Annotated in this window: 51 protein-coding genes (1 of these 51 running past the window's edge); 14 read left to right on the top strand and 37 right to left on the bottom strand. The window is 67.6% G+C overall.

The features are described 5' to 3' along the window. The 4 genes from QC821_RS15365 to QC821_RS15350 all read left to right on the top strand — a co-directional run. Positions 1-211 carry the final stretch of a putative bifunctional diguanylate cyclase/phosphodiesterase gene (locus tag QC821_RS15365; RefSeq protein ID WP_309723351.1) on the top strand. Its footprint begins 2087 nt before the window's first position, so the window shows 211 of its 2298 coding nt (coding positions 2088-2298); its start codon lies beyond the left edge, outside the window; its stop codon occupies positions 209-211. A gap of 13 nt (positions 212-224) precedes the next feature. Next, entirely contained in the window at positions 225-1076 is an 852-nt protein-coding gene (locus QC821_RS15360) for a DUF3034 family protein (RefSeq protein ID WP_309723349.1), read from the top strand. 11 nt (positions 1077-1087) lie between these two features. Next, positions 1088-1531 (top strand): group I truncated hemoglobin, encoded by a 444-nt coding sequence (locus QC821_RS15355; RefSeq protein ID WP_309723346.1) that lies wholly within the window; start codon positions 1088-1090, stop codon positions 1529-1531. Positions 1532-1610: 79 nt separating this feature from the next. Then, the gene (locus QC821_RS15350; protein ID WP_309723343.1) at positions 1611-3668 is read left to right on the top strand and encodes a putative bifunctional diguanylate cyclase/phosphodiesterase; all 2058 of its coding nucleotides are present in this window, start codon (positions 1611-1613) and stop codon (positions 3666-3668) included. Here the strand turns inward: QC821_RS15350 and QC821_RS15345 are convergent. The 5 genes from QC821_RS15345 to rfaH all read right to left on the bottom strand — a co-directional run bounded on the left by QC821_RS15345 (position 3659) and on the right by rfaH (position 6803). Then, entirely contained in the window at positions 3659-4861 is a 1203-nt protein-coding gene (locus tag QC821_RS15345; RefSeq protein WP_309723340.1) for a PqqD family protein, read from the bottom strand. The genes QC821_RS15350 and QC821_RS15345 overlap by 10 nt on opposite strands. A 3-nt stretch (positions 4862-4864) precedes the next feature. Then, entirely contained in the window at positions 4865-5182 is a 318-nt protein-coding gene (locus QC821_RS15340; RefSeq protein ID WP_309723336.1) for a hypothetical protein, read from the bottom strand. A 228-nt stretch (positions 5183-5410) separates the two neighbouring features. Then, positions 5411-5569 (bottom strand): cytochrome c oxidase subunit CcoM, encoded by a 159-nt coding sequence (gene ccoM / locus QC821_RS15335; protein ID WP_309723332.1) that lies wholly within the window; start codon positions 5567-5569, stop codon positions 5411-5413. A gap of 135 nt (positions 5570-5704) precedes the next feature. Beyond that, complete coding sequence (locus tag QC821_RS15330; RefSeq protein WP_309723330.1) at positions 5705-6214, bottom strand: FKBP-type peptidyl-prolyl cis-trans isomerase; 510 nt, start codon at positions 6212-6214, stop codon at positions 5705-5707. 40 nt (positions 6215-6254) lie between these two features. Then, a complete protein-coding gene (gene rfaH, locus QC821_RS15325; protein WP_309723327.1) occupies positions 6255-6803 on the bottom strand; it encodes a transcription/translation regulatory transformer protein RfaH in 549 nt (182 codons plus the stop codon). 155 nt (positions 6804-6958) lie between these two features. On the opposite strand from rfaH, the gene QC821_RS15320 reads away from it, so the two are divergent. Beyond that, complete coding sequence (locus QC821_RS15320) at positions 6959-8326, top strand: AmpG family muropeptide MFS transporter (RefSeq protein WP_309723324.1); 1368 nt, start codon at positions 6959-6961, stop codon at positions 8324-8326. Between the two features lie 7 nt (positions 8327-8333). Here QC821_RS15320 and QC821_RS15315 read toward each other — a convergent pair whose 3' ends face one another. Beyond that, positions 8334-10154: an SEC-C metal-binding domain-containing protein gene (locus tag QC821_RS15315; RefSeq protein ID WP_309723322.1), complete on the bottom strand. Its 1821-nt coding sequence runs from the start codon at positions 10152-10154 to the stop codon at positions 8334-8336. Between the two features lie 47 nt (positions 10155-10201). Continuing rightward, a complete protein-coding gene (locus QC821_RS15310; protein WP_309723319.1) occupies positions 10202-11467 on the bottom strand; it encodes an ABC1 kinase family protein in 1266 nt (421 codons plus the stop codon). 97 nt (positions 11468-11564) lie between these two features. On the opposite strand from QC821_RS15310, the gene QC821_RS15305 reads away from it, so the two are divergent. Together QC821_RS15305 and QC821_RS15300 are read left to right on the top strand one after the other, a co-directional pair. After that, positions 11565-13514, top strand: coding sequence for a DNA topoisomerase III (locus tag QC821_RS15305; RefSeq protein WP_309723315.1), 1950 nt, complete (start codon positions 11565-11567; stop codon positions 13512-13514). Then, complete coding sequence (locus QC821_RS15300; protein ID WP_309723311.1) at positions 13511-14389, top strand: ketopantoate reductase family protein; 879 nt, start codon at positions 13511-13513, stop codon at positions 14387-14389. Before QC821_RS15305 ends, QC821_RS15300 begins: the two co-directional genes overlap by 4 nt. Here QC821_RS15300 and QC821_RS15295 read toward each other — a convergent pair. Beyond that, the gene (locus QC821_RS15295; RefSeq protein WP_309723308.1) at positions 14371-15786 is read right to left on the bottom strand and encodes an ATP-binding protein; all 1416 of its coding nucleotides are present in this window, start codon (positions 15784-15786) and stop codon (positions 14371-14373) included. The two genes, QC821_RS15300 and QC821_RS15295, sit on opposite strands and share 19 nt — an antisense overlap. Further along, positions 15786-16445 (bottom strand): response regulator, encoded by a 660-nt coding sequence (locus QC821_RS15290; RefSeq protein WP_309723305.1) that lies wholly within the window; start codon positions 16443-16445, stop codon positions 15786-15788. Before QC821_RS15290 ends, QC821_RS15295 begins: the two co-directional genes overlap by 1 nt. A gap of 134 nt (positions 16446-16579) precedes the next feature. Between QC821_RS15290 and QC821_RS15285 the strand changes: the two genes are divergently transcribed. Continuing rightward, the gene (locus QC821_RS15285; RefSeq protein WP_309723302.1) at positions 16580-17182 is read left to right on the top strand and encodes a CBS domain-containing protein; all 603 of its coding nucleotides are present in this window, start codon (positions 16580-16582) and stop codon (positions 17180-17182) included. Positions 17183-17227: 45 nt separating this feature from the next. On the opposite strand, the gene ppc is transcribed toward QC821_RS15285, so the two are convergent. Genes ppc through cysM form a run of 5 tightly spaced genes read right to left on the bottom strand, consistent with a single transcriptional unit; the run spans position 17228 to position 25335 of the window. Next, positions 17228-19876, bottom strand: coding sequence for a phosphoenolpyruvate carboxylase (gene ppc, locus QC821_RS15280; protein ID WP_309723299.1), 2649 nt, complete (start codon positions 19874-19876; stop codon positions 17228-17230). Further along, a complete protein-coding gene (gene mazG, locus QC821_RS15275) occupies positions 19869-20744 on the bottom strand; it encodes a nucleoside triphosphate pyrophosphohydrolase (RefSeq protein ID WP_309723296.1) in 876 nt (291 codons plus the stop codon). Before mazG ends, ppc begins: the two co-directional genes overlap by 8 nt. Continuing rightward, positions 20741-23020: a GTP diphosphokinase gene (gene relA / locus QC821_RS15270; RefSeq protein WP_309723295.1), complete on the bottom strand. Its 2280-nt coding sequence runs from the start codon at positions 23018-23020 to the stop codon at positions 20741-20743. Before relA ends, mazG begins: the two co-directional genes overlap by 4 nt. Before the next feature lie 27 nt (positions 23021-23047). Next, entirely contained in the window at positions 23048-24439 is a 1392-nt protein-coding gene (locus tag QC821_RS15265; RefSeq protein WP_309723292.1) for a methyltransferase domain-containing protein, read from the bottom strand. Next, a complete protein-coding gene (gene cysM, locus QC821_RS15260) occupies positions 24439-25335 on the bottom strand; it encodes a cysteine synthase CysM (RefSeq protein ID WP_309723289.1) in 897 nt (298 codons plus the stop codon). Before cysM ends, QC821_RS15265 begins: the two co-directional genes overlap by 1 nt. A 118-nt stretch (positions 25336-25453) precedes the next feature. Between cysM and QC821_RS15255 the strand changes: the two genes are divergently transcribed. Next, on the top strand, positions 25454-28141 hold the full coding sequence (locus tag QC821_RS15255; RefSeq protein ID WP_309723286.1) for an ATP-binding protein: 2688 nt from the start codon (positions 25454-25456) through the stop codon (positions 28139-28141). Here the strand turns inward: QC821_RS15255 and acpS are convergent. The 11 genes from acpS to rpoE form a co-directional block, all read right to left on the bottom strand. After that, a complete protein-coding gene (gene acpS / locus QC821_RS15250) occupies positions 28081-28458 on the bottom strand; it encodes a holo-ACP synthase (protein ID WP_309723284.1) in 378 nt (125 codons plus the stop codon). The two genes, QC821_RS15255 and acpS, sit on opposite strands and share 61 nt — an antisense overlap. Before the next feature lie 6 nt (positions 28459-28464). Then, the gene (pdxJ, locus tag QC821_RS15245) at positions 28465-29256 is read right to left on the bottom strand and encodes a pyridoxine 5'-phosphate synthase (RefSeq protein ID WP_309723282.1); all 792 of its coding nucleotides are present in this window, start codon (positions 29254-29256) and stop codon (positions 28465-28467) included. Between the two features lie 60 nt (positions 29257-29316). Further along, the gene (gene recO / locus QC821_RS15240; RefSeq protein ID WP_309723281.1) at positions 29317-30030 is read right to left on the bottom strand and encodes a DNA repair protein RecO; all 714 of its coding nucleotides are present in this window, start codon (positions 30028-30030) and stop codon (positions 29317-29319) included. Between the two features lie 36 nt (positions 30031-30066). Then, entirely contained in the window at positions 30067-30966 is a 900-nt protein-coding gene (gene era, locus QC821_RS15235) for a GTPase Era (protein ID WP_309723278.1), read from the bottom strand. Beyond that, the gene (gene rnc / locus QC821_RS15230; RefSeq protein ID WP_309723276.1) at positions 30963-31652 is read right to left on the bottom strand and encodes a ribonuclease III; all 690 of its coding nucleotides are present in this window, start codon (positions 31650-31652) and stop codon (positions 30963-30965) included. Before rnc ends, era begins: the two co-directional genes overlap by 4 nt. A gap of 101 nt (positions 31653-31753) precedes the next feature. Then, complete coding sequence (lepB, locus tag QC821_RS15225; RefSeq protein ID WP_309723274.1) at positions 31754-32557, bottom strand: signal peptidase I; 804 nt, start codon at positions 32555-32557, stop codon at positions 31754-31756. Positions 32558-32571: 14 nt separating this feature from the next. Beyond that, on the bottom strand, positions 32572-34389 hold the full coding sequence (lepA, locus tag QC821_RS15220; RefSeq protein WP_309723272.1) for a translation elongation factor 4: 1818 nt from the start codon (positions 34387-34389) through the stop codon (positions 32572-32574). Between the two features lie 183 nt (positions 34390-34572). Beyond that, positions 34573-36003, bottom strand: a complete 1431-nt coding sequence (locus QC821_RS15215) for a DegQ family serine endoprotease (RefSeq protein ID WP_309723269.1) — start codon at positions 36001-36003, stop codon at positions 34573-34575. A gap of 106 nt (positions 36004-36109) precedes the next feature. Continuing rightward, a complete protein-coding gene (locus QC821_RS15210) occupies positions 36110-37204 on the bottom strand; it encodes a MucB/RseB C-terminal domain-containing protein (protein WP_309723267.1) in 1095 nt (364 codons plus the stop codon). 11 nt (positions 37205-37215) lie between these two features. Next, positions 37216-37932: a sigma-E factor negative regulatory protein gene (locus QC821_RS15205; RefSeq protein ID WP_309723264.1), complete on the bottom strand. Its 717-nt coding sequence runs from the start codon at positions 37930-37932 to the stop codon at positions 37216-37218. A gap of 210 nt (positions 37933-38142) precedes the next feature. Then, the gene (rpoE, locus tag QC821_RS15200) at positions 38143-38748 is read right to left on the bottom strand and encodes an RNA polymerase sigma factor RpoE (protein ID WP_095622156.1); all 606 of its coding nucleotides are present in this window, start codon (positions 38746-38748) and stop codon (positions 38143-38145) included. 309 nt (positions 38749-39057) lie between these two features. Here rpoE and QC821_RS15195 point away from each other — a divergent pair, with 309 nt between their 5' ends. Beyond that, a complete protein-coding gene (locus QC821_RS15195) occupies positions 39058-40137 on the top strand; it encodes a 3-deoxy-7-phosphoheptulonate synthase (protein ID WP_309723259.1) in 1080 nt (359 codons plus the stop codon). Positions 40138-40230: 93 nt separating this feature from the next. Here QC821_RS15195 and dinG read toward each other — a convergent pair whose 3' ends face one another. Continuing rightward, entirely contained in the window at positions 40231-42372 is a 2142-nt protein-coding gene (gene dinG / locus QC821_RS15190; protein ID WP_309723256.1) for an ATP-dependent DNA helicase DinG, read from the bottom strand. 212 nt (positions 42373-42584) lie between these two features. Then, complete coding sequence (rhlB, locus tag QC821_RS15185) at positions 42585-43859, bottom strand: ATP-dependent RNA helicase RhlB (protein WP_095622153.1); 1275 nt, start codon at positions 43857-43859, stop codon at positions 42585-42587. A 169-nt stretch (positions 43860-44028) separates the two neighbouring features. Between rhlB and QC821_RS15180 the strand changes: the two genes are divergently transcribed. Both QC821_RS15180 and xthA read left to right on the top strand, forming a co-directional pair. Next, positions 44029-44265 carry a hypothetical protein gene (locus QC821_RS15180; protein WP_163502860.1) on the top strand — a complete coding sequence of 79 codons (237 nt, stop codon included), beginning with the start codon at positions 44029-44031 and terminating at the stop codon, positions 44263-44265. Beyond that, positions 44265-45080 carry an exodeoxyribonuclease III gene (gene xthA / locus QC821_RS15175; protein WP_309723251.1) on the top strand — a complete coding sequence of 272 codons (816 nt, stop codon included), beginning with the start codon at positions 44265-44267 and terminating at the stop codon, positions 45078-45080. The genes QC821_RS15180 and xthA overlap by 1 nt, the downstream gene beginning before the upstream one ends. Here the strand turns inward: xthA and QC821_RS15170 are convergent. From QC821_RS15170 to QC821_RS15125, 10 genes are all read right to left on the bottom strand, one after another. Further along, entirely contained in the window at positions 45069-46184 is a 1116-nt protein-coding gene (locus tag QC821_RS15170; RefSeq protein ID WP_309723249.1) for a hypothetical protein, read from the bottom strand. The genes xthA and QC821_RS15170 overlap by 12 nt on opposite strands. Positions 46185-46187: 3 nt before the next feature. Continuing rightward, a complete protein-coding gene (locus QC821_RS15165; protein ID WP_309723247.1) occupies positions 46188-46949 on the bottom strand; it encodes an energy transducer TonB in 762 nt (253 codons plus the stop codon). Continuing rightward, positions 46946-47353 (bottom strand): ExbD/TolR family protein, encoded by a 408-nt coding sequence (locus tag QC821_RS15160; protein ID WP_309723244.1) that lies wholly within the window; start codon positions 47351-47353, stop codon positions 46946-46948. The genes QC821_RS15165 and QC821_RS15160 overlap by 4 nt, the downstream gene beginning before the upstream one ends. Continuing rightward, the gene (locus tag QC821_RS15155; RefSeq protein ID WP_309723243.1) at positions 47346-47882 is read right to left on the bottom strand and encodes a MotA/TolQ/ExbB proton channel family protein; all 537 of its coding nucleotides are present in this window, start codon (positions 47880-47882) and stop codon (positions 47346-47348) included. Before QC821_RS15155 ends, QC821_RS15160 begins: the two co-directional genes overlap by 8 nt. Then, complete coding sequence (locus QC821_RS15150; protein WP_309723240.1) at positions 47863-49239, bottom strand: MotA/TolQ/ExbB proton channel family protein; 1377 nt, start codon at positions 49237-49239, stop codon at positions 47863-47865. Before QC821_RS15150 ends, QC821_RS15155 begins: the two co-directional genes overlap by 20 nt. Further along, a complete protein-coding gene (locus QC821_RS15145; RefSeq protein WP_309723237.1) occupies positions 49236-50048 on the bottom strand; it encodes a DUF3450 domain-containing protein in 813 nt (270 codons plus the stop codon). The genes QC821_RS15150 and QC821_RS15145 overlap by 4 nt, the downstream gene beginning before the upstream one ends. Positions 50049-50124: 76 nt before the next feature. Next, entirely contained in the window at positions 50125-50955 is an 831-nt protein-coding gene (locus tag QC821_RS15140; protein ID WP_309723234.1) for an ABC transporter ATP-binding protein, read from the bottom strand. After that, positions 50952-52058 (bottom strand): FecCD family ABC transporter permease, encoded by a 1107-nt coding sequence (locus QC821_RS15135; RefSeq protein ID WP_309723231.1) that lies wholly within the window; start codon positions 52056-52058, stop codon positions 50952-50954. The genes QC821_RS15140 and QC821_RS15135 overlap by 4 nt, the downstream gene beginning before the upstream one ends. A 26-nt stretch (positions 52059-52084) precedes the next feature. Then, positions 52085-53050 (bottom strand): FecCD family ABC transporter permease, encoded by a 966-nt coding sequence (locus tag QC821_RS15130; RefSeq protein ID WP_309723604.1) that lies wholly within the window; start codon positions 53048-53050, stop codon positions 52085-52087. Between the two features lie 47 nt (positions 53051-53097). After that, positions 53098-54018, bottom strand: a complete 921-nt coding sequence (locus tag QC821_RS15125; protein ID WP_309723228.1) for an ABC transporter substrate-binding protein — start codon at positions 54016-54018, stop codon at positions 53098-53100. A 216-nt stretch (positions 54019-54234) separates the two neighbouring features. Between QC821_RS15125 and QC821_RS15120 the strand changes: the two genes are divergently transcribed. After that, the gene (locus QC821_RS15120) at positions 54235-55161 is read left to right on the top strand and encodes a LysR family transcriptional regulator (protein ID WP_309723225.1); all 927 of its coding nucleotides are present in this window, start codon (positions 54235-54237) and stop codon (positions 55159-55161) included. A 114-nt stretch (positions 55162-55275) separates the two neighbouring features. Next, complete coding sequence (locus QC821_RS15115; RefSeq protein ID WP_309723222.1) at positions 55276-57435, top strand: TonB-dependent receptor domain-containing protein; 2160 nt, start codon at positions 55276-55278, stop codon at positions 57433-57435. Positions 57436-57671 lie beyond the last annotated feature (236 nt).

Here is a 57671-nt window from a genome sequence, read left to right as displayed (position 1 = left end):
AGTCATCGTGCGTTCGACCATCGAGCTGGGGCATCGCCTGGGGCTGCGTGTCGTTGCCGAGGGAGTGGAAACCGCTGCCATCGCCGCCCTCCTTTGCGACTTCGGCTGCGACGAACTGCAAGGCTACCTGATCGCCAAGCCGCTCCCGGGCCATGAGGTCGCCGCCTGGCTCGACCAGTATCGAGCTGACGACATACTCCCCTTGACGTGAACTGGAGGCATTGATGCGAGTTACCCAGCGTGCCGCGTGCCAACTCCTGTGCTGCCTGTTGCTTGCGGCACTGCCTCTCGCAGCATCGGCCGGCAGCCGACTGCTCGCCACCGGCGGCGTGACCCAGATCGAAGGCGCCGCGGGCGGCGGCCTGTCGCCCTGGGCGGTGCTTGCCGGCACGCCAAGCAGCGACGAAGTGGGCCTGACCGCAGCGGCAACCCGCGCCTGGTTGAACGACTATCGCCTCAGCGTCGGCGGCGTGGGGGTCAACGTGCATGATCGCCTAGAGCTGTCACTGGCGCGCCAGCGGCTGGAGTTGACCACCCTGGGTGGTGAACTCGAACAGACCATCGCCGGCGGCAAGCTGCGACTCTTCGGGGATCTGCTCTACCACCCCTGGGGCATCTGGAGCCTGGGTGTCCAGCACAAGTGGCTGGAGGATGGCGACCTCGCCCGGGCCGTAGGTGCCACGGATACCCGCGGCACCGATCTCTACCTGAGCGGCAGCAAGCTGTGGTTTGCCGCCGTTGCCGGCCGCAACCTGGTGACCAACCTCACCCTCAGGCACTCGGCCGCCAATCAGGGCGGGCTGCTCGGTTACGGGGGAGACCACAATGACGCCGCCTCGCTGCTCGTCGAGGGCTCACTGGGACTCTTCATCACCCCTCGCTGGATCGTCGGCACGGAGTACCGGCAAAAGCCCGACAATCTCTCTTTCGCCCAGGAGGACGACTGGCAGAGTCTCTACAGCGCCTACTTTTTCAGCAAGCAGGTATCGCTTACCGCGGCCTGGCTGGAGCTCGGCTCCATTGCCGGCCTCGACGATCAGCGCGGCGGTTATCTCTCGCTTCAGCTAGCCTTCTGAGGAGTCATGTCTTGTTCGAGCGTTCTCGCATCGTGCTGCTGGCGGCGGTTTCAAGCGCCCTCTTGATGGCGGCAGGCTGCACCATGCGCCAGCCGTCTCAACCGCTTTATGCCGATCTGGGTGGCCAGCCAGGCATTGCAGCGGTGGTCGAAAACCTGATGTACCGGATTGCCGACGATGCTCATATCGTCGGCTTCTTCGCCAACACCAACATCGACCACTTCGTCGCCTCGCTGGAGCAGCAGCTATGCGATATTAGCGACGGACCCTGTCAATATCAGGGACCTCCCATGGATCGCGCCCACCAGCACATGGGCCTTGATGACAGCCACTTCAATCGGCTGGTGGAGCACCTCGATGCCGCCATGATCGACGAAAATATCCCCCTGCAAACCCGTAATCGGCTATATGCTCGACTCGCTCCGCTGCACGCCGACATCATGCGCTTGCAATAGCATACCCGCCTATCGCTAGCGCCGAGCACGGCTATACTCAGGGTTCCACCGCCAATGACGCAGTTCGCGAGTAACCTGCATGTATCAGGCGCCAGACACCCGCAAAAGCGCCCGTCCCCTACCCCAGCGCCGCCTGATGGGCCTACTGTCAGGCGCATTGGGCGTCGGCGTTGCCTTGATCCTGGCGGTCAGCTGGCAGGTCTCGCGCCAGGCGGGCCTGGGCAGCGCCCTGGCCTGGCTGGGCGCCGGCAGCGTGGTGCTGCTGGCGGTGTCGCTGCTGTTCCTGCGCGAGCTTGGCCATCAGCGTGATGCCCAGCAGCGCATGGAGCGCGCACTGCACGACTCCCGCCGGCGCCTGCTCGCCCAGCAGCAGGCCTGGCATGAACTACGCAACCTGCAGCACGAAGCCGGTGACAGCGACTTCTACTCCAGCGTGCTGAGTTCGACCGCACGGCTGATGAACGTGCCGCGGGTCAGCATCTGGCTGCTCGACGACGAGACCATGACCTGCCAGGCCAGCCTCGATGACGCCCAGGTCGGCGAGCAGCTGCCCATCGAGCGCCTCGACGGCTACCTTGGGGCACTGCGAGAGTCCCCCGGCCTGGCCAGCGTCGAGGCGCAGCAGGATCCGCGCCTGGCCTGCCTCAACGACTATCTGGTCAAACACGACGTGGTCTCGATGCTCGACGCCGGCATCTTCGTCGGCGGCGAGCTGCGCGGCATTCTATGCTGCGAATCGCTGCTAACTCGCCGCTGGCATGCCGAGGAGGTCAGCTGCCTGATCGCGGTCTCGGGACTGGTCTCGCAGTTCGCCGAGTCGCTGCGCCGGCGTGCCGCGGAACAGGATCTGCACCGCCACCTGCATTACGACGATGTCACCGGCCTGCCGACCCTGCGCGGTCTGGATGCTTCACTGGAGCGCCACCTAGAGGCCGGTCGCTTTCACCTTGGCGTACTGCGGATCGGCGGGCTCAGCCAGATCAACGAAACCCTCGGCCAGCGCGGCGGCGACCAGGCGCTGAGCCTGATCGCCCAGCATCTGCAGCGCTATATGGACCTAACGCTGTCGGGCATCGACCTGGCCCGGCTGCCCTCCAACCGCCTGGTACTGGTAATGCCGGACACCACTCGTGACGTGGCGCACCAACTGCTGGCAGAGCTGCTGGAAACCCTCAACGCCCACCCCTGGTGGGTGGATAATCAGGCGTATCAGCTGCAGTTTGCCCTCGGCATTGCCAGCTACCCGGACCACTCCGACAGCGTCGAACAGCTGCTGCAGCGCGCCGAGCTGGCCCTCAAGGAGGCGCGCCATGACACTCGCCACGGCGTGGCCTTCTACGCCAGCGAGCTGAGCGAGTGGCAGCAGCGTCAGAACCTGCTCGAGCGCGAGCTGCGCGAGGCCATCCGCAGCCGGCAGTTCTGCCTCTATCTGCAGCCACAGTTCGACCGGATGGGGGCCCTCAGGGGCGCCGAGATGCTGCTGCGTTGGCAGCACCCCGAACGAGGCCTGATCGGCCCCGGCGGGTTCATTCACGAAGCCGAGCGCAGCGGGCTGATTCGGCCGATCGGTAACTGGGTACTCGAGCAGGCCGGTCAGCTGTTGGCGGGTCCGCTGGCCGACAGCCAGCTGAGGCTATCGGTCAATGTCTCGGTACAGCAGCTGCGCGATGAAGATTTCGTGCCGCGCATCGCCCGCTTGATCAACAAGCACGCCATCGCCCCGGGCCGCCTGACCCTCGAGGTGGTCGAGTCGCTGCTGCTGACCCCGGGTATCAGCCTGCAGCTCAAGGCACTGCGCGACCTCGGCGTAGAGCTGTCGCTTGACGACTTCGGTACCGGCTACTCCTCGCTGCGCTACCTGCAGGACTTCCGCGTCGACGAGATCAAGCTCGACAAGGTGTTCATCGATGTCCTGCAGCAGCGTGACGATGCACCACTGGCGCGCTCGATCATCGCCCTGGCCAAGACCCTTGGGCTCAAGCTGGTCGCCGAAGGGGTGGAGACCGCGTTCCAGCTCGAATACCTCAGCCGCCACGGCGTCGACCTGGTCCAGGGCTACCACCTCGCGCATCCCGAGCCGGTCGCCAACTTCCTGACGCGACTGCAGACCGACCCCAGGCAGATCGATCACGGCTGAGATGATATCCGCTGGATCAGCCCCGCCCCAGACAGCTCGGCAAACAAACGCCGCGTATCAGTTGCGACTCGTTTCATTGGCACCCCGGGAAACGCCTCGACAAGCAGGTCAGCGGCCTCGTCTACCCCCAGCGGCTCACAGTTCAACAGGCGCCAGACTCCCGCCGCCACCGGATTGAGCCTGTGCACCTCGCCGGCGCGCTCGGCCAACATACTGATCATGAAGAGCTCATCTCCCAGCGGTCGCGCTCGCCAGCCAGCGGTTGGCTGCCAGCGTCCTGTCAGCGCCCCCTCATCAACCTCCGGCGCCAAATGCGCAGCCTCCTGCCAGCGGCGGCTAGCCGGTAACGCAGTAATGCCGGCCGGCTGTCGCATCGCCTCTGCTACCACATCGACCGCTTCCAGCGGGTCGGCATAGCGCAGCAGCCAGCAGGGCACCCGCTTCATCAACTCCAGCAGCGGCGACAGCAGCGGCTCGGCCGGCCAGTCCGCGGCAAAATTCTGGCACAACAGCTGCAACAATCCGTCTCCTGGGGCCAGCGGCAGAAGCTCGGCCGCCGCGCCGGGCTCTCGCTCGAGCAGCACAATGGCGCCCACCGGCGCGCGCTCGCCGTGTCGGGCCAGCTGCGACGCCGGCAGCGATAGATACTGGTAGCGATTATCGCCAGGCCCGCGATGCGCCTCGACGTAGGCACTGAAGGCTGCCGGCAAGCTCGCCGGCAGCGGCACCCTTAGCCGCGGCGCGATGCCCAGTGCCATACCCTGACCAGCGGCGTCGAGTGCCAGCACGTCATCACCGAACACCCGATAGCCGGCACAGGCGAAAGCAGCACTCAAGGTACTCTTGCCGGCGCGGTGTGCTTCGGGAAACAGCACCAGACGCTCTCCAACCAGCGCCGAGCCGCAGTGCAGGCCAATCAAGTCAGGCCGTTCGAGCAGAAAATTGGGGATCAGGTCGGCAATCAGGCTGCACGCCGCCGAGGCTGCCGTGGGAATCGGCAGTGGACGGCTAAGCGCCGGCGACGTCTGACAGAAGCCGGCGCCACGGCGCCACAGATGAATCGGCGCCGAAGGCACATCCGATGCGCGACGCCGCTGCGGCCACCCGGGTGCCGCCGCCGCCAGTGCCTGTTCCACCTCGGGCACCGCATCGAGACGCATCGGTAGCGACATGCCCTGCCAGACAATATCCATCGACTACCAGCGACTCGGACGGCTGAAGCTAGGGCGGCTGTAGGATGGCCTGCTGTAGCTGGGCCGACTGTAGCTGGGACGGCTGTAGGAGCCGCGACTGTAGCTGGGCCGGCTATAGGAGCCGCGCCGCTGGCGCCGGTGCCGACGGCCGCCGATCTCGATAACGATACCTTCTTCGTACCAGGCCTGGGCCTGGCCCAGGCTGAACAGCGTCGGTGCCACATAGGCAGCGACCCCACCCAGCCCCAGGGCGGCCAACAGCTTGCGACGCCGCGGATCGTTCAGTCCCTTGCGCGGATCGGTAGGCTCATGCTCTGACATCGAAACACCTCGGCGGTTTATGAACAGTGTTTGAATACTAGCCACCCGCCAGCCCCCCCTCCAGCACCTGCGCCCCTCTCCGCCAGCGTTTCGCACTTCTTGCAAAGTCTCATGGCTCTGTCGGCATTAGGCGACAGACACCAATCACAGGCGAAAAAAAGCCGGCCCAGAAGGCCGGCTACAGGGGGCATGGCCCCCTACCCTGACGACGCGGTGCAGGGCGTGGCGTCAGCGTCGTGATGACGACTCCACGCGACCTTGATCTGATTTGCCGGACTTGCCGTGGCGCTTGTGATCGTGAATCACGAAGCCCACCCAGCCGGCCATGAAAGCGACCATCAAGCCAACGGTCACCAGTCCAAAGATTACGGCGTCATCCCAGTACATGGCGTGTCTCCCGTGGCGTATGTGATGGTCTCACTCTAGCCAGCGGGAGCCGGTGCGGCCCTGACCTGGATCAAGTTTGCGCGCCCGCTGAGGCGGCAGGAACAGCGGAATTGATCCAGGTCAGTTTACGACGGGTCAGGGCTGCTTGCGGTCCTCCACCTGGGTGTGGTCGACATCCTCGTCAAGCGGATGGCCCTTGGCCAGCTCGGCACGGGTGGCGTCACGCACGCTGAGCACCTCGAGCCCATAGCTGAGGCGTTCGCCGGCCAGCGGATGATTGCTGTCGATGGTGACGCGCTCCTCACCCACCTCGATCACGGTAACGACCTGCGGGCCGGCGTCGCCCTGGGTCTGGAAACGCATGCCCGGCGCCAGATCGTCGACCGGGAAGGCGCCGCGCGCCACCTCCTGGATCAGGTCGTCGCGGCGCACGCCGTAGGCCTCGGCAGGCATCAACGTAACGCTGAGCTGGGCGCCCACCGCCTGGCCGTCGAGGGCTCGCTCGAGCCCGGCGACGATATTGTCGTGGCCGTGCAGGTACTCCAGCGGAGTGCCGCGGGCCCGCGAGTCGTCGAGCACCTCACCGCGGCTATTCTTGAGCACGTAGTGCAGGCGCACCACGCGCTGGGGAGCGATAGTGGTCATGGCGTCTCCTGATTGCGAAAGGGGAAAACGGCGGCGGCGTTCAGCCGTCGCGTCGCAGCTGAGCGACCGGCATCTCCAGGCGCTGCTGCTTGTGCAGCATGGTCAGCAGGACCACGGCACGCTCCTCGCCCTTGTGGGACTCGAACACCGCCTTGAGATCGCGGAACGGACCGTCGGTGATCTCGACGGTCTCGCCAGCACGGAAATAGACGTTGACCTGCGGCCCGGCGCCATCGCTGCGGCAGGCCTGGTCGCGCAGCAGCTGCACCAGGGCATCATCTACCGCCAGCGGCTCGTGACCGAAGCTGACCAGCTTGAGCACGCCGCGGGTGGAGCGGATCGGCCGCCAGTTGCTTGCCAGCCGATCGAGGCGAATGAACAGGTAGTAGGGGAACAGCGGCTCGGCGATCCATACCAGCTTGTCGCGGCGTTTCTTCTGCACCTCGAGCACCGGATGAAAGACCTCATAGCCCTGATTGTCGAGATGCTCGGCGGCGCGAAACGATTCACCGCCCTTGCACTGGATGATGTACCAGCGCGGTATGGCATCGGCGGATTCACCGCTAGGGTCATCGTTGAACTCGTGCATGGGGCTCCTGACGGTAGCGGGCCGAATGTGGCTGGCGTCTGCTCTGCGGCTCTGCAACAATCGCCGCAAGCGATCGGCTGCCAAATGGCGAGTTTACCACTCCTTACAGCCGTCTTCCGCCCTGCACCTCGCCCCACGGATCGGAGAGACTGCTAATGCCCACGCCCCCCGTTCAGCGCAGCTGGCGCGCCGCTCTGGCCATCTATCTGCGCGCCCCGGTCATCACCATGCTGTTCCTGGGCTTTTCGGCCGGACTGCCGTTTCTGCTGGTGTTCTCGACGCTGTCGGCCTGGCTGCGCAGCGACGGAGTAGAGGTGGCCGCCATCGGCTTCTTCTCGTGGATCGGCATCCTCTATTCCATCAAGTTCTTCTGGGCGCCGGTGGTCGATCGCCTGGCACTGCCGCTGCTGACGCGGACCTTTGGCCAGCGACGCGGCTGGATGCTGCTGGCCCAGGCGCTGATCGCCGGCGGCCTGGTGGGCCTGGCGAGCCTCAACCCCACCGACAACCTGGCAATGGTTGCGGCCCTGGCGCTGGTGGTGGCGTTCGGTTCGGCGACCCAGGACATCGCCATCGACGCCTTTCGCATCGAGTCGGCGCCGGACGATATCCAGGCCGCCATGGCCTCGACCTACATCATCGGCTACCGCGGCGGGCTGCTGGCCGCAGGCGCCGGCGCTCTATACGTGGCGTCGGCCTACTCCTGGGAGGTCGCCTACCTGAGCATGGCGGCGCTGGTCGGGATCGGGGTGATCACGGTACTGCTGCGACCTGAGCCGGCCCGGCTATCGCTGAATACCCAGCTGATCCATGAGCCTCGGGTGCGCGCCTTCCTGCGCACCAGCCGCGGCAAGCCCAAGCTGCTGCGGCGTTCGGGCGCCTGGCTGCTGGGCGCGGTGGTCTGCCCGTTCACCGACTTCTTCAGCCGCCACCGGCTCAAGGCGCTATGGCTGCTGGTATTCATTGCCGTGTTTCGGATCAGCGACCTGGCCATGGCGTCGATGGCCAACCCGCTGTACATCGACATGGGCTTCTCGCTGGCCACCATCGCCAACGTCACCAATATCTTCGGTATCGCCATGAGCATCAGCGGGGGGATTCTCGGCGGGCTGCTGGTGGCCCGCTACGGCATTGGACCGATCCTGGTACTGGGCGCCGCGGCGGCGACCCTCACCAACCTGCTGTTCGCTGCCCTGGCCCTGGCCGGTGAAAGCCTGCCGTTCCTGGTCATGGCGATCATCGGCGACAACCTGGCCAATGGCCTGGCCAGCGCGGTATTCATCGCCTTCCTCTCGAGCCTGACCTCGAAGGCCTACACCGCCACCCAGTACGCGCTGTTCTCGTCGCTGATGACCCTGCCGGGCAAGTTCCTGAGCGGCTTCGGCGGCATGGTGGTGGCCGCCGAGGGCTATGCCACCTTCTTCGTCATCGCCACCGCGCTTGGCCTGCCGGCGATCCTGCTGGCGATCTGGGTCAGCCGCGATCGCGACCTGGTCCCCCGGCCGGTGCCACGCGCCGCCTGAGTCAAGGCTAGTCGCGCGGCGCCTCGGGGTTGCAAAGCCAGGCCAGCGCGCCGCGGGTGTTGGCCCACTGGTCGCGCATCAGAGTGCGGTACTGCCAGGCCTCGGCGCGGCTGCCCGGCGCCGGTAGCCCCGAGGCAGGCAGACTGACCGCGCGAGCTCGCTCGTTGCACAGCATCTCGAGCACATGGCCGTTGATGGCCTGGGCCTCGCGCAGCGCCTCGCTGGCTTCATCGAGTCGCTCGAGCCGATACAGCGCCAGCGCGCGGCCCATCATTACCCCCAGCAGCGGCGTATCCGCGGACTGATAGCTGACCTCCAGAGCGCGCCGGTCGCTGCCCTCGCGCAGCAGCTGGTCGAGCACCAGCTCGCGCAGCCCCAGGCTGTCCTGGGCATCGAGGGCCAGCAGTCGCTCGGCCAGCTCGCGGGAGTGCTCGCGGGCGCCGCGCTCCATGCCCACCACCAGCGCCAGTCCGGTACGCAGCAGCACCGCATTGTCGGCGGCGTCCCATACGAAGGCGCCGTCACCCTCGCCATCGAGCTGGGTCAGCCAGCGTTCGAGCCGCTGCGCCAGCGGCTCGAACAGGCTCGGCGCCATCCACGGCAGGCTGCCGAAGCGGCTGGTCAAGGCCAGGGTCAGCGCCTGCACCACCTGCGGCGAATCGAGCCACTCGGGGTGGGCGCAGAGCTCGGCCAGCCAATCGCCGGCGTGGGGCCAGGGGTCGTCCTCGAAGCCCAGCGCCGCGTCTTCGTCGACCAGCACCTGGAAGTGTTTCTGCCAGGCGGCGAACAGGGTGTCTTCGCGGGCGCTGCGATGGTATTCGCGGCTGCCGTCGTCGGCGGTCACGAAGCGCAGCAGCGGTGCCGTGGGCAGCGCCTCGAGCAGCGCCTGCAGCGCCGCCAGCGGATCGGCCAGGTCCTCTTCGGAATTGACCATCTGCTCGGCCAGCGTGGCGCCGGGATTCTCCGCCAGATCGGCCAGGAACTGCAGCTGCTCGGGGTCGAGATCGCCCTGCCGCGCCAGTCGGCGGAACCAGAAGCGCGCGCGCTCGCCGGCCTCCTCGACGTTGCCCTCGTGGAGCAGCAGCATGGCTTCGATATAGGCCAGGGTCGGCGAGTCGGGCAGCGCCTGCTGGGCGCGCACGAACGCCTCGCGGGCGCTGGCCAGATCATCGTTGTCGAGGTGCATCAGGCACAGCCGCTCCAGGGCCACGCCGCGCAGGAACAGCGGCCCGCGGTCGAGCACCTCGTCGAGCAGCGCGGTGCGCTTGCGATAGAAACCGCGCTCCTGGTAGAGATCCACCAGCAGTTCGAAGGCCGGCTCCGCCTGCTCCGGCATCTGCGCCCAGTCGGCGCCCTCGAACAGCGCCTCGAGAATCTGCTGGGCGCGGCCGCGCTGGCCGCTCTCGGCGGCGATCAGCCCGGCCTCGAGCAGCGCCTGGGCCGGCGCCTGACCGCTGGCCAGGGCCGCCTTGAGCGACGCGCCCTTCCACTCGCGCAGCGACAGCATCCACATCAGGTGGCTGGGGATCGGCCCAGGGATTGTCACCGCGCCGCAGCAGTGCTTGGTCTTGCGCCCCGAGTCGCACCAGCAGGGCTCGTTGCGTCCCGGCCGCGCCAGCGGCTCACAGACGTAGCCGGCTCGCTCGAGCGGGGTCTGCGACCACAGCTCCGGCGCCAGCGCCTGGGCCAGCGCCAGATCGTCGCCGACCAGGGCGCGGCCCTCGTCGCGTGCCCAGGCCATGAACGACGGATAGTGCTCGTTATCACGAATCGCGCCGAGGGCTCCCGATGCAAAGCCCAGCAGCTGTTCTACCCATACCGCCAGCATCGCCATCTCCGCCGAAAAAAATCGCGCTAGTCTAGCACGCCGGCAGGCTAGGGCTCACCTCCGACGCGGCGTTGGCGCGCCCACTCCAGCAGCGGCTGGCTGCGCGCCTGCATATCGAGACGCGCGCCGAGCCGCACCAGGTTCCAGTAGTGGCCGTTGAGCGCCCGCGACAGCAGCAGGGTGTCGGCCGGCGGCTGCAGGCGATCCATCGCCGCCCACACCCGCGGACTCAGCTCGCGCAGACGACGATGCACGCGCACATCGCCGAAATCCTGTTCGCCGGGAGCGAACAGCGGCGCCACCGCCTCGGCGGCCTCGCGATAGAGCGCCAGCGGCGCGCCCTCGCCCTGGCGCCCACCCATCTTGAGCAGCGCGGCATCCATCGCCAACGGGTCCCCCAGCAGGGTCGATTCGAGCAGCTCGAGCATCTGCGCCAGGCGCGCCTCGGGCACCGCGATCACCGCGCCCAGGTCGTAGATCACCAACCGCCCCTGGTCGTCGCAGGCAAAATTGCCGGCGTGGGGGTCGGCGTGCAGTTCGCCGAAGCGAAACAGCTCCTCGGTAAGCCAGTCGGCCAGCGCCTCGGCGATCTGCTGGCGTGTTGCCGGCTCGGCCTGCTCCAGGTCGCGCAGTGGGGTGCCCGGCACGTAGTGCATGGCCAGCACCCGGGCGCCGCAGTAGTCCAGCGCCGGGGCGGGTATCACGATCCGCCGGTGGTCGGCATAGCGCTGCCGATAGCGCGCCAGGGCCGCGGCCTCGGCGCGGTAGTCGAGCTCACCGCGCAGGCTCTCGGCAAGCTCCTCGAACAGCGCATCGAGACGCGCCTGGGGGACCTTGAACCAGCGCCCCAAGCGCATGATGCGGCGCACCTGGGCCAGGTCGCTCTCCAGCACGTCGACCAGCCCCGGATACTGCACCTTGAGTACCAGGGTTTCCCCGGAATGGGTCACCGCACGGTGCACCTGGCCCATGGAGGCACTGGCGAAGGGCTGCTCCTCGACCTCGCGGAAGTGGGCCTCCAGGTCGCCGTACTGCTCGACCAGGGTGGTACGGATCTGCGCCCAGGGCATCGGCTCGGCCTGGCGCTGCAGGCGCGCCAGCTCCTCGGCCAGGTCCGGCGGCAGCAGGTCGTCCCACTGCGACATGATCTGGGCAAGCTTCATGGCCGGCCCCTTGAGCTCCGAGAGCCCGACGAACAGCGCCTCGCCCAGCGCCCGCCAGTCGCTGTTGCCGCCCATTCGGCTCTTGAGCATGGCACCGCCGGTGCGTGCTCCCAGGCCCAGTAGGCGTCGTGTCCGTCCGCGCTCGCGCATAATGATACAAACCTTATACATTTATCAGAAATAGTACACCTGGCGAGACCGCCGCGATACTGGAAGAATATCCACTACCCCAGATGACGAGACAGCCATGCGCCTGATCATCGCCGAAAAGCCGAGCCTGGCCAGGGCCATCGCCGACGCCCTGCCCGGCAAGCGCCGCAGCGTCGAGGGTAGCATCGAGGTCGGCGATACCACCGTCTCCTGGTGTTTCGGCCATCTGCTCGAGCAGGCCCCGCCCGACGCCTACGATCCACGCTACAAGCAGTGGCGGCTCGACCACTTGCCGATCGTGCCGTCGCCCTGGCAGCTGATGCCGCGCCCCAAGGCGCGCGGCCAGCTGGCGGTGATTCGCCGCCTGCTCAAGGCGGCAAGCGAGGTGGTCCACGCCGGCGACCCCGACCGCGAAGGCCAGCTGCTGGTCCAGGAAGTGATCGAGCACCTGCGCTGGCGCGGGCCGGTCAAGCGCCTGCTGATCAGTGACCTCAACCGCCCCGCGGTGGCCAAGGCCCTCGGCCGGCTCGAGGACAACGCCCGCTACCAGCCACTCTACCGTGCCGCGGAGACCCGCGCCCGGGCCGACTGGCTGTACGGTATCAATCTGACTCGCGCCTGGACCCTGACCGGGCGCCAAGCCGGCCACGACGGCGTGCTCTCGGTGGGCCGGGTACAGACCCCGGTGCTCGGCCTGGTGGTACGCCGCGACCGCGAGATCGCCAACTTCACGCCGCGCCCCTTCCACGTGCTATGGGCCGATTTCGCCGTCGCCCACGGCCAGGTCCGCGCCTGGTGGCAGCCCGGCGAGCAGCACCCCCTTGACGACCAGGGCCGGCTGCTGGCCCGCGCGCCGGCCGCCGAACTGGCCGCCCGGCTGCCCGGCGCCGAAGGCCGGCTCAGCGAACTCGACAGCCGCGACAAGCGCCAGGCGCCGCCGCTGCCCTACTCGCTGTCGGCGCTGCAGGTGGATGCCGCACGGCGCTACAAGTACTCGGCCAAGCAGGTGCTGGACACCTGCCAGGCGCTCTACGAGCGGCATACCCTGATCACCTACCCGCGCTCGGACTGCCGCTATCTGCCGCGCGGCCACCATGCAGCGCTGGCCAGCGCGCTGCCGACGCTGTGCCGGGCCGATGCCACGCTGGCCGAGTGGTGCCGCGGCGCCGACTTCACGCGCCGCGGCCGGGCCTTCGACGATGCCAAGGTGGGCGCCCACCACGCCCTGGCCCCCACCGGCAAGGTCCCCGACATGGGCCGCCTCTCGGCGCCGGAGGCCAATGTCTACCGGCTGGTGGTGCGCAACGTGTTGGCGCAGTTCCACGCCCACCTCGAGACCCGCGAGGTAAAGGCCTGCTTCGAGGTGCTCGGCGAGCGCTTTACGGCCAGCGGCAGCGAAGTGCTGGTGGCTGGCTGGAAGCCGCTGTTCACGACCCGCGACGAGCCCCCGCCGCTGCCCACGCTGGTGCGCGGCGAGCCGGCGCGGGTCACCGCCGCCGCGGTCGAGGACCGTGAGACGCGTCCACCGGAGCCCTTCAATGACGCCAGCCTGATCAAGGCGATGATGAACATCGGCCGCTATGTCGACGACCCGGACGTCAAGCGCACGCTGCGCGAGTCGGACGGCCTGGGTACCGAAGCGACCCGCGCCGGCATCATCGAGACGCTGCTCGAGCGCGGCTACCTGGTGCGCGTCAAGAGTGCCCTGCGCGCCAGCCGCACCGGCCACGCGCTGATCGCCTCGCTGCCCGACCCGGCCACGCGCCCGGAGCGCACCGCACTATGGGAGCAGCGGCTCAGCCGCATCGCCGAGGCCGCTGATAGCGAACAGGCATTCCTCGACGCGCTGCTCGGCGACCTGCGTAGCCTGCTCGATGCCGCCGACGCCGAGCGCATGCGCCAGGCGCTGGGCAGCGCCCAGGGCGTCGAGGCGCCAGCCCCGCGGCGTGGCGGCCGCAAGCCCGGGGCGCGGCGCCGCGGCAGCAAGGCCGCCGCGGGCAAGACCAGCCGGCGTCGCAGCAGCAAGGCCAGCGGTGGCCGCCAGTGACCTCGCCACAGTTGATCGTCGGCCCCGGCGCCATCGGCCGGCTGCTGGCCGTGCGCCTCGCCGGCGTGGCGCCGGTGACCCTGCTCGGGCGCCGTGCCCCGCCCGCCGAGTTGACGCTGACCAGCCCCGAGGGTCACACCCTCGCACGGCGGCTGCCCGGTGCCACGCCAGCCAGCCTGGGTGCGCCGTTTCGCGGCACCCTGCATCTCACCACCAAGGCGTATGACTGCCAGGCGGCGCTCGAGGGCCTCGCACCCAAACTCGCCCCCGACACCCCGCTGGTACTGTGGCAGAACGGCTACGGCGTGCAGCGCACCCTGACCCGGCGCTGGAGTGGTCCGGTACTCTGCGCCACCACCAGCGAAGGCGCCTACGTCAGCGAGGGCGGCGTGGTGCATGCCGGCCGCGGCGAGACCTTCCTCGGCCACCTCGACGGCGAACATGCCGACCTCGCCGAGCAGCTGGCCGCGCTGCTCGGCCACGCCGGCCTGCGCTGCCGAGCGGTGAGCGACATTCGCACCCGGCTGTGGCACAAGCTGGCGGTCAATGCCGCCATCAACCCGCTGGTGGCACGCTGGCGGATTCGCAACGGCCAGCTTCGCGACCGGCCGTTTCGGCCGCTGGTCGAGGCGCTGCTCGAGGAGCTCGAGGCCATCATGCACGCCGAGGGCATCGCGCCCCCCGCCGAGGGCTGGCGTGGCAGGGTGTGGCGGGTCATCGAGGGCACCGCCAACAACCGCGCCTCGATGCTTCAGGACGTGCTCGCCGGCCGGCCCACCGAGCGCGAGGCGATCCTCGGCCCGCTGCTCGCCGCCGCCCGGCGCCACGCTCTCGAGGCACCGCGGCTGAGCGCACTCTACGACACCGCTGATTGAGGCCAACGCAACCAGGCTTCCAGGCCACCCGTGGAAGCGTTTGTCAGCTGCAGCGTCAACTGCTGGCGGCGGGCTACTTGCAGGGCGATCGACAAGCCCAGCCCGCTGCCCTCGACGTCGCGGTTGCTTCCGCGACGGAACCGCTCGGTGACCGAGGCGAGCAGCGTCTCGTCGATACCCGGCCCACTGTCGCGCACCACCAGCCACGCCGTGCCGTCGTTGTCACCCATCGATACCTCTACCCAGCCGCCGTGGGGCGAATAGCGCAGCGCATTATCGAGCAGGTTACGGATCAACATGCCCAGCTCGGTGACGTTACCCTCGACCCAGATCGCGTCGTCGGTGGCGATACTCAGCAGCTGCTGGCGAGCCCTGGCCTGGGGCCACATCTCAGCCGCCAGTGTCTGGGTCAGTGCCAGCAAGTTGACCCGCTCGGCACTGGCCTCGCCCTCCTGGTCCAGGCGCACCAGCGTCAGCAGCTGCTCGACGACGCGCTGCAGACGCTCGATGCTGGCATAGGCGCGAGGCAGGGCATCCCGCTCGCCGGCCATGGCGTTGTCGAGATGCACTTTCAGTGCCGCCAACGGCGTGCGCAGCTCATGCGCGGCATCGGCGCTGAAGCGCCGCTCACGGGCCAAGGCATCCTCGAGCCTGGCCATGAAGTCGTTCAGGGCATCGCGAAGCGGCCGCAGTTCGCGCGGCACCGCCAATCGAATACGGCCGAGCTCACGCTCGTTACGCCCGGCAACCTGCCGCGACAGGCTCAGCAGTGGACGCAACCCCCGGTGTACCACCAACCCCACCAGCAGCAGCAGTGCCGGCAGGGCGATAAGCAATGGCAGCAGATTGCCCATCGCCAGCTGACGCGACAGGTCGTCGTGGAAACGCTCGCGCAGGCCGATACTCAGCCAGCGCTGCTGATCGTCGAGAATCAGGCTGAACACACGCCAACGTTCGCCAGCGTAGGTCTCCCAGCGATAGCCCTGCTGCTGCGGCGCCGGGAAAGGCCCGGCATCGTTCCACTCGGCCCCCATCAGCCAAGGCATGCCGTCGGCCTCCCAGAAGCCCAGGGTAAGCATGCGCTCGTCGGTATGGAAACGCCGGGCGATGCTCGCCTGCGGTGACGCCTGCCCCGCCTCCGGACTCGCAGCGTCACCGAACCAGCGCGAGGGGTGCCCCGGCTGATCCAAGTGGCGCGCAATACGTGCATACTCCTGCTCCGGGGTTCCCGGGGCCAGCAGTGACGCGACGATTCGGCCCTGCAGGCTGAGCTGGACGTCGAGGACATCCTCGGCCTTGTGATGGGTGACCCGATAGATGACGGCGATGATGATCAGCGTGGCGACGGCAAGCACCAGCGTCAGCGTAACGATCAGATAGCGGCGGATCGAGCGCATCAGGCCGGCACCTCCAGGCGGTAGCCGATGCCGCGCAGGGTCACGATCAGGGACCTGTCGAGCTTCTTGCGCAGGTGGTGGACATGCACCTCGAGGGCGTTCGATTCGACGTCTTCGTCCCAGCCATACAGCAGGCTCTCCAGCCGTGAGCGGGGAATCACCTGTCCTGCGTGGCGTGCCAGCTCCAGCAGCAGGGCGAACTCGCGACGCCCCAGGCTGACCTCCTGGCCCTGCCAGGTGACGGCATGCCGCGCCTCGTCGATCACCAGCGCACCGAGCTGCAGCTGGGCACTGCGACGCCCCTCGCCGCGCCGTGTCACCACGCGCAGCCTGGCCAGCAGCTCGGCGAGATCGAACGGCTTGAGCACATAGTCGTCGGCCCCGCCGTCCAGGCCTCGCAGCCGATCGACCAGGGCATCGCGGGCGGTAAGCACCACCACTGGCAGGGTATGACGGCGGCGCAGTCGCGCTAACACCTCGAGGCCATCCATGTCGGGCAAGCCCAGGTCGAGGATCAGCGCCGAGAACGCATCGCTGTCGAGTGCCGCCAGCGCGTCACCGCCATTGCGCAACCAGTCGACGGTATAGCCCTCCCGATGCAAGGCGACGCGCATGCCCTCGCCCAGCGACGGATCATCCTCTACCAACAGTATTCGCATCCGACGTTCCCTATCGAGCGCTGCAGGAGCTCGGCCGCGCCGATGTTAAGAGTTCCTTAAGCCAAGGCTGCCAGGGTAGTGCTAGGCGAGGCGCCACCTCGCCCTTTCATAGCCCATCAGCGAGACCCACTGCCATGTCACTGTCACTCCATGCACCACGCGCCTTGAGCCACCTGCAGCAACATCCCGTCATCGAGCGCCCCGCCGGGCCAGCGCATCTGTCGTGGGAGAGTCCCGCCATCGACATCATGCTCGACCTCTCCCAGGTCGAGCTGCCGACCATCGCTCATGATGCCGCCATCGACCTGGCACATGCCAGCATGCAACGGCACCAGGCCCAGCAGCTGCTGGTGACCGATGAACATGGCCGCCTGAGCGGCCTCGTGACTCGCCGCGAGATCATCGGCGGTCGCCGCATCACCCTTGCCATGCAGCAGCACGACATTGCCAGGAGCGAGGTAACCGCGGGCATGGTGCAGACGCCCTGCGAAGCCCTGCACGCCATGTCGCTGGCACAGCTCGAGAGGCTAAGTGTCGGCCAGCTGATCGAGACCCTGCGTGCCTCCGGCGACCAGTACCTGCTGGTGACCCAGGGCGACCGAGATCAAGCGCCGCGGCTGCGTGGCCTGCTATCGGCGGCGGATATCGGCCGTGCCCTGAAACTCGACATGACGCTGCTGCCAGAAGCCCGCTCGTTTGCCGACATTTGCCAGGTAGTGCTGGGCCACGAGCTATGAGCTGACCCAGCCGGCGTCAGGCGCGACGCTGGCAGCATCGCTGGCCTAGCCGGTATTGCGCAGCCCGGCGGCGATGCCGGCCATGGTCACCATCAGCGCCCGCGACAGTTCGGGGCTGATCGCACCGTCGGCATCGCGGTTACGCTGCAGCAGCTCGGCCTGCAGGCCATGCAGCGGGTCGATGTAGGGGTTGCGCACCTCGATCGCCTGGCGGATCAGCGGGGTGTTCTCGAGCAGCGCCTGCTGATCGAGGATCTCCAGCAGCACGCCCTGCAGCCGAGTAAAACGCTCACGCAGGTTCATGCCCAGCGCCAGCAGCGCCGGCTCGTCGACCAGGCGTCGCTCGTAGTAGGCGGTGATCTCGACGTCGCCCTTGGCCAGCAGCATCTCGAGCATGTCGAGGTAGGTGCCGAAGAACGGCCACTCGCGGCGCATCTCGCGTAGCCGCTCGAGGCCGCCCTCCTCTTCCAGCCGGGTGATGAAGGCATCGCCACTGCCCAGCCAGGCCGGCAGCATCAGGCGGGTCTGGGTCCAGGCGAAGATCCAGGGGATCGCGCGCAGCGTCTCGACGCCGCCATCCTGGCGCCGCTTGGTGGGGCGTGAGCCGAGCGGCAGCCGCCCCAACGCGCCCTCCGGCGTCACCGCGCGGAAATAGGGCACGAAGTCGGGATCCTCGCGCACCACGCCGACATAGCCGCGGTGAGCGATCTCGGCCAAGCGGTCCATCTCCTCGCGCCACTGGGGCTTGGGCGCCGGCGGCGGCAGCAGGGTCGCCTCGAGCACCGCGCAGGCGTAGATCTCCATCGAGCGCAGCGCGATTTCCGGCTGGCCGAACTTGAAGCGGATCATCTCGCCCTGTTCGGTGACCCGCAGGCTCCCGTTCACCGAGCCCGGCGGCTGGGAAAGTATCGCCGCGTGGGCCGGGCCGCCGCCGCGACCTACGGTGCCGCCGCGGCCGTGGAACAGGGTCAGATCCACGCCGTGCTGCTCACACACCTCGACCAGGATCTCCTGGGCACGATACTGGGCCCAGGCGGCGGCCAGCTGGCCAGCATCCTTGGCCGAATCGGAGTAGCCGATCATCACCTCCTGGCTATCCCCCACCAGGCGCCGATAGCCGGGCAGCGCCAGCAGCCGGTCGATCACATTGCCGGCGCGGTTGAGGTCATCGAGGGTTTCGAACAGCGGCGCAATGGGCAGCCGCACGTCGCCGCCGACCTCCTGCATCAGTAGCGCCACGGCCAGCACGTCGGAGGGCTGCGCCGCCATCGAGATGATGTAGGTGCCCAGCGCCTCGCGCTGCTCGCGGGCGATGACGCGGAAGGTGTCGATCACCTCGCGGGTCTCGGTGGAGCACTCCCAGCGGCGCGGGATCAGCGGCCGCCGCGACTCCAGCTCGGTGAGCAGGAAGTCCTGGCGCTGCTGCTCGTCCCACTCGCGGTAGTGGCCCAGTTCGAGGAAGTCAGTGAGCTCCTCGAAGACCTGGCTGTGGCGGCTCGCTTCCTGGCGCACGTCGAGCTTGGTCAAGGTGACGCCAAACACCGCCACCCGGCGCAGGGTATCCAGCAGGGTGCCGTTGGCGATGGTGTCGAGGCCGACATCGCACAGCGAGCGATAGCAGGCCAGCAGCGGCGCGTAGAGCTGGTCGCGGGTCTCGATGATCGGCCCGCCCTCGTGGCTGCGCCCGTCGAGGCACGCCTTGGCCCAGTCGCGGGTCGCCTCGACCCGCGTGGTCAGGCGCTTGAGCAGCGCCCGGTAGGGCTCGGCCTCGTCGCCGACCTCGGCCTTGAGCGCACTGTTGGCCTTCCACATCGACAGCTCGGCCTTGAGCTGCTCGAGGTCGCGCAGATAGAGATCGGCGGCCATCCAGCGCCCCAGCAGCAGTACCTCGCGGGTGACCTTGGCGGTGACGTTGGGATTGCCGTCGCGGTCGCCGCCCATCCACGAGGCGAAGCGCAGCGGCGCGGCATCCAGCGGCAGGCGCTCGCCGGCGGTCTCGAGCAGCAGGCTGTCGAGGTCGCGATGGAAATCCGGCACCGCCTGCCACAGCGAGTTCTCGATCACCGCAAAGCCCCACTTGGCCTCGTCCACCGGCGTCGGTCGCTCATGGCGGATCTCGTCGGTGTGCCAGGCCTGGCTGATCAGCTCCTCGAGGCGGCCGTGGGCGCGGCTCGACTGCTCGGGATAGTCGCCCGCCGATTCGATCACCGACAGGCAGTCGTCGATGGCATCGTACTTCTGGATCAGGGTGCGCCGGATGACCTCGGTGGGATGGGCGGTGAGCACCAGCTCGACGCGCATTCCGGCCAGCGTCTCGACCAGCGTACGCGGCGCGTGCCCCTCGGACTGGGCGCGACGCAGCAGTTCGCCAAGCACCGGCTGTGAGCCCGGCTTATAGTCCTCGACGCGCCGATAGCGGGCGCGATAGTGCTGCTCGGCGATATTGGCCAGGTTGAGGAACTGGTTGAAGGCGCGGGTGACCGGCAGCAGGTCGCGGTCGGGCAGCTTGCGCAGAAACTCGATCAGCTCGCGGCGGCTGGGCTGGTCGCCCTGACGGCCGCGTTTGGCAAAGCCGCGGATGGTCTCGATCTTGTCGACGAAGGCGCTGCCCTGGTCGTCGGCAATGGTGCGCCCCAGGCTGTCGCCCAGTACGCGGACGTTATCACGCAGCGATTCGTGTAGGTCGTCACTCATGGGCAGCGCCCTCCTGGTGGCATTCATGGGTGGCTTCGCGGCGCTTGGCGTCTTGCCAGTGCGCCTCCATCTCGTCGAGGGTTACCGACGACGGCTGCTGTCCGCGCGCGGCCAGCGCCGACTCGACGTGGCGAAAGCGCCGCTCGAACTTGGCATTGGTGGCACGCAGGCACTGCTCGGGGTCGGCCTTCAGCGTACGCGCCAGATTGGTCACCGCAAACAGCAGGTCGCCGACCTCTTCGGCGGCGTGGTCGCGGTCGCCGGCGTCAAGCGCCGCCTCGACCTCGGCCAGCTCCTCGCGAATCTTGTCGATCACGCCGCGGCTGTCGGGCCAGTCGAAGCCGACCCGTGCGGCGCGCTTGGAGAGCTTGGCGGCCCGCGACAGCGCCGGCAGCGTGCGCGGCACGTCGTCGAGCACCGAGACGCCTGCCTCGCCATCGGCGCGGGCGGCGCGCTCCTCGGCCTTGAGCGACTCCCAGCGGCTGTTGACCTGGCGGGTCTGGACCTGCTCGGCGCTCACCCCGGGCGGGCGCCGCGATGCCAGGCTGCCGTCGGGGAACACGTGGGGATGCCGCTGCAGCATCTTGGCGGTAAGGGTATGCACCACGTCGTGGAAGTCGAAACGCCCCTCCTCGGCGCCGAAGCGGGCGTAGTAGACCACCTGGAACAGCAGGTCGCCGAGTTCGCCGGGCAGCTCGTCGAAGGCGCGCCGCTCGATGGCGTCGGCCACCTCGTAGGCCTCTTCCAGGGTGTGCGGCACGATGCTGTCCCAGTCCTGCTGGAGGTCCCAGGGACAGCCCTGCTGCGGATCGCGCAGCACCGCCATCAGGTTCAGCAGGTCGTCGAGGTCATGGCGTGGCTGGCTCATGGCTGGGGCCTCCGCTGGCGACCGTGGCGCGGCTTGGCGCCGCTGCGCAGGCGCTTGACGTCGATCACGTTGGGCAGTTGCTGAATGCGCGAGAACAGCCGCCCCAGGGTTTCCAGGCCGTCGACCTCGACGGTAATCGACATCCGCGCGATGCCGTCTTCCTGGTTGGTCAGGGTGTTGACCGACAGCACGTTGACGCGGTCGTTGCTGAGCACCCCGGTGACGTCGCGCAGCAGCCCGGAGCGGTCCCAGGCCTCGATCTCGATGTCCACCGGATATTGCGTACGCGAGCGCTCGCCCCACTCCACCTCGATCACCCGCTGCGGCTCGTCGAGGCGCAGCTGCAGGATATTGGGGCAGTCCTGGCGGTGCACGGTGACCCCGCGCCCCTGGGTGATGAAGCCGACGATCGCCTCGCCGGGTACCGGGTGGCAGCAGTTGGCCATGCTGGTCTTGAGGTTGCCGACCCCGAGCACGGTGATCGCATCAGCGTCGCCCTTGGCCGGCCCGCGGCGCGGCTTGGCCAGCAGCCGATCGAGCTGCTCCTGGTCATCCGACTCGCCGAACAGTTGCTGGGCCTGGTGCAGCACCTGGCCGATGCGCAGGTCGCCGGCGCCGAGGGCGGCGTACATGTCCTCGACGCTGGTGTAGTTGACCTTGCGCGCCAGGGTGAGGAGATCCATGTCCTCGACATCGAGGCGCTTCATCTCCTTGTCGAACAGCGCCTTGCCCTCTTCGAGGTTCTGGCTGCGCGCCTGCTGCTTGAACCAGGCCTGGATCTTGGCCCGCGCCCGGGAGGTGCGCACGAAGCCCAGCGAAGGATTGATCCAGTCGCGACTCGGGCCGCCCTTGGTGGCGGTGAGGATCTCGACCTGCTGGCCGGTCTTGAGCTTGTAGGTAAGCGGCACGATGCGCCCATTGACCTTGGCGCCGCGACAGCGATGGCCGATCTCGGTATGCACGCGGTAGGCGAAGTCGATGGGCGTGGCGACCTTGGGCAGGTCGATGACGTGGCCGTCGGGGGTGAACACATAGATACGGTCCGGGGCCACGTCGCTGTTCAGCCCCTCGCGCAGATCGCCAAAGTCGCCGACCTCGTCCTGCCACTCGAGCACCTGGCGCAGCCAGGCGATCTTCTCTTCGTAGCTCGAGCTCTTGGCCTTGGTGTCGTGGCCCTTGTAGCGCCAGTGGGCACACACGCCGAGCTCGGCCTCCTCGTGCATGGCAAAGGTGCGAATCTGGATCTCCAGCACCTTGTTCTCGGGCCCCAGCACCGCGGTGTGCAGCGACTGGTAGCCGTTCTTCTTGGGGTTGGCGATATAGTCGTCGAACTCGTTGGGTACGTGGTGCCAGCGCGAGTGGACGATGCCCAGCGCGGTGTAGCAGTCGGCCACCTCGGGCACCAGGATACGCACCGCGCGCACGTCATAGACCTGCGAGAAATCGATGCGCTTGCGCTTCATCTTGCGCCAGATCGAATAGATGTGCTTGGCGCGGCCGTCGACCTGGCTGCGCGGGATGCCCTGGGCTTCGAGCAGCCCCTCGAGGGTCTCGACCACCTCGTGGATATAGCGGTCGCGGTCGAGGCGCTTCTCGGCCAACTGCTTGGCGATCGACTTGTAGTCGTCCTCGTGGAGGTAGCGGAAGGAGAGGTCCTCGAGCTCCCACTTGAGGTGGCCGATGCCCAGCCGGTGGGCCAGCGGCGCATAGATGTCGAACACCTCGCGGGCCACCCGCAGGCGCTTGTCGCGGGTGGCGTCCTTGACCTGGCGCAGCGCACAGGTGCGCTCGGCGATCTTGATCAGCGCCACGCGCACGTCGTCGATCATGGTCACCAGCATCTTGCGCAGGTTGTCCTGCTGGTCGTGCTGGGTCATGCCGTGGCTCGGCGTCTGATGGCTGATCGCCGCCATCTGCAGCACGCCGTCGATCAGCCCGGCCACTTCGCCGCCGAAGCGCTTGGCTACCGCCTCGATGCCGAGCAGCCCCTCGCGTACCGCGCGGTACAGCACGGCCGCTTCCAGCGTCTCCTGGTCGAGCTTTAGTTCGCCGAGAATATCGGCCATCTCCAGGCCCATGCGAAAGCTCGAGCCGTCGGCCAGCCACGCCTTGTGGGGACGTTCGGCGTGCCGCGCAAGATGATCGGCGAGCTCGCAGGCCTCGCGCATCTCGTCCTCGTCACGCAGGCTGACGTCCTCCTGCAGGCGTGCCAGCCATTGTTGTATGTTGACCGCCCCGTCGGCGGTCAGCGGCTGGTCTTCACGCACCTTAACCATGGGGTTGCGTTCCTCTCGTTGGGTGGCTCATCCGCCGCGTTCGAACAGCAGCATGGCTTCCAGATGAGCGGTCTGCGCGAACATGTCGGCCACGGCCGCGCGACGTATTCGATAACCGCCTTGCACGAGGCGTGCCGCATCCCGCGCCAGGGTGGCCGGGTCGCAGGCGATATACAGCAGCTGTGGCACCGCGCTCGTCGCCAGCTGCGCGCAGGCCACTTCGGCGCCCTCGCGGGGCGGGTCGAGCAGCACCAGGCTCGGCGCCCAGGCCAGCACCTCGCGCACCGCGGCGGGCTGGGTGAGGTCGGCCTGGCGCGCCTCGACGTTGTCGAGATCATTGCGCCGGGCGTTGGCGGCGAGGCGTTCGACCATCGCCGGGTTGCCCTCCACGCCCAGCACCTCGCCGCCGCGGCCGGCCAGCGCCAGGCTCAGGTTTCCCACCCCGGCGTAGAGGTCGAGGATGCGAGCCGCGGTATCGGGCGCGAGCCATGCCAGCGCGGTATCGATCAGGCGCTGGTTGACCGTGGCATTGACCTGCACGAAGTCGCCGGGCGCGAACCCGAACGTCAGGCTGCGCCCATCGGCAGTGACACGGTAGCGCAGATCGGGTGCTGGGGTGAGCCACTCCAGCCGCGCCTCGTCGCGCCCCAGCCACCACGCCAGGCTGACGCCCTGGTCGTCGGCAAAGGCCTGCCAGCGCACGCGGTCGCCGGCCTGCTCGCGCAGCTGACGCACCACCAGGGTAGCCCCCGCGTCGCTGTCGATGAGTTCGATGTGGCCGACATGGCGCGGCGCTTCCAGGGCCGCCAGCTGGCGGTGCAGCGGTGCCAGCAGCGCCGCCAGTCGCGGCACCAGAATGGTGCACTGCTCGATATCGAGCAGGTGGTGGCTGCCCTTGGTGCGGAATCCTAGGTGGATGGCACCCTGGGCGTCGACCTTGACACCGAGTCGCGCCCGCCGCCGATAGCCGTGGCCGTGGGCGGCGAGTAGCGCGCTGTTCGCCGGCAGGCTCAGCCCCTCACGCGCCAGGTGCTCGCCGAGCACCGCCAGCTTGTGCTCGCGCTGGCCGGCTTCGTCAAGGTGCTGCAGGTCGCAGCCGCCGCACTGGCCGAAGTGCGGGCAGGGCGGCGCAACGCGCCGCGGAGAGGTCTCGAGCAGCTCACGCACATGGGCTTCGTCATAGCGCTTGCGCTGGCGATGCACCGCCGCCATGAGCCGCTCACCGGGCAGCGCGCGGTCGACGAAGACTGCCTTGCCATTGGCGCGATGGGCCACGCCGCGGCCGTCGTGGGCCAGGCGCTCGATCAGCAGGCTATCATCGGCGGCGCTGATGTCGCGCGCCGGCGCCGGGTCACGCTGGCGCAGCCCCGATGTGCCCGAGGCCGGGCGCCCATGGCGACGCTTGCCGAGCATCGCCATCAGGCCTCCGGCGCGTAGAGGCCGGTGGACAGGTAGCGGTCGCCGCGGTCGCAGACGATGAACACGATCACCGCGTTCTCGACCTGCTCGGCGATGCGCAGCGCACCGGCCAGTGAGCCCCCCGACGAGACCCCGGCCAGGATACCCTCCTCGCGGGCCAGGCGGCGCATGTGCACCTCGGCTTCCTGCTGGCCGATATCCAGCGTCTGGTCGACCCGGCTGGCATCGAAGATGCGCGGCAGGTAGGCCTCCGGCCAGCGGCGTATTCCGGCGATGCTGGCGCCGTCCTCGGGCTGCAGGCCGACGATCTGCACCGCCGGGTTCTGCTGCTTGAGGTACTTCGAGACACCCATGATGGTGCCGGTGGTGCCCATCGAGCTGACGAAATGGGTGATGCTGCCCTCGGTCTGACGCCACAGCTCCGGCCCGGTGGTGCGGAAGTGCGCCAGGGGATTGTCGGGATTGGCGAACTGATCCAGCGCCTTGCCCTCGCCGCGGGCGATCATGGTGTCGGCGAGGTCGCGAGCGCCTTCCATGCCGGCGTCCTTGGACACCGTGATCAGCTTGGCGCCATAGGCCGCCATGGCCTGCTTGCGCTCGCTGGAGGCGCTTTCCGGCATGATCAGGGTCATGCGGTAGCCCTTGATCGCCGCAGCCATGGCCAGGGCGATGCCGGTATTGCCCGACGTCGCCTCGACCAGGGTGTCGCCGGGATGAATCTCGCCACGGGCCTCGGCCTGCTGAATCATCGACAGCGCCGGGCGATCCTTCACCGAGCCGGCCGGGTTGTTGCCTTCGAGCTTGGCCAGCAGGGTGTTGTTGCGGCCTGCGGCAATGCGCTTGAGGCGCACCAGGGGCGTGTTGCCGACCACATCCTCGAGCGTGGGGAAGTGCATGCGAAGCGTCCTTCTCAACGGGTATACGTCGATTATATCCATGCCCGTCGGTGGGTGACAGGGATGGCCCCACGGTGTGGCATAATGCCGGCACCGATTGCCGTGCGGATCCAAGGCCATGCCGATCAGAACCCGACTGCTGCTGTTGGCGGTCGTCGTGCCGCTGTCACTGTTGCTGACCCTGACCCTGCTCGCCCTGTTGCATGACGGCCAGAGTCGACGCGAGGCGCTTGAGCAGCGCACCCTGGGCAGCGCCGAACTGCTGCGCCCCTCCCTCGAACACGCCCTGCTCGACCACCATCACACCTGGCTGCCCGACCTGCTGCAGCGCCTGCAGGACATTCCCGAGGTGCGCGGGGTCAGCCTGCGCGATGGCGCCGGCACGGCCACCCTCGAGCTGGGCCAGCAGAAGCCGGTGCTCGACGACTATGCCGCGGCCCCGCCGCTGGAGGAGCGCGACGGCGACTGGCGGCTGGTGCTGCCCCTCGAGCACGGAAACGACACCCACTACCTGGATATCAGCGTCGACACCACCGCGCTGACTCTCGCCTTCTACCGCCACCTGACGGCGGCGGGACTGGTGTGGCTGGTCTCTGGACTGCTGCTGTTCATGCTCACCTATATCGTCTATCGCCGCATCGACCGCCCCATCGAGGAGCTCCAGGAGCTGCTGCGGCGCCTCAATGCCGGCGACTACCAGCTGCGCCTGGCGCGCCAGGGCCCGCCGGAGCTGGGCCGCCTGGCCGCCAGCGTCAATACCCTCTCCGATCATCTCGAGAACGCCCACGAGGACATGCAGCGGCACATCGACCAGACCACCCGCGATCTGCAGGAGTCGATGGAGACCATCGAGATTCAGAACATCGAGCTCGACATGGCCCACCGCCGGGCGCTCGAGGCCAATCGCATCAAGTCGGAGTTCCTGGCCAACATGAGCCATGAGATCCGCACCCCGCTCAACGGCATCATCGGCTTCTGCCAGCTGCTGTCGCGCTCCCCCCTCGACGCGCGCCAGCGCGAGTGGCTCGACCACGTCAGCAAGGCCTCGGATAGCCTGCTGGCACTGATCAACGACATCCTCGACTTCTCCAAGCTCGAGGCCGGCAAGATGGAGCTCGAGTGCGTCAACCTCGATGCCCAGGCGCTGGTCGACGAGGTGCTCGGCCTGCAGGGTCCCCAGGCGCACCACAAGCAGCTGCACCTGCTGGGGCTGGTCTACGACGACGTGCCCGAACAGCTGCAGGGCGACCCGCTGCGCATCAAGCAGGTGCTCACTAACCTGGTCCACAACGCCATCAAGTTCACCCAGCGCGGCGAGGTGATCGTCAGGGTGATGCTCGACGACAGCGACAGTCAGCGGGTGACCCTCAGGGTCAGCGTCAGCGATACCGGCATCGGCCTCAGCGAGAGCGCCTGCCAGCGGCTGTTCCAGGCCTTCAGCCAGGCCAGCGCCAGCGACAGCCGGCACTATGGCGGCACCGGCCTGGGGTTGATGATCTGTCGCCAGCTGGTCGAACAGATGGGTGGCGAGATCGGCGTCGAGAGCGAGCTTGGCCGCGGCTCGACCTTCACCTTCACGCTCCCGCTCCAGGCCCAGCGGCTCGACCCCCGGCCCCCGGAGCTGGCCCTCGGCGGTCTGCGCGTCGCCTTCGACGAGCCCCACCCGGCGACCCGCCATGCCCTCTCCCACCTGCTCGAGCAGTGGGGGGCCGAGCTGGTCACGCTGGACGCCGGCAGCGCACCCGACCTGCTGATTGCCGGGCTGGCCCACGAGGACCTGGTGCCGGCGCGCCTGGCAAGCTGGCAGGCCTGCCTCAACGCTTGCCACTGCCCGTGCATCCTGCTGGTCCAGGCCGGGCCGCTGGAACTCCCCGACCTGCACCTGCCGCATGGCGGCGAACTGCTCAGTCGACCGCTGTCACGCCGGGTGCTGGCGGCCAGCATCGAGCGCCTGATCACGCCGCAGGCACTGCCCGCGCCGGCTCCCGAGCCGCGCCCGTCACAGCTGCTGGTGGTCGATGACAACAGCGCCAACCGCCTGCTGCTGGAGGCCATGCTCGAGGATCTCGGGCTCGGCGCCCAGTTGGCCGCCAGCGGCGAGGAAGCGCTGGCGCTGGCGCAGGGTCAGCACTTCGATATGGTATTGATGGATATTCGCCTGCCGGGCATGGACGGCATTGCCACCACCCAGGCCCTGCGCTGCCTCGACGAACGCTGGCGGCAGTGCCCGGTGATTGCGGTTACCGCCCACGCCATGGAGGAGGAGCGCCAGCGGCTGCTGAGCAGTGGCCTGCAGGAGGTGCTGATCAAGCCGGTCGATCATGCCGCACTGCTCGACCTGCTCAAGCGCCGGCTGGCCATCGCCGAGCGACCCGCCAAGGCAAGACCGCCGGCGGCCCAGGACGAGCTGGCGGTGGTCGACCTGACCCTCGGCACCCAGCTGGCCGCCGGACGCGAGGCGCTCGCCTGGGACACCCTGCTGCTGCTGGTCGACAGCCTCGACGCCAGCGAAGCCGCCCTGCGCAGCGCCTGGCAGGCCGGCGACGAAGAGGCCTTCCTGGATGCCATCCATGCCCTCAACGGCGCCTGCCGCTACTGCGGCGTGCCGCAGCTGGCTCTGCTCGCCGAAACCCTCGAGACGCGCCTGCGCAGCCGCGGCCTGAACGACGTGGCGCCACTGCTGGACGACCTCTATGCGGCCATGGCGCGGCTCGCCGACTGGCGTCGACAGCACGCGCCATCCGCTCAACCCTCGAGCACCACGAAGGCCAGTGCCAGTCCGTCATCGTCCGACAGCGACAGGTGAAGGGTCACCACCCCGGCGGCCTGGGCCTGCTCGCGGGCGCGCCCGGCCAGTAACAGCGAGGGCCGGCCGAGGGCGTCGTTGACCACTTCGATCTCGGTCCAGCGCATGCCGTGGCGCAGTCCGGTACCCAGCGCCTTGAGGAACGCCTCCTTGGCGGCGAAGCGCTTGGCGAGAAACGCGGCCGGCTGAGGGTGGTGCTGAAAGCGGGCCAGTTCGCTCGGCCCCAGCAGGCGCTGTGCGAAGCGCTCGCCGTGGCGCGCCATGCCCGCCGTGAAGCGGTCGATGCGCGCCAGGTCGTTGCCGATCCCCAGGATCATCGCGGCTCAGCCATGCTCGTGGTCGTGGTCATGGTCGTGCTCCTCGAGCGCCGCCAGCAGCCCGGCTTCCTGGCCGGCGATCACCAGCCGCTTCATCTCGGCCACCGCCTCCTTGAGCCCCACGAACAGCGCGCGGGCGATGATCGCATGACCGATATTGAGCTCATGGATGCCGCCAATCGCAGCGATGGCCTCGACGTTATGGTAGTGCAGGCCGTGCCCGGCGTTGACGGTCAGCCCCAGCTCGAGGGCCATCTCGGCCGCTGCGGCGATCCTCGCGTGCTCGTCTCGTGCCGCCTGGCCGACAGCCTCGGCGTAGGCGCCGGTATGCAGCTCGATGACCGGCGCGCCGGCGCGCACCGCGGCCTCGATCTGGGCCGGGTCGGGATCGATGAACAGCGACACCTCGCAGCCTGCCGCTGCCAGCCGACGGCAGGCGGCCTGTACCGCCTCGAAGCCGCCGACCACGTCCAACCCACCCTCGGTGGTCAGCTCCTCGCGCTTCTCCGGCACCAGGCACACGTGCGCCGGGCGTATCTCTTCGGCCAGACGTATCATCGCCTCGGTGACCGCCATCTCGAGGTTCATGCGGGTATTGAGGGTCTCGGCCAGCAGCCGCACGTCGCGCTCTTGGATATGCCGGCGATCCTCGCGCAGGTGAACGGTGATGCCGTCGGCACCGGCCTCTTCGGCCAGCAGGGCGGCCTGGACAGGGTCAGGGTAGCGGGTACCGCGAGCCTGGCGCAGGGTGGCGATATGATCGATATTGACGCCGAGCTGGATACGGGGCGCATGCATGGTGGAGTCTCCAGGAGTCGAGAGTCGTAAGAATCTAGGGGTTGGCTTGCTGTTTCAAGCTTACCGCTCGCGACGCAGCCGCTTGTCGGCGAGCTGACGCATCAGTTCCCGCGAGCGCAGCGGCCGGCTACCCAACAGCGGCGCCAGCGCCGCACGGGTCACCGCCTTGGCGGGGCCGGCAAGCCCTGCGGCCTGCCACTGGCCGCTGGCCAGCAGACGCAGGGTACGACCGTCGAGCCCCTGCGTGGCCCCTGCCGGCAGCGCCTCGAAGGCGCGCGCCTCGGCGCGGTAGACATAGCGACGCTGGGGGTCGAGCTGGTTGTCCCCCAGGTCGCGGAACAGCGGTTCGGCATCGAGCAGCTCGAGCAGCGCCAGTTCCAGGCCGCGCAGCGCAGCGGCGCGCGCCTCCGGCCGCGGCAGGGCCTCGAGGGTGGCGCTGTAGAAGGCGAACACCTCGCGTCCCGGCAGCTCAAGTGGCAACAGCCGGGCCAGCAGCTCGTTGGCATACAGCCCGCACAGCAGGCCTTCTCCGGCCAGCAGCGCCGCGCTGCCGGTGCTCTCCATCAGCCGCAGGCGCTTGAGCTCGCCGCTGCCGACCCAGGTCACATGCAGCGGTGCAAACGGCTGCAGACGCCCCCGCGCACGGCTGCCAGGTCGCTGCACGCCCTGAGCCACCGCCCTGACCCGACCATGGCCCAGCGTCAGCAGATCGACCAGCGCACTGGTCTCGCGGTACGGCCGCTTATGGAGCAGGAAGGCGGGTTCGGGCTGCATCATCGGTCCTTGGGCAACGCCGGGCGAGCGCGCGACTCAGTCCAGGTGGTAGCCCAGGCTCTTCAGTGCGCGTTCATCGTCCGACCAGCCGCGCTTGACCTTGACCCACAGGTTGAGCATCACCTTGCCACCCAGCGCACGTTCCATGTCGAGGCGCGCCTCGCGGCCGATGCTCTTGATGCGTTCACCGTTTTCGCCGATCAGGATCTTCTTCTGGCCCTGGCGCTCGACCAGGATCAGCGCACTGATATGGGTGACGCGATCGGTCTCGCGAAACTCCTCGATCTCCACCGTCATCTGATACGGCAGCTCGTCGCCGAGCTGGCGCATGACCTTCTCGCGCACCAGCTCGGCGGCCAGGAAGCGCTGGGTACGATCGGTGACCTGGTCGTCGGGGTAGTAGTGGATACTCTCGGGCAGATGCTTGGCGACCTCGATCTCGAGTTCCGGCACGTTGCTGCCGTGCTTGGCCGACAGCGGCAGGATCGCCGCGAAGTCGCGCTTGGCGCCGACCTCCTCGAGCCACGGCAGCAGGCTGGCCTTGTCCTCCAGCCAGTCGACCTTGTTGACCGCCAGGATCACCGGCGCCTTGACGTGGGTCAGCTTGTCGAGCACCACCTGGTCTTCGGGCATCCAGCGGGTGCGGTCGACGATGAAGACCACGCAGTCGACGTCGCGCAGCGCCTGGCTGGCAGCCTGGTTCATGAAGCGGTTGATCGCCTTGTTGCGATCCTTGGACATGATGTGCATGCCGGGGGTATCGACATAGATGACCTGATCGTCGCCCTCGGTCTTGATGCCCATTACCTGGTGGCGCGTGGTCTGCGGACGCCGCGAGGTGATGGAAATCTTCTGTCCAAGGATACGGTTCATCAGCGTCGACTTGCCGACGTTGGGGCGGCCGACGATGGCCACGAATCCACAGCGCTGGGTCATGCTCGCCCTCCTCGCGGTTCGAGCAGCGCCAGCGCCTTTTCGGCGGCCTGCTGCTCGGCATGGCGTCGGCTCGAGCCGACGCCGACGGTAGCGGCCTCGAGCATCTCGATCTGACATTCGATGGTGAAGGTCTGGGCGTGGGCCTCGCCCTCCACCGAGAGCACTTCATAGCGCGGCAGCGGCGACTGCCGCGACTGCAGAAACTCCTGCAGCCGGGTCTTGGGGTCTTTCTGGGTATCCTGCAGGTCGATGGCCTCGAGGCGCTGGGCGTACCACGACAGCACCCTGGCCTTGGCCACGTCCATGCCGGCATCCAGGTAGATGGCACCGATCACCGCCTCGACGGCGTCGGCGAGAATCGAGTCGCGCCGGTGACCGCCGCTCTTCATCTCGCCGGAGCCGAGCCGCAGACACTCGCCAAGATCGAACTCGCGCGCCAGCTCGGCCAGGGTCTGGCCCTTGACCAGCTGGGCGCGCAGCCGCGACAGCTGCCCCTCGCGGGCATCCGGGAAGCGCCGGAACAGCGCCTCGGCGATCACGAAGTTGACGATCGAGTCGCCGAGAAACTCGAGGCGCTCATTGTTCTGCCCGCCAAAACTGCGGTGGGTCATGGCCAGCTCCAGCAGGCCGATGTCGGCGAACGCATGGCCGACCCGACGGCTGAAACCATTCAAGGGGTTACTCACGAAACTCCTGCTCTTTGTTGTGACCTGATTAAATGAATAGCCCGATGCACGGCATCTCGCCATGCATCAGGCCATATTGCTTTAGCCAGCCAGGGGCTGGGTCAGTGAATGCGGCGTACCGAGCCGAAGCTTGGCAACCCGCCGTCCCAGTGCATCCATACCGCAAACGCCTGGCCGACGATGTTCTCTTCGGGCACGAAGCCCCAGTAGCGACTGTCGTTGGAGTGGTCGCGGTTGTCGCCCATGGTGAAATAGTGGCCCTCCGGCACCTCCAACTCGCGCATCTGCGGACCGGGGTCGCGGGGGTTGTTGTAGATCTGGTGGGCCTGGGCACCGAGCAGCTCCTCGAGCAGCTGCTCGCCGGGCTGATCGCGGGGATCGGCCTCCAGCAGGCTACTCGGTACCGCCTCGCCGTTGACGAAGAGCTGCTTGCCCTCGTAGCGAATACGGTCGCCGGGCAGCCCTACCACGCGCTTGATGAAGTTGATCGACGGCTCCTGAGGGAAGCGAAACACCATCACATCGCCGCGCTCCGGGTCGTTCATCTCGACCAGGCGGGTATTGATCACCGGCAGGCGCAGGCCATAGGTGAACTTGTTGACGAGGATGAAATCGCCCACTTCCAGGGTCGGACGCATCGAGCCCGAAGGGATCTGGAACGGCTCGACCACGAAGCTCCTCAGCACCAGCACCACCAGCAGCACCGGGAAGAACGAACGCGAGTAGTCGACCGGCCACGGCTCACGCGCCAGCTTGCGCCGAGAGTCGTCGTCGAGGCGCTCGCCGTTGCCGGCTTCCACCGCCGCCAGGCGCGCACGCCGTGCACGCCCCCACCACACCGCATCCAGCAACCAGATCATACCGGTGACCGCTACGGCCACCACCAGCAACAGCGAAAAATCCATGCCTATCCTCGACCCTAGTCATTCACCTTGAGCACGGCGAGGAAGGCATCCTGGGGAATTTCCACCCTGCCGACCTGCTTCATGCGTTTCTTGCCCGCCTTCTGCTTTTCCAGCAGCTTCTTCTTGCGGGACACGTCGCCGCCGTAGCACTTGGCGGTAACGTTCTTGCGCAGCGCCTTGACCGTGGAACGCGCCACCACCTGACCACCGATGGCGGCCTGGATGGCCACGTCGAACATCTGCCGCGGTATCAGCTCTTTCATCTTCTCGACCAGCAACCTACCCCGGCTGTGGGCGTGATCGCGATGGATGATCGCCGCCAGGGCATCGACCTTGTCGCCGTTGATCAGCACGTCGAGCCGCACCAGCCTGGCCGCCTCGAAGCGTTCGAAGCTATAGTCCAGCGACGCATAGCCCTTGGAGATCGATTTCAGGCGATCGAAGAAATCCATCACCACCTCGGACATCGGCAGTTCATACACGAGCTGGATCTGATTGCCCAGGAACTGCATGTCGAGCTGGGTGCCGCGGCGCTGCTCGCACTCGGCGATGACGTTGCCGACGAACTCCTGGGGCACCAGGATACTGGCACGCACGATCGGCTCGCGCATCTCGTCGACATTGGCCATGTCAGGCAGCTTGGAGGGGTTGGAGACGTAGCTCACGTCACCGTTGTCCATGGCCAGCTCGTAGACCACCGTCGGTGCGGTGGTCAGCAGATCGAGATCGTACTCGCGCTCGAGGCGCTCCTGGATGATCTCCATGTGCAGGGTGCCAAGGAAGCCGACCCGGAAGCCAAAGCCCAGGGCGTCGGAGTTCTCCGGCTCGTAGGCCAACGAGGCGTCGTTGAGGGCCAGCTTCTCGAGGGCATCACGAAAGTCCTCGTAGTCGTCGGCGCTGACCGGGAACATCCCGGCGTAGACCTGCGGCTTGACCTTCTGGAAGCCGGGCAGGCGCGGCACGTCGGGAGTCTTGGTATGGGTGATGGTATCGCCCACCGGGGCACCCTGGATCTCCTTGATCCCGGCCACCACGAAGCCCACTTCGCCGGCACGCAGCACGCCGGTTTCGCGGCGCAGGGGCGTGAACACCCCGACCTCGTTGACCTGCCAGTCACGCCCGGTCGAGTTGATGCGAATCTTCTCGCCCTTCTTCAGGGTGCCGTCGAACAGCCGTACCAGCGATACCACGCCCAGGTAGTTGTCGAACCAGGAGTCGACGATCAGCGCCTGCAGCGGTGCCTCGGGGTCGCCCTTGGGCGGCGGGATATCGCGCACCAGGCGCTCGAGCAGCGCCTCCATGCCCAGCCCGCTCTTGGCCGAGACCTGGCAGGCGTCGGTGGCGTCGATGCCGATGATCTCCTCGATCTCCTGAGCCACCTTGTCGGGGTCGGCCTGGGGCAGGTCCATCTTGTTGAGCACCGGCAGCACCTCGAGCCCCTGCTCCACCGCGGTATAGCAGTTGGCCACCGACTGCGCCTCGACGCCCTGGGCGGCATCGACCACCAGCAGCGCGCCCTCGCAGGCGTAGAGCGAGCGCGACACCTCGTAGGAGAAGTCGACGTGCCCGGGGGTGTCGATGAAGTTGAGCTGGTAGGTGTTGCCGTCCTCGGCGTGGTAGTCGAGGGTCACCGATTGGGCCTTGATGGTGATGCCCCGCTCGCGCTCGATATCCATCGAATCGAGCACCTGCTCCTTGAGCTCACGGTCGCTCAGCCCGCCACATATCTGGATGATCCGGTCGGAGAGCGTGGACTTGCCGTGGTCGATGTGGGCGATGATCGAGAAATTACGGATATGCTTGAGCTTGTCGTGGGACACGTCGTTGGCCATCGAGTCAGTTCTGCCTTTCAATGAATCGGCGTCCTACGCCAGGACGTCACTATCGAAACCGCTATCGCTACATAGGGAGGGTCGACAGGAGGGCAGCAGGCGCATGCCGGTGAGCAAATTGCGCTCATTGTACCGGCATGCGCCTGGCAGGAACAGCGAAGCCGCGCCGGCTTCGCGCTTGATTCACTCGTTGGGGTCGAGACGCAGCGCCACGAACAGCGAGCGACCGTCGCGGTAGAGACGTAGCGGCACGGCGCGATCACCGTCGATGGCCTCGACCACCTCGAGCAGCCGCTGCGGCGAGTCGATGCTCTGCTGATCCAGCGAAACGATCACGTCCCCGGGGCGGATGCCCGCTGCGGCAGCGGCACCGTCCGGGTCGACGCTGCGGACCTGGACGCCACCCTCGATCTCGAGGCGCTCACGCTCGGCCGCATCGAGCTCGGCCACGCTGAGCCCGAGGCGCGCCTGGCGGTCACTGGTGTCCTGCTCGGCGGCGGACTCGTCGTCGCCATTGGCATCCGGCCAGCGGCCCACGGTGACGTCCTGGGAGCGCTGCTCGCCGTCGCGCATCAGGGTCAGCTCGACGTCGTTGCCTGGGCTGACCCGGCCGATCAGGCGCGGCAGCGTGGTCGAGGACTCGACCTCCTCGCCGTCGACCTGCATGATCACGTCGCCGGCGCGCAGGCCGCTTTGCGCGGCGGGGCCTTGCGGATCGAGATCGGCGATCAGTGCCCCGCTCGGGCTATCCATGCCGAACGACTCGGCCAGATCCCGTGATACCGGCTGAATTACCACCCCCAGCCAGCCGCGGCTGACCTGACCGTCATCGCGCAGCTGGTCGGCGATATCCATCGCCACGCTGATCGGGATCGCGAACGAGACGCCCATGAAGCCACCGCTGCGGGTGAAGATCTGTGAGTTGATGCCGACCACCTCACCGTCGAGATTGAACAGCGGCCCGCCGGAGTTGCCGGGGTTGATCGCCACGTCGGTCTGGATGAACGGCACATAGGCGTCCCGCGGCAAAGTGCGGTTGATGGCACTGACGATGCCCGCGGTCACCGAGTGGTCGAAGCCGAACGGCGAGCCGATGGCGGCCACCCACTCGCCGACCCGCAGATGGTCGGAGTTGCCCAGCGTCAGGGTCGGCAGGCCCTCGGCGTCGACCTTGAGCAGGGCCACGTCGGTCTCTCTATCGGCGCCAACCAGCTCGGCCTCCAACTCACGGCGATCGTTGAGCCGCACCAGGATCTCGTCGGCGCCATCGACCACATGGGCATTGGTCAGGATGTAGCCATCCTCGCTGATGATGAAACCCGACCCCAGCGACTGGCGCTCCTGACTGCGCCCCCGGCCCTGGCCGGGCGGGCTCGGAAACTGGTCGCCGAAGAAGTGGCGAAAGATCTCGGGGATGTCCTGCCCCCCCGGCCCACCGAACTGTTCGCTGCGCGACGGCACCGCCCGAGTGCTGGCGATATTGACCACCGCCGGTGCGGCGTCCTCCACCAGCTCGGTAAAGTCAGGCAGGCCGCGGGCCTGGGCGGACTGCCAGGCAAACGCGGCGATGGTCAGTAGTAACCACAGCGAAAGATGTCGTGTCGTGCGTTCCATAAGGCGCTCCTGCGACGGCGTTGGGACAATCAGTGCGAGGAAGACGGGCTTAGCGCCTAACGCGGCGCTAAACGGGCCAGTAGCAAGTTGGTCGATATAGGGGGCGTCATGGCGTCGACTCCTGGGCGCTATCGTCGACGTCGGCCGCTACCCGCTCAGGCTGCCACTCGACCTGCTCGACGATCTGCAACAGCACCTGCGGCGGCAGCTCGCCCATGGCAACGATCTGCATCGGCTGGCCGCCGATGTCGTCGTGGCGCACCGCCGCGTAAGAGATGCCCAGGCGGTGCATGCCTGGCGACAGCACCTGACCGTCGGCATCGAGAGGCTCGACGAACAGGCTCAGGCTCGACAGCCCGTCGCTGAACAGGCGATGCCCCACGGCATCATCGTGCACGCTGCTGCGAGTGGAAACCGGCTGCGGCGCGAAGCCCGGCGGCAGCCAGCCCGGCGCCCAGGGATCCGGCGGCGCCTGACGCAACTCGTCGAGGCGTACGTGGCCATCGTGAAGGGAGGCGTGCTCGAGGTCGGTGATCTGGAAGGTCTCGAGCACGCGACCACTGTCGTCCAGGAGTAGCTGCTTGAGCGGTAGCGCGGTGGCGCGGTCGAGCCAAAGTCGATGCCCGTAGCGCAGGCTGTCCAGCGGCTCGATGTCCAGGCGTACGGCGTTGCGCCCGGCAATCCGTTCGCTGCCGTCGAGCTGCAGCCGGTAGTGGTCGCTGAGGTGGGTCATGATCGCGGTGGGCGAGGCGGGCACCTCGCTGCCCTCCTCTGCCCAGCCACCGCGACCGATGCGACCACGCCGCTCGAACACCAGCGGCGGGCCGTCGAGGAACTGTGCCACTTCACGCTCGACGCCATCCTTTACCTCGTGAGATAGCGCCAGGGTGCGCGCGCCCTCACTGCTGATGCGCACCGCCCTGGCGTGAAACACATAGCAGTGGTTGGCCCACAGGCTGAATTCGAACCAGCCTTCCGGTGAATCCGGCGCGGCCACCCCATCCAGAACCGAGCAGTCGAAACCGGCTTCGCTGTCCCAGGCCGCGGCAAGGGCTTCCTGGCCAGAGGGTTGATCGGCGACGGCGGCCCCGGATAGACCGAACATCGCCACGGCGATCAGCAGCACATGGCGACGTAGGGAAGTATGTAGCGGAGTACGCTGCTGCGCCGTGCGCAGCGGATGACGGAAATACGCGGTCATCCCTGCCCTCATTAACGCTGGCCCAAGGTCTCGAGCCCCGACGCGCGCAGCAGCGGCATCCAGGCGTCGCCACTCCGATAGGCCGCGCCCTCGGCGTGACGATCGAGATAGGACTGAAGTAGCTGTGCCTGCGCCTGGTCGCCGCGCTGGGACTGGCGTGCGCTGGGCGCCATGAACATCGGCATCTCGGCGGATGCCCCCACGGTCATGATGCCACTGTTGCCACCACCGCCCTGGGCGGGAGACTGGAACATCGGCAGGTCGACCAGCGACGGCCGTGACACCGAGGCCCCGGCATTTCCGGCAGCAGCAGGTACCGCCTGGGCTGCCCCCTGAACACCGCTGCCACCGGCCAGACTTGGCTGGGTCGCAGTGCTGCCGGAATCGCTGCCGTGATAGACCTGTACCCCGGTGATCACCATCAGCGACACAGCAGCGGCAATCGCCGCGCTACCGGTAAACGACAATCCGCTGCGCTTGCGCGTCAACGACTTGTCGGTGGCGGGCAGCGGCTCATCGGCAATCTTTGCCATGATGCCTGCCGAGAGGTCAGTGCTGACATCGACATCGCGGTCGCGCTGCATGAGGCTGCGGGCCAGATGGTAGCGACGCCAAGCGTCAGCATCGTCGCCATGCCCGTCAAGCGACTTGAGTACGCGACGCAGTTCGAGCTCATCAGCCTCATCATCCATCAGGGCAGACAATGACTCTCGTGCCTGTTGATTCATTACTTACACCCTCATCCTCGACAGGGCCTGACGCCCATTGGTCATTAGAATTCTGATGCCATATGGCAACGGTCATGCCGCTACCCGACTGACGTGACCGGGCATCGGCTGCGGCACTGCCCGTCATGCCATTGCCCCCGGGAAGCGCCATCGGCGACCACCCTTGTGACGTCATCTCTCGCCAACAGTTCAGTGACATAGGCGAAAAACTCATTCATGGATCATGTCTCGGGTCCGCGACGTGGTCACCAGCGGCTGGATGTGCTTGTCCACCGCCTCACGAGCGCGGAAGATCCGCGAGCGTACCGTGCCTACCGGACAGTTCATGACATTGGCAATGTCTTCATAGGAGAGTCCGTCGAGTTCGCGCAGGGTAATCGCGGTGCGCAGATCCTCCGGCAGATTCTCGATGGCCTCGAACACGGCGGCCTCCAGCTGATCGCGCGCCATTGCCGCCTCAGGCGTCTCGGTATCCGACAGCCGCCCGCTGTGATCGACGATCTCGGCATCGACGATATCCAGATCACTGCCCGGTGGGCGCCGCCCACGCGAGACCAGATGGTTCTTGGCGGTGTTGATGGCGATACGATACATCCAGGTGTAGAAAGCACTCTCGGCGCGAAACTTGCCCAGCGCGCGGTAGGCCTTGATAAACGCCTCCTGGGCCACGTCATGCACTTCTGCGTGGTCGTGCACGTAGCGTCCGATCAGGCCAATGATCTTGTGCTGGTATTTCTTTACCAGTAGATCGAAGGCCCGGTTGTCTCCCTGCTGGGCACGCTCGACGAGTTGCTGGTCGGTTTCCCTCGTGCCCATTCAACTCCTCCCCGATCGGGAGAGTAACGTGGCGGGCATAGCAGGTAATGCCAGCACAGCGGCAACATAAGCAAATCTGGTAGTCATGGCGTTAACCTGGGCCCTGTCAGGCAAAGTGTGATGGTTACCCGTAAGTGTTCCTGTTTATTGGCATTCCATCAAGCAGGGTCTACCGACCTCAACGACCCGCTCAGACCGGAATGGTGCGCCGGAGTTCCATGCCGGCGTTGATTTTTCAGGCCCTGCCAGGCGATAGTAGTGGCACGGTTTTTCCCCATTTCACGCGCGAATCACGTCACAGGTAGCGGCATGTCACAACAGCAGGTCAATAACCTCAACGTCCTCGCCCAGGACGTCCTGATCTCTCCCGATGCATTGAAGCAGGAAATTCCTCTGACCGAAGGCGCCGAGCGCACCGTGGTCGAGGGCCGCGAGACCATTCAGCGCATCCTCGATGGCAGCGACCCACGCCTGCTGGTGGTGGTCGGCCCGTGCTCCATCCATGACGTGGATGCCGCCCTAGACTATGCCCGCCGCCTGCGCCGGCTGGCCGACCAGGTCGCGGATAGCCTGTACATCGTGATGCGTGTCTATTTCGAGAAGCCGCGCACCACCGTGGGCTGGAAAGGACTGATCAACGACCCTCACCTCAACGGCTCGTTCGAGATCGAAGAGGGCCTGCACATTGCCCGCAAGCTGCTGGTCGAGTTGGCCGAGATGGGCCTGCCGCTAGCCACCGAGGCACTCGACCCGATCTCCCCGCAGTATCTGCAGGACTGCATCAGCTGGTCGGCGATCGGCGCGCGCACCACCGAATCCCAGACCCACCGCGAGATGGCCTCCGGCCTGTCGTGCCCGGTGGGCTTCAAGAACGGCACCGACGGCAGCCTCGACGTGGCGGTCAACGCCCTGCAGTCGGTGGCTCATCCGCACAACTTCCTGGGTATCGACCAGGCCGGCCAGGTGGCGATCATCCGTACCCGCGGCAACGCCTACGGTCACGTGGTGCTGCGCGGCGGCAACGGCAAGCCCAACTATGACAGCGTCAGCGTGGCGCTGGCCGAGCAGGAACTTACCCAGGCCGGCATCAAGCCCAACATCATGGTCGACTGCTCGCACGCCAACTCCAACAAGGATCCGGCCCTGCAGCCACTGGTGATGGAGAACGTCACCAACCAGATCCTTGAGGGCAACCGCTCGATCATCGGCCTGATGGTCGAGTCGCATATCGGCTGGGGCAACCAGAAGATTCCCGAGGATCACAGCCAGCTCAAGTACGGCGTGTCGGTCACCGACGCCTGCATCGACTGGGATGCGACCGTCGAGGCCTTCACGTCGATGCACGACAAGCTCAAGCCGGTACTCGCGGCGCGCATCCAGGCCGCCTGAGCCAGCTCCCTGCAAGAACGCTGCGCCCGCCACTCGGCGGGCGCAGCACGTTTGCGACAGCACTCAGCATGGCATGGAAGACGGCCCGGCGGCTCAGGGCAGCTGCGCTACGCCGTCGATCTCGCGACTGAAGGGTGGCAGCGCATCGAGCAGCGCGCGGCCATAGCGGCGCGTCAGCACCCGACGGTCGAGCAGCGTGATACGCCCGCTGTCCTGCTCCTTGCGGATCAGCCGTCCGCAGGCCTGAACCAGCTTGATCGAGGCGTCGGGTACGCTGATGCGCATGAAGGGATTGCCGCCGCGGCTCTCGATCCACTCGGCAAGCGTGGCGCCCACCGGGTCGTCCGGCACCGAGAACGGCAGCCGGGTGATCACCACGTGGGTGAGATAATCGCCGGGCAGATCGATGCCCTCGGCGAAGCTCGCCAGGCCGAAGATGATGCTGCCCTGCCCGGCGTCGACCCGCGCCCGATGACGCTCGATCAGCTCGCGCTTGGGCAGCCGGTCCTGGGCCAGCACGCGCTCGCCCAGCGTCTTGGGCAGCGCCTTCTCCACCGCGCGCAGCTGAGCCCGCGACGAAAACAGCATCAGCACGGCTTCGCGACTGTCCAGCGCCGCGACGAAGTCGACGATGGCCCGCTCATGCGCCTCGCGGTTGCCGGGATCGACCGCCTCGCGGGGCACGCTGAGCACCGCCCGCGAGTAGTCGAAGGGGCTCGGCAGGCGCTGGTAGCGGTAGCGATTGGCCAGCCCGGCGCGCTCCTGCAGGCGCTCGAAGCGGCCCAGCGCAGTGAGCGTTGCCGAGGTCACCACTGCCCCGTAGCAGCTGCCCCACAGCGTCCGCGCCAGGGTGTGGGCGGCGGAGACCGGGCTCGCCGAATAGACCAGCTCGGGCTCGCCGGCCACCGGCTCGAAGGTCAGCCAGCGCGCCCGCGGCGGCTCGGCCGGGTCGTCCTCCTCGCTCATCGCCAGCCATAGCGCATGCGCCTCCAGCGCACGACCGTGCAGCAGCGCGATCAGCGGCAGCCAGGGCTCGGCCTGCTCCTTGGGAAGTCCGGTGTGCTTGTCCGGGTCGAGGCTCTCGCGCAGGATATCGGCCATGCTCTCGAGGTTGCGCGCCAGCGAGGCAAACACCACCACCAGGGCGCTGGCCTGCTCGCGCAGCGACAGCGGCGCGCGCCCCATCTCGAAACGATGGTGGCGGCTCTCGTCGCCGCTGCCCTGAGGCAGCTCGGCGAGCTGGTGACCCAGCGCCATGACCTCGCCCAGCCGCGGCTCGATCGCGGCGATCGCCTCGGGAAACCCGGCCAGCAGTCGCGCCAGGGTCGGCTGCACGGCGAGTGCCGCATTCAGCTCGGTGAGGGATTTCTTCAGCGTTCTCAGCCAGCGCAGCGCGCCGTTGACGGCAAAGCGGTGGGTAAAGTGCTCCACCGCCTTGTCCGGCAGATGATGGCCCTCGTCGAAGACATAGATGCAGTCGGCGGGCTTGGGCAGCACCATGCCGCCGCCCAGCGACAGGTCAGCCAGCACCAGGTCGTGGTTGGCGACGACGATGTCGGCGCTGTCGAGATGGCGGCGGGCACGAAAGAAGGCGCAGGCGTTGAAGTGCCCGCAGCGGCGGTTGGTGCACTGGCGATGATCGGTGGTCAGCCGCCGCCACTGGGGGTCGGCGATGGTCTCCGGCCAGCTGTCGCGGTCGCCGGCCCAGCGCCCGCTGCCGTAGGCCTCGGCCAGCTCCTTGACCAGGGCATGGAAGTCGTCGCCGTCGCGCGACTCCATGGCCTGCTCGAACATCGACAGGGTCGGGTTCTCCTCGGCGCCATCGAGCGCCTTCTCGAGATTGGCCACGCACAGGTAGCGGCCACGCCCCTTGGCCAGGGCATAGTCGAAGCTCAGCCCACTGTGGGCCTTGAGCGCCGGCAGGTCCTGGTGCAGCACCTGCTCCTGCAATGCCACGGTGGCGGTGGAGATCACCAGTCGCTTGCCGCGCGCCTGGGCCACCGGCAGGGCCGCCAGCAGGTAGGCCAGGGTCTTGCCGGTGCCGGTGCCCGCCTCGAGCACGCAGACGTGCTCATCGCTGACCCGCTTGCCGCTGTCGTCGGCCTCGATGCCCGCCAGGGTGCGGGCGATCTCGGCAATCATTAGCCGCTGGCCGTAGCGCGGCGTCAGCTCGAGCCCCTCGAGCACGCGGCGATAGGCGGTCTGGATATCGCCCTTCAGGGCCTCGTCGAGCATGGCCTCACTCTCTAGAGAACTTGAGGGGAATGGCTTGAGCGTATCGTCCCCCGCCCATCGCAGGGGAGCCGGGGACAGGTTGGAGAGGAGGTCTTTTGCCATGGATGGCAAAAGTAGCGCCCATGGAAGGGTTCACAGCGCCTCCTCGTAAACCTGTCGACGGCTCCGAAGCCACCACCGCCAGGCATTCCCTGTACAGCAGTTGTTGGGCGTTACAGCAACCCTTCGGGGGGGTGCTCACAGGGTAGCTTGTCGTTGATATAGCGCTCGATCTCGGGCAATGAGAAGGCGTCTTCTTCGCCGACGAAGCTGATCGACACACCCTTGGCACCGGCGCGACCGGTGCGGCCGATACGGTGCACGTAGTCTTCCGGGTCCTCCGGCAGGGTGTAGTTGATCACGTGGCTGACGTCATCGATATGGATGCCGCGCCCTGCCACGTCGGTGGCCACCAGCACCTGCACCTCGCCCTCGCGGAACTGCTCGAGGGTCTTGATGCGCTGCACCTGGGGCACATCGCCGGAGAGCATCGCCACATTGATATCCGCCTTGCGGAGCAGCTCGTCAAGCTTGCGCACCAGGTCGCGGCGATTGCCGAACACCATCACCCGCTCGAAGCTCTCCTGCTTGAGCAGGTTGATCAGCAGACGCTGCTTGTCGTCGTCGCCGACCATATAAACGCGCTGGTCGATGTCGGCGGCGTTCTCCACCGTGACTTCGATCTCGACGTGGGCCGGATTCTCGGTCCACTGGCTGGCCAGGTTGAGGATGTCCTCGGTGAAGGTCGCCGAGAACAGGAAGGTCTGGCGCTCCTCCTTCTTGGGCGTATGCCGAATGATGCGCTTGACGTCGGGGATGAAGCCCATCGACAGCATGCGATCCGCTTCGTCGAGCACCAGCACCTCGACCTGGGTCAGGTCGACGTCGCGCTTCTCGTGAAAATCGAGCAGCCGCCCCGGTGTCGCCACCAGGATATCCAGGTTTTTGCCCAGGCTGTCGCGTTGCTTCTGGTAGTCCATGCCGCCGACCACGCTTGCCACGTTGAGCTGGGTGAAGCGCGCCAGCGCCTTGGCATCCTTCTCGATCTGCAGCGCCAGCTCGCGCGTCGGCGCGATGATCAATGCGCGCGGTGCGCCGGGCTTCTGGGCGTTGGGCGCCTCCTCCTCGAGGAAGTAGGCCAGCATCGACATCAGAAACGCCGCGGTCTTGCCGGTACCGGTCTGGGCCTTGCCGACGATGTCGCCGCCGAGCAGGGTCTGGGCCAGCGCCTCGGCCTGGATCGGCGTGCAGTACTCGAAGCCCTGGGCATGGATCGCACGCATCAACGGCAGCGGCAGATCGAAGTCGTGGAAGCGCCACTTGCCCGCCACCGGCGGGACCTGGAACTGACGCAGATCCCAGTTGGATTGCGACTTGCGCGGCTTGCGGCGACGACGCTTGGGCTTGCGGTTCTGGGCCGGTGCGGTGGTCTTTTCCGACTCGCTCATAGGCTGTGATTCTGTCCGTAATATGAGTGGATGTAATGCCAGTCCAAACCTGCCTGGACGTTTTCAGGCGGCCTATTGTAGCAGCCATTGACGACGAGGGCGCCCCCGGCTGTGTGGTACCCGTCGCGCCTGTTAGAATGGCACTACACGCAACAGGAGGTCAGGCGTCATGACACGCAGGAAGAAGACCCGTTCGCTGGCCGACAAGGTGACGCTGCGCACCGGCAAGCGCAAGGATTTCAAGAAATGGCGTCACGAGAATCCCGACCAGGTCACCTCGTCGCGCCGTTTCACCGAGAAGAAGCGCCAGCAGCGCAAACTGCAGGCGGTTCGCAAGCTGGCGCGCCAGCAGCAGGCACCGAGCATCCAGGTGCATCCCGAGCGCGCCCCGGAGAGCGACGACTGATGCGCCTGGTCTCGTTCAATATCAACGGCATTCGTGCCCGGCTGCATCAGCTCGAAGCGCTGATCGAGGCGCACCGCCCGGCGCTGATCGGCCTGCAGGAAACCAAGGTACAGGATAGCGAGTTTCCCCGTGAGGCGGTGGAGGCGCTGGGCTACCGGGTCTATTTTCACGGCCAGAAGGGCCACTACGGCGTGGCCATGCTGTGCCGCGACGAGCCCGAGGCGGTGCATTACGGTTTTCCCGATGATGGCGAGGACGCCCAGCGGCGCATGATCGGCGTGCGTCTGGCCATCGCAGACGGTGAGCCGCTGACGGTATGGAACGGCTACTTTCCCCAGGGCGAGAACGTCGAGCACCCCACCAAGTTCCCGCACAAGCAGCGCTTCTATGCCCAGCTGTCGCGGCTGCTGGAGGAGGATTGCCACCCCCAGCAGCGCCTGGCGGTAATGGGCGACTTCAATATCTCGCCGCAGGATATCGACATCGGCATCGGCGAGGACAACCGCAGGCGCTGGCTGCGTGAGGGCAAGACCAGTTTTCAGCCCATCGAGCGCGAGTGGCTGGGGCGGGTCAAAGGCTGGGGCCTGAGCGACAGCTACCGGCTGCGCTACCCCGAGGTCGATGACCGTTTCAGCTGGTTCGACTACCGCTCGCGGGGCTTCGAACGCGAGCCCAAGCGCGGCCTGCGTATCGACCATATCCTGGTCACTGCGCCGCTGGCCGAACGCGTGGCCGACGCCGGTATCGACTACGACCTGCGCGGCATGCAGAAACCCTCGGATCACGCTCCGGTGTGGACCGAGCTATCGCTCTGAGAGCCGTGTCTGGGGCAGCGACCGATCCAGGCCGCTGAGCCACGCCTCGGCCTGTTCGGCGCCCAGCGAGGCGGCTCGCTGCCAGGCCGTCCTGGCAGCCTCCTCGCGCCCCCACGCATAGGCCAGCTGCCCCAGCCGAAGCCAGTCGTCGGCAGCACCGCTGTGTTCGGCCAGCGCCTGCCACGCCGCCAGTGCCGCCTGGCGGTCTCGCGCTGCCTGCCAGGCCTGGGCCAACAGGCGTCGGTGCGCCAGGCTGTCTGCCACCTCGCCCGCCTCGAGGGCAGCCTGCAGCTGCTCGGCGCCGCGCGCGGGCGTGCCCGCCGCCATATGCAGGCGCACCAGGGTCGACAGATCCTCATCCGCGGAGAACACCCCCAGTCGCCAGGCGGTGTCCCAGAATACGGCTGCCTGCTGATCGAGTCCGGCCTGCTGCGCCAGCGCCGCGGCGCGGCGCCACTCCTGGTCGGGCGAGTCGACGTCCAGCTCACCGCCCAGCAGCGCCAACGCCTGATCCCCGGCGCCGCTGTGCTGATAGATCGCCACGCCCAGGCGACGCTGGTTGGGCGACAGCGAGGCCGTCTCCGCGGTCGCCCGGGACAGCCACTCGCGGGCCTCGTCCCAGCGCTCGAGCCCCGCCAGGGTCCTGGCCATGCGCCAGTAGTCGTCGCTCTCTCCCGCATGACGCGCCAGCCAGTCGGCCAGCAGCTCGGCGCCCGGCTCGTGCTGGCCGGCCGACAGCCGCAGGCCGGCCTCCTGGTACTGCCAACGATCGCGCTGGCTCGATGACGCCTCGCCGCTGCTTCTGGCCTGCTCGAGATAGTCGGCGGCCTCTGCAAAGCGCTCCAGCCTGGCGGCGGCGTGTGCAGCCAGTTGGAGATACAGCGCACTCGCCCAGCGGTCCGCGGCATTGCCGCCCGCCAGCCGCCGCGACTGGGACTCGGCGCGCTGCAGCACCTCACCGGCCGCCCCCACCTGAAGCTGCTGCTGCAGGCGCTCGAGATCGCCAATGAACTCCCCCGGCAGCGGCGGCTCGGCCAGCGCCGTCAGCGGCGTGGCGACCAGCCAGACCCAGACGAGACCCGCCAAGTGATGTTTAAGGCGCATCGCTCACCTCAACTGAAATTCGAGACGTTGCTGGGCCCGCCGCAGCCCCCCGGCCGGCTCGAACTGCCAGCGCTGCACCGCCTCTATCGCAGCGCGGTCGAAGACGTTGCGCGGCTGCGCGCTGGTGACCTGGACGGAGGAGGGATCCACGCTGCCATCCGGGCGGATCACGAAGCGCAGCTCGACGAAGCCCTCCAACCCTCGCCGCTGTGCCCGCGCAGGGTATTCAGGCGGCACCCGGCTGGTCGGCGACAGCTGGCCGACGTCCACCGGCGTCTGACTGTCCGCCTGGACATCGCTCTGGCGGGTCGCGGCTGAGTCGGGGGCCACCTCGGTCGACTCGGCGACGGGAGACGGCTCGGGCTGAGCTTCCGGCTCGGGCTGCGGCTGTGCTTCCGGCTCGGGCTCGGGTGGAGGCGGCTCGGGCGTTACCTCGCTCATCTCCGGCAGCGTCTCATCCAACTCGAGCGGCACGTCGTCCTCCGGCAGCGGCTCTGGATCCGGCAGCGCGATGGGGCTCTCCAGAGGCGCCAGCTCGGGGGCCGGTGGCGGTACCGCGGCAGGCGGCGGCGGAGGTGGCGCCTGCGCCGCTGGCTCGGCCGCCTCCTCCTGGGCCACCTCGGGGGCCTCCACCATGGTCATGGCCAGCGTAGTGTCGAGCATTTCGACCTCGGCCTCGGGGGGAGCCACCAGGAGCGCCAGCAGCCAGAACAGCGCCAATGCCAGCGCGATGCCGCCAAGCGCCGATACAGGCACTCGCGTCATGACCCGCTCCGGCTGGCCGCCACCGCCACCTGCTCGACACCGGCAGTGCGGATACTGTCCATGACTTCAATCAGGATACCGGTGGCCGCTTGCCGATCCGCCTGGATCACCACGCTGCCATCATCGCTGACCAGGTCGGCCACTGCGTCGCCGACGCGATGCAGATCGATGGCCTGGCCATCCACCCACACTGCCCCCTCCGCGGTGATGGCGACCATCACCTGCGCCTCCGGCTGGGGCGTTGCCGAACTCGACTCCGGGCGCTCGATCTCCACGCCGCTCTCGCGAATGAAACTGGTGGTCACGATGAAGAAGATCAGCATGATGAAGACCACATCGAGCATCGGCGTCAGGTTGACTTCACTGGCCTCGCCGCTGTCGGCCGTCATTCGGCGCCTACGCATGGGATTCCTCCACGGCCCGCGCCAAGCGATCATGCAGCCGCTGGTCCTCGCGCCGGATAATGTGTTCCAAACGACTGGTGAAAAGCAGCCCGACCACCGCCACCGCCATGCCGGTCAAGGTCGGCAACGTGGCGCGCGCCACGCCGTCCGCCATCGAGCGTGCCTGGCCGCTGCCGCTGAGGGCCAGGCTATCGAATACCGCGATCATGCCAGTCACGGTGCCCAGCAGCCCCAGCAGAGGGCACAGGGCGACCAGCAGCTTGAGCCAAGGCAGCGGACGGCGTAGCCGTGCGATCAACTCGCGCGTCCAGGTCTCACGTAGCGTGCGGGCGCTCCAGCTAAGATGGTCGCTGCGCTGCGTCCAGCGCTCGATCAGCTGCCGACGATGGTGGCGGTAGGTCACGCGAAAGTACCACCAGCGCTCCAGCGACAAGGTGAACAGCAGCATGGCCACGACGGCGATGACCACCAGCACCTCACCGCCCGACTCGACCAGTCGCTCCAGCGGCTCAAGCCAACGCGGAATCATGCGACCTGTGCTCCTGGGATGTCGGTGCAGCATTCAACGAGCCCGCTTCGAGGTATCGGGCCAGCGCCGCACTGGCCTGGCCTTCGACGACACCGGTCAGGTGTCGGCTGCGGCCGGCCAGGGCGGTGTGCATGAACAGCAGCGGCACGGCGGTCACCAGGCCCAGCACGGTGGTCACCAGCGCCTGGCTGATGCCACCGGCCATCAACTGCGGATCGCCGGTACCGTAGACGGTGATCGCCTGGAAGGTCACGATCATGCCGGTCACCGTGCCCAGCAAGCCCAGCAGCGGTGCGATGGCCGCCAGCAGCTTGACCAGAGGCTGGCCGCGCTCGAGTCTCGGCAGCTCGGCCAGCACCGCTTCGTCGAGCCGCGCTTCCAGCGCCTCGGGCACCTGGTTGGCCTGCAGCTCACGAAAGCGCTGCAGCACCCTGCCCAGCGGGTTGTCACTACGCAGCTCCGCGAGCTGGGCAAGCTGACGGCGCATGGTCAGGGTGACGCGCAGCAGGTAGCCGTACTGCAGCAAGCCCACCAGCAAGCCGAAGGCTCCCAGGGCGACCACCACGTAGCCCACCACACCGCCCTGATGGAAGCGTTCCATCAGCGTGGGGCGCTGGGCCAGTGCCGCGATCACCTCGCCATGGGTCGGATCCAGCGCGACGTCACGCCGCTCGCCGGCATGAAATTCGGCCAGCCCCCTGGCCACCGAGCGCGGCGTGCGCTCGACCACCGCCAGACCGGCATCCCCCACGCCGCGGCGCAGCAGCGCATCATCGGTAAAGGCCGCAAAGTCGCCCAGACGCACCACACTGTGCGGTACTATCTCGCCGTCCGCACCGGCCACCGGCGCCTCGAACTGCACCACACGCCCGGTCTCTTGCGTCAGCCCCAGCAGCCGGTCGGCGAAGGCTTCCAGGTGCCCCAGTTCGAGCACGGCGGCATCCTCCAGCCGCTCCGGCAACCGCCCCTCACCGAGGGCCACCCAGCTGTCGCTGAGAGCGTCGCGCAATTCGCCGGTATGACGCGACACCAGGTCGAGGATCGCGGCCAGATCACTGCCCTGCTCCTGCTGCCGCGCCTCGAGCTCGGCACGCTGCTGGGCCTGGATTTCGCGCTGTTCGCTCAGCGCCGCATGGCGTTCCTGGGCCGCGCGATGCGCCTCACGACTCTGCTCCAGCGCCGCCTCGAGGGCTTGGCGATCATCGAGCAGTTCACTCAGGCGCGCCCGATCACGCGCCTCGGCCGCCTCGCGTTCGGCACGTAGACTGCTCAGCGTCTCGGGATCGCCCTGCGCCAGTGCACTCAGGCTGAACAGCACGCTCAGCATCACCAACGCCATCAACCTAAGCGTGCTCATGCGCCACCCTCCCTGGACAGTGGGCCGTTGTCGCGCTCGAGGGGCTGGGAGACCGGCAGTTGCAAGAGCTCGGGGGCACGCTGATCGCGTGCCATGCGTAAGCCCTTGCGCACCTCGCGGCGCTGCTGGTCATCAAGCGGCGCCCAGCCGCCCTCCTCAGCCAGCCACGCCCCGCCCTCGCGGCCGTCCGGCGTGAGATAGTAGAGGCCAACACGGCCGAGACGCAGATAGTCGACTTCGCGCCGCGTCGGCCGCGCGTCATCCGCCGCCAGGACCAGATGGTCGCGCCAGGCATCCATTTCCATCCCGTAGGCGAGCTCACGGCGCCAGACATTCAGGATTCGCTCCATGCGTTCGGCATCATCGAGCTCGGGGTCGCCGAGCGCCCCCTCCAGGCTGGCCACCCGGGCGCGCCGCTGTGACTGCATGAACGGCAGGTCATCCTCGACCCAGGCATCCAGCCTCGCCACCAGGCTCGCCTGCAGGGAAGGCAGGGCCTGGCGCGTCGCATCCAGAGTATCCAGCGCCGCTTCACGACGCCGCAGCTGCTCCGCCTGCTCGACCAGATGAGGAACGAGGCGCGCATTCTCCTGCTCGAGCCGCCGCGTCTCGCTCTCGCGCTCTCGCAGCTCGGCAAGCATCGCACGACTCTCGTCGTCCGCGGCGTCGATCTGGGCCTGGAGTTCAGCCTGCTGGCGCTGAGCGTCTCCCGCCTCCGTCGTCAGCGAGGCAGCGTTGGCCGTTGCGGCCAACAGCAGGGCGCATAGCGCAGCGCCTGGGCGAAGATAATCTAAGCCTTTACCACGCACCGTTCTCTCCCGTCCTGATAGAAGGTATCGCCAAGCAGGATACCATCCCGAGCGCGAATAACAATGACTTTCATTATCAAAGAGATGCCTGGCCGCGGGACGCCCCCAGGGGCAGGCGGCGCAGGTTGGTCAACAGCGGGGTGCCGGTGACGGGGTCGTGCAGCAGGGTGCAGTCGATGTCATATAGCTCGGCGACCAACTCGCGGGTCACCACGTCACGCGGCTCGCCCTGGGCGATGATGCGCCCCTCGCGCATCGCCACCAGGTGGTCGGCATAGCGACAGGCGCTAGCCAGATCGTGCAGCACCATCGCCGCCGTGCGCCCCTCGCCGGCCAGTCGCCGCACCAGTTCAAAGACCTCCAGCTGATGGCCTAGATCGAGCGCCGAGGTCGGCTCATCGAGCAGCAGCAGTGGGGTCTGCTGGGCGATGGTCATGGCGATCCAGGCGCGCTGCCGCTGCCCGCCGGAAAGCGCCTCCAGCGGACGCTCGGCCAACGCCAGCAGGTCGGCGGCCGCCAGCGCCGCCTCGACGGCCAGCTGATCCTGCTGCGACCACTGCCGCAAGAAGCCCTGGTGGGGCTGGCGGCCGAAGCGGATCAGATCGCGCACCGTCAGCCCCTCGGGGGCTATCGCCTGCTGCGGCAGCAGTGCCAGGCGACGCGCCAGTTCGCGGGCCGGCAGCCGCTGGATATCCTTGCCGTCGAGCAACACACAGCCGCCGCGCGGGGCGTGAAGCCGCGCCAGCCCTGCCAACAGGGTCGACTTGCCGCAGCCGTTGGGGCCGACGATGGCGGTCACCTGCCCCGGCGGCAGACATAGGTCCAACCCCTCGATCACCCGCCGCTGGCCGTGGGCCAGGTCGAGCCGGCGCGCTTCCAGCGAGCTGCTCTCAGCCGCGTCTCTCATGCCAGACTCCCGTGAGGCCTCAACAATATCCACAGCAACCAGGGGCCGCCAACGACGGCGGTGACGATCCCCACCGGCAGCTCGATGGGTGCCAGCAGCACCCGGCCAAGCAGGTCGGCCAGCACCATTACCAGCGCCCCGGCCAGCGCCGAGGCGACGATCGGCACGCCGCGTGAGCAGGAGAGCGAGCGGGCGATCTCCGGGCCGATCAGCCCCACCATGCCCACCGGCCCGGCCACCGCCACCGCCAGCCCGGTGAGCAGCACCGACACCGCCAGCACCTGCCAGCGGCGGCGCCCCACCCGGGAGCCCAGCCCCTGGGCGACGGCGTCGCTGAAGCGCATCAGCGACAGCGCTCGGGATAGCTGCAGCGCCATCGCCAGCCCCACCGCCAACCCCGCGCCGAGCACCAGCAGCGCCCCAGCAGGCCGCGCGTTGAGCGTACCCACCGTCCACGGGTAGGCCGCATTGGCGGTATCCATATCGACCCGCGCCAGCAGCAGCTGGGTGACGGCGCCGAATACCGCCCCTACTCCGATGCCGGCGACGATAAAGCGATAGCCGCGGCTGCCACCGCCGGCGGTCAGGCCGAAGGTGATCGCCGCCGCGGTTGCCGCCCCCGCCAGCGCCATCGCCGGCGGCGCCAGCGATACGCCGAGGCCCACCACCGAGGCCACCGCAAATGCCGTGGCGCCATTGTCGATCCCGATGATGCCCGGCGTGGCCAGGCGATTGCGGGCCAGGGTCTGCATCAGACAGCCGGCCACCGCGAACGCCGCCCCGGTCAGGCAGGCGGCCACCAGACGCGGCAGGCGCAGTTCGATCACCATGAAGCGAGCCACGGGGTCACCGCCGCCCACCAGTACCGCGGCCAGCGACCGCGGCGCCAGGTGCACGCTGCCCAGTGCCAGATAGACACTGCTGACCACGAGCAGCGCCAGCAGCAGGCCGGCATTGGCCAGCGCGCTGCGCCGAGTGATCAGCAGGCTCGCCTCGCCGCCGCCCGGCCGCTGCCAGGCCAGCCGCCAGCAGCCGCTGGGCGGCGGCAGTGCAGGCGCGCGCTTAGCGGCAGCGGCGTCACGCGCCAGAGGAAATAACGACATCATGTCTCCGCGAGTAGCCATCACGATTAAAGGGTCGGCATACGCCTGGCACGCACCACCGCCACCAGCACCGGGGCACCGCATAGCGCGGTGAGCACGCCCAGCGGCATCTCCGACGGCGCCACCAGCAGCCGCGAGAGAATGTCCGCCGAGATCACCATCAGCGGCCCCAGCGGCAGGCATAGCCACAGCACGCGGCGGATGTCGGGCCCGGCCAGGGCCCGCGCCGCAAACGGCACCACCAGTCCGACGAAGGCGACCGGTCCGGCGATCGCCGTCGCCGCACCGACCAGCAGGGCCACGGCGACGATCACCAGTAGCCGCACCCGGCCCGGGCGATGGCCAAGCCCCGCGGCCACCCGCTCGCCCAGCGACAGCGCCGCCAGCGGCCGGGCAATGCTCACGACGATGGCCGCGGCCAGGGCAAGGCCGGGCAGCACCGCCAGTAGATCATCGGCACGCCGCCCCGAGAGGCTGCCGATCACCCAGAAGCGAATCTCGTCGGCGGCGCGCTGATCGAACAGCAGCAGCAAGGCAGTCAGTGACCCCAGCAGGCCGGAGAATGCCGCCCCGGCCAGCACCAGGCGTACCGGGTCGCTGCCCACGCCGCGCAGCCGAGTTACGCTGAGCACGCACAGGCAGCCGGCCAGGGCGCCGAGCTGCGCGGCCGACACGCGCAGCGTGGTGGCACTGGCCCCCAGCAGCAGCGCCACCGCCACGGCAAAGGCGCTACCTGCACTGACGCCCAGCAGGCCGGGCTCGGCCAGCGGGTTGCGCGTGACCGCCTGCAGCAGTGCCCCGGCAACGCCCAGCGCCAGCCCCACGGCGACACCGACCAGGGTGCGCGGCAGGCGCAGCGAACCGACCACGAAACGCGCCTCCGGATCGCCGCCACCCGCCAGTACCGCCAGCGCCCTGCTGGGTCCGACCTCCCCCGCCCCGAGCAGCACGCTGAGCAGTGCCACGCCCATCAACAGCAGCGCCAGCGTCATCCAGGTGGCGGCCAGGCGGGGGCCAGGCCTCGCAAGCAGGGCCTGGCTCACGGCAGCAGCACGCGCTCGAGGTCATCGAGGATCGCCTGGGCAGCCAATGGCCCCTGGGCGCTGCTCCACAGCTGGCCGTCGACGCTTACCACGCGATCGCGCTGCACCACCGCGAGTCGCTCGAAGGCGGGCGACTGGCGGGCACTGGCCAGCGCCTCCTCGCCGTCTGCGTTGAGCGTCGCCAGGAACAGCCAGTCGTCATCGATGCGCGACAGGTTCTCGAGGCTCAACGGATCGCTATGTCCGGCCTGCTCCGGCACCAGGCCGCCGTCGTGTACCTCGAGACCGGCAGCCGCCAGCACCCCGGTGCTGAACAGCTGCGACGACATCACCAACGGCCCCTGCGGCATCCAGCGAACCAGGGTCGCACCGCTGTCGATCCCGCGCTCCTCGATAGCCTGCGCCATCTCAGCGGCGCGCCCCTCGACGTCGACGATGGCCGCCTCGATCTGCTCCGCGCGGCCGAGTGCCTGAGCGTAGAGCCGCGCATCGTCTTTCCACGCCTCGCGGCTGAACCCTTGGCCCGGCGGCACCACGGTCGGTGCAATCCGCGACAGCAGCGCATACTGCTCATCGCTGAGCTGGGGCGGGGCCAGAATCAGGTCAGGCCGCTGCTGCAGCACCGCCTCGATATTGATCTCGCGCACCACGCCAACGATGGCGATGTCGTCCAGATAGTTGTCGAGGTAGCGCGCCACGCCGTCGCCGCCGCGGGTGGTCACCGCACCCAGCGGCGTCACGCCAGCCGCCAGCGCGGTATCCAGGGCGCCCTCGTGAAGGGTCACCACACGCTGCGGGTCGCTAGCCACCTCGACCGGCCCATGGGCGGTCTCCACGCTGTGCGCATGCGCGAGCGTCGTCAGCAGCGTCGTCATCAGGACCAGCAGTGGGCGGCGTGGCAGCAACGTGAAAGGCATCCAGTTTCTCCTGCATCAGCAACGAAGGGCGTCGAGGCAGATGATAATAATGATTCTCATAAGCCACCGCATCATCATTGCATGAAACGCTGCGTTGCTCATCGTGCAACGCGATTAAGATGCCAATGGCAAATGGAATCATTTCTATATGAGTACGCCTCCATGGCATACTGGCACTGCCCCGACAGACCGAGAAACCTTCTGGATGCGCGTGATATGCATGATCTCGACGAACTGACCGCCTTCGATGCGGTCATGCAATCCGGCAACCTGACCCGCAGCGCCACTCGCCTGGGCCTGTCCAAGTCGACGCTGAGCCGACGCATCAGCCAGCTCGAGGCGCGTCTCGGCTACCCGCTGCTGCGCCGTCAATCCAATCGCCTGCTGCCCACCGAGGCCGGCGAGCTGTTTCACGGCTACTGCCAGCGCATGCTGGAGCTGGCGCAGCAGAGCCAGGCGGCTCTCGAAGCGCTGCACCACGACATCGGCGGCGAGCTGGTCATCGATGTGCACGCCGCCCTGACGCGCCCGTGGATGACCCAGGTACTCCACGACTTCATGTCCCGTCATCGACGTATCGATGTCACCCTGAGAACCCACGAACGCTTCCATGCCAGCGCCGAAAGCAGCGCCATCCATGTCACCCTCGGGCCCGTCATGGAGGAGAGCCTGCGCTGCGAACAGCTGACGCTGCTGCGGCGGGGCATCTATGCCCACCCGGATTACCTGGCACGTCACGGACGCCCGCAGCAGCCCGATGACCTGCTGTCGCACCACTGGATAGACCTGCTCGGCGAGGCCGAGGGCGGCCTGCCGATGAGTCACCACGACGGTGCGCACTACCTGTTCCAGCCGCCCCGCTCGCGGCTGCGACTCGACCAGCCCATGCTGCAGGCCGACGCCATCGCCAGAGGCCAGGGACTCGGCATCATGCCGTGCTGGCTCGCCGAGCGCCGTGAACGTGCCCACCCCGGCGAACTCGAGGCCTGCCTGTCGGAGTGGCGTCTGCCGACGCTGCCGGTCAACCTGCTCTACGCCCACGGCCACCAGGCCGGCAAGGTCAGCGCCATGCTCGACTTCCTGCGCCGCCATCTGCCCGCGGAGTGGGACGCATCACCCAGGCCGATGAGCGTTGCATCCTGAGCAACGCAACGTTCCCTCACACCCCCTCCCCTGACGCCAGGCGTTGTGGTTAGAATTCACCCGCACTTGATAATCAATAGCATTCAATAAACAGCATCATTCGAAGGTGAACTCATGATCCATGCGTCTCGACGCACCCTGGCCGTTGCCATCGCCGCGGCCGGCGCTTCCCTGACCGCCGTTGCCGACGAGTCCCCGCGCCTCGACAGCATCGTGGTCACCGCCGCAGGCTTCGAGCAGGCACTGACCGATGCGCCAGCGAGCATCTCGGTGGTGACCCGCGAGGAGCTCGAGCGCAAGCGCTTCTCCAACGTTGCCGACGCCATCGCCGACGTGCCCGGCGTCGACGTGCGTAGCGGCACCGGCAAGACCGGCGGGCTCAACATCGGCATCCGCGGCATGCCCAGCGCCTATACCCTGATCCTGATCGACGGCCGGCGCCAGAACGACGCCGGCGACGTTACCCCCAATGGCTTCGGCGAGACCTCGACCAGCTTCATGCCACCGCTGTCGAGCATCGAGCGCATCGAGGTCATCCGTGGGCCGATGTCGACGCTCTACGGTTCCGACGCCATGGGCGGGGTGATCAATATCATTACCCGACCGGTCAGCGACACCTGGACCGGCAACCTGTCGATCGACAGCACCTTCCAGCAGGACCGCGATGCCGGCAACTCCCAGACGCTCAACCTCTACACCTCGGGCCCGCTGATCGAGGACGTCCTGAGCCTGCAGCTGCGCGGCCGGCTGTTCGACCGCGACAGCTCGGAGCGCCTGATCGAGGACGGCAGTGGACGCGACCCGCGCCCCAGCGAAGGGCGCATCCACTCGCTGGGCGGCCGCCTGACCCTGACGCCGGCAGACAGCCATGCGCTATGGCTCGACCTGGAGCGCTCGCGGCAGGTCTACGACAACAGCGACAGTCGACTGGGTACCCGCGACGGCACCGACCGCAGCGGCAACCCGGATCCCGGCACGGCGTCGGGCTATCGTGACGAATTGCGCTTCCAGCGCGACCAGGTCGCGGTTGGCCATCGCGGACGCTTCGCGGCCGGCACCCTGGAGTCGAGCCTCACGCGCAGCACCACTGAAACCCTGGGCCGCACCATCCCCGGGGATGAAACCGGCCAAGCTTACGTGGGCTTTCCCACTATCGTGGTAGGTGAAGATCGCGACCTGGAAACCACCTCGACCATCCTCGACAGCAAGTTCGTGGCGCCACTGGGTGATCACATGCTGACACTCGGCGGCCAGTGGCACGACGCCGAGCTCACCGATGGCCTGGCATCCGACGACTTCGATCAGACCAGTTGGGCACTGTTCGTCGAAGATGAGTGGTGGCTGCGTAACGATCTGGCGTTGACACTCGGCGGGCGCTACGAGCGCCATGACGCTTTCGGAGGCAATGTCAGCCCGCGCGGCTATCTGGTGTGGAACACCACGGATCACTGGACCCTCAAGGGCGGCATCAGCCGCGGGTATCGCACCCCGTCGCTGAACGACCTGCATCCGGGCATCAACGGGGTAACCGGCCAGGGAGATACCCTGACCATCGGCTCCCCGGACCTGCAGCCGGAGAAGAGCACCAACTACGAGATCGGTGCCGCGTATGACAACCTCAACGGTTTCTCGGCCAATGCCACGCTGTTCTACAACGAGTTCGACGACAAGATCGCGAGTACCGAGCCGACCTTCATCAGCGGCCGGCCCGGCGTTCCGGACGGCGAATACTCCCAGCAGGTCAATATCGACGAGGCACGCACCCAGGGCCTGGAGCTTTCGACCCGCTATCGGTTCGCCCCCGCCTGGTCGCTGAGCGGCGGCTACACCTATACCGATACCGAGATCACCTCCGGCGAGAGCCAGGGCCTGGTGCTCAGCAACACGCCCAAGCACAAGCTCACTGCGAGCCTCACCTGGGACGTCAACGAGCGCTTGAGCACCACCCTGGAGGGCGAGTACTACGCCTCCCGCGAACGCTTCCCCGGCGGCCTCCCCACGTCGGGGCAGAACCTGTCGCTCTATGAGCAGGTGGGCAACAAGCTGGATGGCTATGAGCTATTCAACCTGCGCGCCTCCTACCAGGTCTCCGACAGTGTGCGCCTGACCGGCACCGTCTATAACCTGCTCGACAAGGACTTCGGCAAGGCCGATGCCTACCAGCATGAAGGCGAGACCTACCACGCCTACCGCTTCACCCAGACCGGCCGCGCCACCGACGGCATCTACCTCGACGGTCGCAGCCTATGGCTTTCAGCCAGCTACGAGTTCTGACCCCGCGCCTGACTGGCGTTTCGCATCGTTATTTGCCCCGCCAGCGTGGCGGGGCTTTTTTCATGCCGACGATCCTGGATAGGCCTGAGACGACAGCGCCCCGCACTAGGCGGGGCGCTGTGGCACGACCTGGAAGGGCGCGGTATTACAGCTTGCTTTCCAGCTCCGGCAGTACCTCGAACAGATCACCGACCAATCCATAATCCGCCACTTGGAAGATCGGCGCCTCCTCGTCC

The sequence above is a fragment of the Franzmannia qiaohouensis genome, from assembly GCF_031451695.1.
GTDB classification, from domain to species: Bacteria; Pseudomonadota; Gammaproteobacteria; order Pseudomonadales; family Halomonadaceae; genus Franzmannia; species Franzmannia qiaohouensis.
Note: the sequence above shows the minus strand (reverse complement) of the source record. Positions and strands in the feature narration are given on the sequence as shown.

Coding starts and splice junctions, on each gene's coding strand:
- QC821_RS15360 (WP_309723349.1), top strand. CDS start 225: ATGCGAGTTACCCAGCGTGCCGCGTGCCAACTCCTGTGCTGCCTGTTG.
- QC821_RS15350 (WP_309723343.1), top strand. CDS start 1,611: ATGTATCAGGCGCCAGACACCCGCAAAAGCGCCCGTCCCCTACCCCAG.
- QC821_RS15345 (WP_309723340.1), bottom strand. CDS start 4,861: ATGGATATTGTCTGGCAGGGCATGTCGCTACCGATGCGTCTCGATGCG.
- QC821_RS15340 (WP_309723336.1), bottom strand. CDS start 5,182: ATGTCAGAGCATGAGCCTACCGATCCGCGCAAGGGACTGAACGATCCG.
- ccoM (WP_309723332.1), bottom strand. CDS start 5,569: ATGTACTGGGATGACGCCGTAATCTTTGGACTGGTGACCGTTGGCTTG.
- QC821_RS15330 (WP_309723330.1), bottom strand. CDS start 6,214: ATGACCACTATCGCTCCCCAGCGCGTGGTGCGCCTGCACTACGTGCTC.
- rfaH (WP_309723327.1), bottom strand. CDS start 6,803: ATGCACGAGTTCAACGATGACCCTAGCGGTGAATCCGCCGATGCCATA.
- QC821_RS15320 (WP_309723324.1), top strand. CDS start 6,959: ATGCCCACGCCCCCCGTTCAGCGCAGCTGGCGCGCCGCTCTGGCCATC.
- QC821_RS15315 (WP_309723322.1), bottom strand. CDS start 10,154: ATGCTGGCGGTATGGGTAGAACAGCTGCTGGGCTTTGCATCGGGAGCC.
- QC821_RS15310 (WP_309723319.1), bottom strand. CDS start 11,467: ATGCGCGAGCGCGGACGGACACGACGCCTACTGGGCCTGGGAGCACGC.
- QC821_RS15305 (WP_309723315.1), top strand. CDS start 11,565: ATGCGCCTGATCATCGCCGAAAAGCCGAGCCTGGCCAGGGCCATCGCC.
- QC821_RS15295 (WP_309723308.1), bottom strand. CDS start 15,786: ATGCGCTCGATCCGCCGCTATCTGATCGTTACGCTGACGCTGGTGCTT.
- QC821_RS15290 (WP_309723305.1), bottom strand. CDS start 16,445: ATGCGAATACTGTTGGTAGAGGATGATCCGTCGCTGGGCGAGGGCATG.
- QC821_RS15285 (WP_309723302.1), top strand. CDS start 16,580: ATGTCACTGTCACTCCATGCACCACGCGCCTTGAGCCACCTGCAGCAA.
- ppc (WP_309723299.1), bottom strand. CDS start 19,876: ATGAGTGACGACCTACACGAATCGCTGCGTGATAACGTCCGCGTACTG.
- mazG (WP_309723296.1), bottom strand. CDS start 20,744: ATGAGCCAGCCACGCCATGACCTCGACGACCTGCTGAACCTGATGGCG.
- relA (WP_309723295.1), bottom strand. CDS start 23,020: ATGGTTAAGGTGCGTGAAGACCAGCCGCTGACCGCCGACGGGGCGGTC.
- QC821_RS15265 (WP_309723292.1), bottom strand. CDS start 24,439: ATGGCGATGCTCGGCAAGCGTCGCCATGGGCGCCCGGCCTCGGGCACA.
- cysM (WP_309723289.1), bottom strand. CDS start 25,335: ATGCACTTCCCCACGCTCGAGGATGTGGTCGGCAACACGCCCCTGGTG.
- QC821_RS15255 (WP_309723286.1), top strand. CDS start 25,454: ATGCCGATCAGAACCCGACTGCTGCTGTTGGCGGTCGTCGTGCCGCTG.
- acpS (WP_309723284.1), bottom strand. CDS start 28,458: ATGATCCTGGGGATCGGCAACGACCTGGCGCGCATCGACCGCTTCACG.
- pdxJ (WP_309723282.1), bottom strand. CDS start 29,256: ATGCATGCGCCCCGTATCCAGCTCGGCGTCAATATCGATCATATCGCC.
- recO (WP_309723281.1), bottom strand. CDS start 30,030: ATGCAGCCCGAACCCGCCTTCCTGCTCCATAAGCGGCCGTACCGCGAG.
- era (WP_309723278.1), bottom strand. CDS start 30,966: ATGACCCAGCGCTGTGGATTCGTGGCCATCGTCGGCCGCCCCAACGTC.
- lepB (WP_309723274.1), bottom strand. CDS start 32,557: ATGGATTTTTCGCTGTTGCTGGTGGTGGCCGTAGCGGTCACCGGTATG.
- lepA (WP_309723272.1), bottom strand. CDS start 34,389: ATGGCCAACGACGTGTCCCACGACAAGCTCAAGCATATCCGTAATTTC.
- QC821_RS15215 (WP_309723269.1), bottom strand. CDS start 36,003: ATGGAACGCACGACACGACATCTTTCGCTGTGGTTACTACTGACCATC.
- QC821_RS15210 (WP_309723267.1), bottom strand. CDS start 37,204: ATGACCGCGTATTTCCGTCATCCGCTGCGCACGGCGCAGCAGCGTACT.
- QC821_RS15205 (WP_309723264.1), bottom strand. CDS start 37,932: ATGAATCAACAGGCACGAGAGTCATTGTCTGCCCTGATGGATGATGAG.
- rpoE (WP_095622156.1), bottom strand. CDS start 38,748: ATGGGCACGAGGGAAACCGACCAGCAACTCGTCGAGCGTGCCCAGCAG.
- QC821_RS15195 (WP_309723259.1), top strand. CDS start 39,058: ATGTCACAACAGCAGGTCAATAACCTCAACGTCCTCGCCCAGGACGTC.
- dinG (WP_309723256.1), bottom strand. CDS start 42,372: ATGCTCGACGAGGCCCTGAAGGGCGATATCCAGACCGCCTATCGCCGC.
- rhlB (WP_095622153.1), bottom strand. CDS start 43,859: ATGAGCGAGTCGGAAAAGACCACCGCACCGGCCCAGAACCGCAAGCCC.
- QC821_RS15180 (WP_163502860.1), top strand. CDS start 44,029: ATGACACGCAGGAAGAAGACCCGTTCGCTGGCCGACAAGGTGACGCTG.
- xthA (WP_309723251.1), top strand. CDS start 44,265: ATGCGCCTGGTCTCGTTCAATATCAACGGCATTCGTGCCCGGCTGCAT.
- QC821_RS15170 (WP_309723249.1), bottom strand. CDS start 46,184: ATGCGCCTTAAACATCACTTGGCGGGTCTCGTCTGGGTCTGGCTGGTC.
- QC821_RS15165 (WP_309723247.1), bottom strand. CDS start 46,949: ATGACGCGAGTGCCTGTATCGGCGCTTGGCGGCATCGCGCTGGCATTG.
- QC821_RS15160 (WP_309723244.1), bottom strand. CDS start 47,353: ATGCGTAGGCGCCGAATGACGGCCGACAGCGGCGAGGCCAGTGAAGTC.
- QC821_RS15155 (WP_309723243.1), bottom strand. CDS start 47,882: ATGATTCCGCGTTGGCTTGAGCCGCTGGAGCGACTGGTCGAGTCGGGC.
- QC821_RS15150 (WP_309723240.1), bottom strand. CDS start 49,239: ATGAGCACGCTTAGGTTGATGGCGTTGGTGATGCTGAGCGTGCTGTTC.
- QC821_RS15140 (WP_309723234.1), bottom strand. CDS start 50,955: ATGAGAGACGCGGCTGAGAGCAGCTCGCTGGAAGCGCGCCGGCTCGAC.
- QC821_RS15135 (WP_309723231.1), bottom strand. CDS start 52,058: ATGTCGTTATTTCCTCTGGCGCGTGACGCCGCTGCCGCTAAGCGCGCG.
- QC821_RS15130 (WP_309723604.1), bottom strand. CDS start 53,050: ATGACGCTGGCGCTGCTGTTGATGGGCGTGGCACTGCTCAGCGTGCTG.
- QC821_RS15125 (WP_309723228.1), bottom strand. CDS start 54,018: ATGCCTTTCACGTTGCTGCCACGCCGCCCACTGCTGGTCCTGATGACG.
- QC821_RS15120 (WP_309723225.1), top strand. CDS start 54,235: ATGCATGATCTCGACGAACTGACCGCCTTCGATGCGGTCATGCAATCC.
- QC821_RS15115 (WP_309723222.1), top strand. CDS start 55,276: ATGATCCATGCGTCTCGACGCACCCTGGCCGTTGCCATCGCCGCGGCC.